This window comes from Klebsiella sp. RCJ4, assembly GCF_009025755.1.
Classification (GTDB): domain Bacteria; phylum Pseudomonadota; class Gammaproteobacteria; order Enterobacterales; family Enterobacteriaceae; genus Klebsiella; species Klebsiella michiganensis.
This window is the reverse complement of the sequence record NZ_WCIN01000025.1, coordinates 1-55,207: the sequence shown is the minus strand read 5'-3', so window position 1 is coordinate 55,207 and position 55,207 is coordinate 1. Positions and strand designations below refer to the sequence as shown.

General features: G+C 54.4%; 65 protein-coding genes and 2 pseudogenes. 21 read left to right on the top strand and 46 right to left on the bottom strand.

Annotated features, from left to right (window positions below):
* Positions 1–177 precede the first annotated feature (177 nt).
* From F8562_RS08385 to F8562_RS08305, 17 genes are all read right to left on the bottom strand, one after another.
* Entirely contained in the window at positions 178–993 is an 816-nt protein-coding gene (locus F8562_RS08385) for a hypothetical protein (protein WP_049824818.1), read from the bottom strand.
* On the bottom strand, positions 968–1,411 hold the full coding sequence (locus F8562_RS08380) for a hypothetical protein (RefSeq protein WP_049824817.1): 444 nt from the start codon (positions 1,409–1,411) through the stop codon (positions 968–970). Before F8562_RS08380 ends, F8562_RS08385 begins: the two co-directional genes overlap by 26 nt.
* Positions 1,401–4,085 carry a hypothetical protein gene (locus F8562_RS08375; protein ID WP_014837920.1) on the bottom strand — a complete coding sequence of 895 codons (2,685 nt, stop codon included), beginning with the start codon at positions 4,083–4,085 and terminating at the stop codon, positions 1,401–1,403. Before F8562_RS08375 ends, F8562_RS08380 begins: the two co-directional genes overlap by 11 nt.
* An 8-nt stretch (positions 4,086–4,093) precedes the next feature.
* Positions 4,094–4,720, bottom strand: coding sequence for a hypothetical protein (locus tag F8562_RS08370; protein ID WP_042934047.1), 627 nt, complete (start codon positions 4,718–4,720; stop codon positions 4,094–4,096).
* Positions 4,720–5,145: a hypothetical protein gene (locus F8562_RS08365; protein ID WP_014837918.1), complete on the bottom strand. Its 426-nt coding sequence runs from the start codon at positions 5,143–5,145 to the stop codon at positions 4,720–4,722. The genes F8562_RS08370 and F8562_RS08365 overlap by 1 nt, the downstream gene beginning before the upstream one ends.
* A 48-nt stretch (positions 5,146–5,193) precedes the next feature.
* A complete protein-coding gene (locus tag F8562_RS08360) occupies positions 5,194–5,460 on the bottom strand; it encodes a hypothetical protein (protein WP_014837917.1) in 267 nt (88 codons plus the stop codon).
* A gap of 10 nt (positions 5,461–5,470) precedes the next feature.
* Positions 5,471–6,322: a phage capsid protein gene (locus F8562_RS08355; protein ID WP_014837916.1), complete on the bottom strand. Its 852-nt coding sequence runs from the start codon at positions 6,320–6,322 to the stop codon at positions 5,471–5,473.
* 137 nt (positions 6,323–6,459) lie between these two features.
* Positions 6,460–7,425 carry a hypothetical protein gene (locus F8562_RS08350; RefSeq protein ID WP_014837915.1) on the bottom strand — a complete coding sequence of 322 codons (966 nt, stop codon included), beginning with the start codon at positions 7,423–7,425 and terminating at the stop codon, positions 6,460–6,462.
* Between the two features lie 35 nt (positions 7,426–7,460).
* The gene (locus tag F8562_RS08345) at positions 7,461–7,754 is read right to left on the bottom strand and encodes a hypothetical protein (protein ID WP_014837914.1); all 294 of its coding nucleotides are present in this window, start codon (positions 7,752–7,754) and stop codon (positions 7,461–7,463) included.
* Entirely contained in the window at positions 7,751–9,322 is a 1,572-nt protein-coding gene (locus F8562_RS08340) for a portal protein (protein ID WP_014837913.1), read from the bottom strand. The genes F8562_RS08345 and F8562_RS08340 overlap by 4 nt, the downstream gene beginning before the upstream one ends.
* A gap of 41 nt (positions 9,323–9,363) precedes the next feature.
* On the bottom strand, positions 9,364–9,585 hold the full coding sequence (locus F8562_RS08335; RefSeq protein WP_014837912.1) for a hypothetical protein: 222 nt from the start codon (positions 9,583–9,585) through the stop codon (positions 9,364–9,366).
* On the bottom strand, positions 9,586–11,178 hold the full coding sequence (locus F8562_RS08330) for a terminase family protein (protein WP_014837911.1): 1,593 nt from the start codon (positions 11,176–11,178) through the stop codon (positions 9,586–9,588).
* 1 nt (position 11,179) lies between these two features.
* Positions 11,180–12,151: a terminase small subunit gene (locus F8562_RS08325; RefSeq protein ID WP_014837910.1), complete on the bottom strand. Its 972-nt coding sequence runs from the start codon at positions 12,149–12,151 to the stop codon at positions 11,180–11,182.
* 3 nt (positions 12,152–12,154) lie between these two features.
* Positions 12,155–12,526, bottom strand: coding sequence for a hypothetical protein (locus F8562_RS08320; RefSeq protein WP_042934307.1), 372 nt, complete (start codon positions 12,524–12,526; stop codon positions 12,155–12,157).
* Between the two features lie 66 nt (positions 12,527–12,592).
* The gene (locus F8562_RS08315; RefSeq protein ID WP_014837909.1) at positions 12,593–12,793 is read right to left on the bottom strand and encodes a hypothetical protein; all 201 of its coding nucleotides are present in this window, start codon (positions 12,791–12,793) and stop codon (positions 12,593–12,595) included.
* 150 nt (positions 12,794–12,943) lie between these two features.
* Positions 12,944–13,138 (bottom strand): hypothetical protein, encoded by a 195-nt coding sequence (locus F8562_RS08310; RefSeq protein WP_220138176.1) that lies wholly within the window; start codon positions 13,136–13,138, stop codon positions 12,944–12,946.
* A 115-nt stretch (positions 13,139–13,253) separates the two neighbouring features.
* Entirely contained in the window at positions 13,254–13,472 is a 219-nt protein-coding gene (locus F8562_RS08305; RefSeq protein WP_094909279.1) for a hypothetical protein, read from the bottom strand.
* Positions 13,473–13,693: 221 nt separating this feature from the next.
* On the opposite strand from F8562_RS08305, the gene F8562_RS08300 reads away from it, so the two are divergent.
* Entirely contained in the window at positions 13,694–13,978 is a 285-nt protein-coding gene (locus F8562_RS08300) for a hypothetical protein (protein ID WP_014837907.1), read from the top strand.
* A gap of 90 nt (positions 13,979–14,068) precedes the next feature.
* Here the strand turns inward: F8562_RS08300 and F8562_RS29430 are convergent, their stop codons facing one another.
* The 20 genes and pseudogenes from F8562_RS29430 to F8562_RS08200 all read right to left on the bottom strand — a co-directional run bounded on the left by F8562_RS29430 (position 14,069) and on the right by F8562_RS08200 (position 24,522).
* A complete protein-coding gene (locus F8562_RS29430; RefSeq protein ID WP_042934045.1) occupies positions 14,069–14,263 on the bottom strand; it encodes a hypothetical protein in 195 nt (64 codons plus the stop codon).
* Positions 14,214–14,489 carry a hypothetical protein gene (locus tag F8562_RS08290; protein WP_014837906.1) on the bottom strand — a complete coding sequence of 92 codons (276 nt, stop codon included), beginning with the start codon at positions 14,487–14,489 and terminating at the stop codon, positions 14,214–14,216. The genes F8562_RS29430 and F8562_RS08290 overlap by 50 nt, the downstream gene beginning before the upstream one ends.
* On the bottom strand, positions 14,486–14,830 hold the full coding sequence (locus F8562_RS08285) for a hypothetical protein (protein WP_014837905.1): 345 nt from the start codon (positions 14,828–14,830) through the stop codon (positions 14,486–14,488). Before F8562_RS08285 ends, F8562_RS08290 begins: the two co-directional genes overlap by 4 nt.
* Positions 14,827–15,369 carry a glycoside hydrolase family 108 protein gene (locus F8562_RS08280; protein ID WP_004849279.1) on the bottom strand — a complete coding sequence of 181 codons (543 nt, stop codon included), beginning with the start codon at positions 15,367–15,369 and terminating at the stop codon, positions 14,827–14,829. The genes F8562_RS08285 and F8562_RS08280 overlap by 4 nt, the downstream gene beginning before the upstream one ends.
* Positions 15,366–15,665: a phage holin family protein gene (locus F8562_RS08275; protein ID WP_031280382.1), complete on the bottom strand. Its 300-nt coding sequence runs from the start codon at positions 15,663–15,665 to the stop codon at positions 15,366–15,368. Before F8562_RS08275 ends, F8562_RS08280 begins: the two co-directional genes overlap by 4 nt.
* A gap of 713 nt (positions 15,666–16,378) precedes the next feature.
* Entirely contained in the window at positions 16,379–16,978 is a 600-nt protein-coding gene (locus F8562_RS08270) for a hypothetical protein (protein ID WP_049083040.1), read from the bottom strand.
* Positions 16,975–17,115: a YlcG family protein gene (locus F8562_RS08265; RefSeq protein WP_032694882.1), complete on the bottom strand. Its 141-nt coding sequence runs from the start codon at positions 17,113–17,115 to the stop codon at positions 16,975–16,977. Before F8562_RS08265 ends, F8562_RS08270 begins: the two co-directional genes overlap by 4 nt.
* Positions 17,112–17,753, bottom strand: a complete 642-nt coding sequence (locus tag F8562_RS08260) for an MT-A70 family methyltransferase (RefSeq protein WP_064342393.1) — start codon at positions 17,751–17,753, stop codon at positions 17,112–17,114. Before F8562_RS08260 ends, F8562_RS08265 begins: the two co-directional genes overlap by 4 nt.
* Positions 17,750–18,343, bottom strand: a complete 594-nt coding sequence (locus F8562_RS08255; protein WP_064342392.1) for a recombination protein NinG — start codon at positions 18,341–18,343, stop codon at positions 17,750–17,752. The genes F8562_RS08260 and F8562_RS08255 overlap by 4 nt, the downstream gene beginning before the upstream one ends.
* A 166-nt stretch (positions 18,344–18,509) precedes the next feature.
* Positions 18,510–18,692: a hypothetical protein gene (locus F8562_RS08250; protein WP_014837900.1), complete on the bottom strand. Its 183-nt coding sequence runs from the start codon at positions 18,690–18,692 to the stop codon at positions 18,510–18,512.
* Positions 18,693–18,818: 126 nt separating this feature from the next.
* Positions 18,819–19,051: pseudogene (locus tag F8562_RS08245) on the bottom strand (DinI family protein).
* A 420-nt stretch (positions 19,052–19,471) separates the two neighbouring features.
* The gene (locus tag F8562_RS08240) at positions 19,472–19,765 is read right to left on the bottom strand and encodes a hypothetical protein (protein WP_004111726.1); all 294 of its coding nucleotides are present in this window, start codon (positions 19,763–19,765) and stop codon (positions 19,472–19,474) included.
* Between the two features lie 437 nt (positions 19,766–20,202).
* Entirely contained in the window at positions 20,203–20,721 is a 519-nt protein-coding gene (locus F8562_RS29425) for a hypothetical protein (RefSeq protein WP_224226557.1), read from the bottom strand.
* A gap of 130 nt (positions 20,722–20,851) precedes the next feature.
* On the bottom strand, positions 20,852–21,304 hold the full coding sequence (locus F8562_RS08230; RefSeq protein ID WP_025108067.1) for a hypothetical protein: 453 nt from the start codon (positions 21,302–21,304) through the stop codon (positions 20,852–20,854).
* Complete coding sequence (locus F8562_RS08225; protein WP_025108068.1) at positions 21,301–22,125, bottom strand: ParB/RepB/Spo0J family partition protein; 825 nt, start codon at positions 22,123–22,125, stop codon at positions 21,301–21,303. Before F8562_RS08225 ends, F8562_RS08230 begins: the two co-directional genes overlap by 4 nt.
* Complete coding sequence (locus tag F8562_RS29230) at positions 22,118–22,255, bottom strand: hypothetical protein (RefSeq protein ID WP_177954329.1); 138 nt, start codon at positions 22,253–22,255, stop codon at positions 22,118–22,120. Before F8562_RS29230 ends, F8562_RS08225 begins: the two co-directional genes overlap by 8 nt.
* Positions 22,252–22,545, bottom strand: a complete 294-nt coding sequence (locus F8562_RS08220; RefSeq protein WP_025108069.1) for a FaeA/PapI family transcriptional regulator — start codon at positions 22,543–22,545, stop codon at positions 22,252–22,254. The genes F8562_RS29230 and F8562_RS08220 overlap by 4 nt, the downstream gene beginning before the upstream one ends.
* A 12-nt stretch (positions 22,546–22,557) precedes the next feature.
* Entirely contained in the window at positions 22,558–23,634 is a 1,077-nt protein-coding gene (locus F8562_RS08215; protein WP_094909280.1) for a hypothetical protein, read from the bottom strand.
* 264 nt (positions 23,635–23,898) lie between these two features.
* Positions 23,899–24,311, bottom strand: a pseudogene (locus F8562_RS08205) (toxin YdaT family protein).
* Positions 24,295–24,522, bottom strand: a complete 228-nt coding sequence (locus F8562_RS08200) for a Cro/CI family transcriptional regulator (protein WP_009653783.1) — start codon at positions 24,520–24,522, stop codon at positions 24,295–24,297. The pseudogene F8562_RS08205 and the gene F8562_RS08200 overlap by 17 nt, the downstream one beginning before the upstream one ends.
* 79 nt (positions 24,523–24,601) lie before the next feature.
* Here F8562_RS08200 and F8562_RS08195 point away from each other — a divergent pair, with 79 nt between their 5' ends.
* The 10 genes from F8562_RS08195 (at position 24,602) to F8562_RS08155 (ending at position 30,168) form a co-directional block, all read left to right on the top strand.
* The gene (locus F8562_RS08195) at positions 24,602–25,006 is read left to right on the top strand and encodes a helix-turn-helix domain-containing protein (RefSeq protein ID WP_025108070.1); all 405 of its coding nucleotides are present in this window, start codon (positions 24,602–24,604) and stop codon (positions 25,004–25,006) included.
* Positions 25,007–25,493: 487 nt separating this feature from the next.
* Entirely contained in the window at positions 25,494–25,604 is a 111-nt protein-coding gene (locus F8562_RS29685; RefSeq protein ID WP_004111705.1) for a hypothetical protein, read from the top strand.
* Positions 25,597–25,890, top strand: a complete 294-nt coding sequence (locus tag F8562_RS08190) for a host cell division inhibitory peptide Kil (protein WP_094909281.1) — start codon at positions 25,597–25,599, stop codon at positions 25,888–25,890. Before F8562_RS29685 ends, F8562_RS08190 begins: the two co-directional genes overlap by 8 nt.
* A 65-nt stretch (positions 25,891–25,955) precedes the next feature.
* Complete coding sequence (locus F8562_RS08185) at positions 25,956–26,189, top strand: hypothetical protein (RefSeq protein WP_142298648.1); 234 nt, start codon at positions 25,956–25,958, stop codon at positions 26,187–26,189.
* A gap of 42 nt (positions 26,190–26,231) precedes the next feature.
* Positions 26,232–26,456 carry a hypothetical protein gene (locus F8562_RS08180; protein WP_042944716.1) on the top strand — a complete coding sequence of 75 codons (225 nt, stop codon included), beginning with the start codon at positions 26,232–26,234 and terminating at the stop codon, positions 26,454–26,456.
* A complete protein-coding gene (locus F8562_RS08175) occupies positions 26,453–27,148 on the top strand; it encodes a hypothetical protein (protein ID WP_042944714.1) in 696 nt (231 codons plus the stop codon). Before F8562_RS08180 ends, F8562_RS08175 begins: the two co-directional genes overlap by 4 nt.
* Positions 27,145–27,849, top strand: coding sequence for a hypothetical protein (locus F8562_RS08170; protein ID WP_094909282.1), 705 nt, complete (start codon positions 27,145–27,147; stop codon positions 27,847–27,849). The genes F8562_RS08175 and F8562_RS08170 overlap by 4 nt, the downstream gene beginning before the upstream one ends.
* Before the next feature lie 92 nt (positions 27,850–27,941).
* On the top strand, positions 27,942–28,157 hold the full coding sequence (gene xisR / locus F8562_RS08165) for an excisionase family protein (protein ID WP_004111685.1): 216 nt from the start codon (positions 27,942–27,944) through the stop codon (positions 28,155–28,157).
* Positions 28,157–29,443: a site-specific integrase gene (locus F8562_RS08160; RefSeq protein WP_094909283.1), complete on the top strand. Its 1,287-nt coding sequence runs from the start codon at positions 28,157–28,159 to the stop codon at positions 29,441–29,443. Before xisR ends, F8562_RS08160 begins: the two co-directional genes overlap by 1 nt.
* A 98-nt stretch (positions 29,444–29,541) precedes the next feature.
* Positions 29,542–30,168 carry a glutathione S-transferase family protein gene (locus F8562_RS08155; protein ID WP_151891896.1) on the top strand — a complete coding sequence of 209 codons (627 nt, stop codon included), beginning with the start codon at positions 29,542–29,544 and terminating at the stop codon, positions 30,166–30,168.
* Between the two features lie 2 nt (positions 30,169–30,170).
* Here the strand turns inward: F8562_RS08155 and F8562_RS08150 are convergent, their stop codons facing one another.
* On the bottom strand, positions 30,171–31,286 hold the full coding sequence (locus F8562_RS08150) for a PQQ-dependent sugar dehydrogenase (protein WP_014837892.1): 1,116 nt from the start codon (positions 31,284–31,286) through the stop codon (positions 30,171–30,173).
* Between the two features lie 103 nt (positions 31,287–31,389).
* Positions 31,390–31,773 carry a biofilm formation regulator BssR gene (gene bssR, locus F8562_RS08145; RefSeq protein WP_004849210.1) on the bottom strand — a complete coding sequence of 128 codons (384 nt, stop codon included), beginning with the start codon at positions 31,771–31,773 and terminating at the stop codon, positions 31,390–31,392.
* A gap of 379 nt (positions 31,774–32,152) precedes the next feature.
* On the opposite strand from bssR, the gene F8562_RS08140 reads away from it, so the two are divergent.
* On the top strand, positions 32,153–33,394 hold the full coding sequence (locus F8562_RS08140; protein ID WP_032694906.1) for an oligosaccharide MFS transporter: 1,242 nt from the start codon (positions 32,153–32,155) through the stop codon (positions 33,392–33,394).
* A 33-nt stretch (positions 33,395–33,427) separates the two neighbouring features.
* Here F8562_RS08140 and F8562_RS08135 read toward each other — a convergent pair whose 3' ends face one another.
* Positions 33,428–33,907, bottom strand: a complete 480-nt coding sequence (locus tag F8562_RS08135; RefSeq protein ID WP_161506334.1) for a hypothetical protein — start codon at positions 33,905–33,907, stop codon at positions 33,428–33,430.
* Positions 33,908–34,203: 296 nt separating this feature from the next.
* Between F8562_RS08135 and rimO the strand changes: the two genes are divergently transcribed.
* Positions 34,204–35,529 (top strand): 30S ribosomal protein S12 methylthiotransferase RimO, encoded by a 1,326-nt coding sequence (gene rimO, locus F8562_RS08130; RefSeq protein WP_009653812.1) that lies wholly within the window; start codon positions 34,204–34,206, stop codon positions 35,527–35,529.
* Positions 35,530–35,655: 126 nt separating this feature from the next.
* Here rimO and gsiD read toward each other — a convergent pair whose 3' ends face one another.
* From gsiD to iaaA, 5 genes are read right to left on the bottom strand one after another with little or no spacing between them, the layout of a single operon-like run.
* Entirely contained in the window at positions 35,656–36,567 is a 912-nt protein-coding gene (gsiD, locus tag F8562_RS08125) for a glutathione ABC transporter permease GsiD (RefSeq protein WP_009653837.1), read from the bottom strand.
* Between the two features lies 1 nt (position 36,568).
* Entirely contained in the window at positions 36,569–37,489 is a 921-nt protein-coding gene (gene gsiC, locus F8562_RS08120; protein WP_009653824.1) for a glutathione ABC transporter permease GsiC, read from the bottom strand.
* Positions 37,490–37,541: 52 nt separating this feature from the next.
* Positions 37,542–39,080 (bottom strand): glutathione ABC transporter substrate-binding protein GsiB, encoded by a 1,539-nt coding sequence (gene gsiB / locus F8562_RS08115; protein ID WP_004849160.1) that lies wholly within the window; start codon positions 39,078–39,080, stop codon positions 37,542–37,544.
* 37 nt (positions 39,081–39,117) lie between these two features.
* Complete coding sequence (gene gsiA, locus F8562_RS08110) at positions 39,118–40,971, bottom strand: glutathione ABC transporter ATP-binding protein GsiA (protein WP_014837890.1); 1,854 nt, start codon at positions 40,969–40,971, stop codon at positions 39,118–39,120.
* 12 nt (positions 40,972–40,983) lie between these two features.
* On the bottom strand, positions 40,984–41,925 hold the full coding sequence (iaaA, locus tag F8562_RS08105; RefSeq protein ID WP_014837889.1) for a beta-aspartyl-peptidase: 942 nt from the start codon (positions 41,923–41,925) through the stop codon (positions 40,984–40,986).
* 177 nt (positions 41,926–42,102) lie between these two features.
* Between iaaA and moeA the strand changes: the two genes are divergently transcribed.
* The 6 genes from moeA to F8562_RS08070 all read left to right on the top strand — a co-directional run bounded on the left by moeA (position 42,103) and on the right by F8562_RS08070 (position 50,010).
* Positions 42,103–43,338 (top strand): molybdopterin molybdotransferase MoeA, encoded by a 1,236-nt coding sequence (moeA, locus tag F8562_RS08095; RefSeq protein WP_014837888.1) that lies wholly within the window; start codon positions 42,103–42,105, stop codon positions 43,336–43,338.
* A complete protein-coding gene (gene moeB, locus F8562_RS08090; protein WP_014837887.1) occupies positions 43,338–44,093 on the top strand; it encodes a molybdopterin-synthase adenylyltransferase MoeB in 756 nt (251 codons plus the stop codon). The genes moeA and moeB overlap by 1 nt, the downstream gene beginning before the upstream one ends.
* Before the next feature lie 152 nt (positions 44,094–44,245).
* Complete coding sequence (locus tag F8562_RS08085) at positions 44,246–45,145, top strand: glycyl-radical enzyme activating protein (RefSeq protein ID WP_014837886.1); 900 nt, start codon at positions 44,246–44,248, stop codon at positions 45,143–45,145.
* A 4-nt stretch (positions 45,146–45,149) separates the two neighbouring features.
* Complete coding sequence (locus tag F8562_RS08080) at positions 45,150–47,582, top strand: formate C-acetyltransferase/glycerol dehydratase family glycyl radical enzyme (RefSeq protein ID WP_014837885.1); 2,433 nt, start codon at positions 45,150–45,152, stop codon at positions 47,580–47,582.
* Between the two features lie 209 nt (positions 47,583–47,791).
* Positions 47,792–48,607 (top strand): Cof-type HAD-IIB family hydrolase, encoded by an 816-nt coding sequence (locus tag F8562_RS08075; RefSeq protein ID WP_014228526.1) that lies wholly within the window; start codon positions 47,792–47,794, stop codon positions 48,605–48,607.
* A 137-nt stretch (positions 48,608–48,744) separates the two neighbouring features.
* Complete coding sequence (locus F8562_RS08070; protein WP_014837884.1) at positions 48,745–50,010, top strand: DUF1479 domain-containing protein; 1,266 nt, start codon at positions 48,745–48,747, stop codon at positions 50,008–50,010.
* On the opposite strand, the gene F8562_RS08065 is transcribed toward F8562_RS08070, so the two are convergent.
* Positions 50,007–51,107: a LacI family DNA-binding transcriptional regulator gene (locus F8562_RS08065; RefSeq protein WP_014837883.1), complete on the bottom strand. Its 1,101-nt coding sequence runs from the start codon at positions 51,105–51,107 to the stop codon at positions 50,007–50,009. The two genes, F8562_RS08070 and F8562_RS08065, sit on opposite strands and share 4 nt — an antisense overlap.
* 271 nt (positions 51,108–51,378) lie before the next feature.
* Here F8562_RS08065 and F8562_RS08060 point away from each other — a divergent pair, with 271 nt between their 5' ends.
* Positions 51,379–52,680 (top strand): MFS transporter, encoded by a 1,302-nt coding sequence (locus F8562_RS08060; protein WP_014837881.1) that lies wholly within the window; start codon positions 51,379–51,381, stop codon positions 52,678–52,680.
* 15 nt (positions 52,681–52,695) lie between these two features.
* The gene (locus F8562_RS08055; protein WP_014837880.1) at positions 52,696–55,059 is read left to right on the top strand and encodes a TIM-barrel domain-containing protein; all 2,364 of its coding nucleotides are present in this window, start codon (positions 52,696–52,698) and stop codon (positions 55,057–55,059) included.
* Positions 55,060–55,207: the final 148 nt, after the last annotated feature.

Sequence of the window (55,207 nt, the reverse complement as noted above, 5' to 3'; positions counted from 1 at the left end):
CTGCTGGTCCTGGTATTCCTGCGTAAGCGCGCCGGCGACTACCTGCCCGAGCTGCTCCGTGGCACGAGCGGGAGCAGAAAGCGCGTTTGTATCGACAGAAGTGACACCAGTAGAAGGACGCAGGGCAACATTGCCCAGATCGCGAGCGGTAGGTAAGCGTGGCATATTTTTTACTCGTTATTTATACAGGCTATACAAAGACGCTCCCCCCTGAAGGATGGAGGTCAACCCACCAAGACCACCGGCCGATTTAGCAGACTTCGCCTGGGCTTTAAGAACGCTTGCCTGATTCCTCATTTGGTTTGATTGCTGGGTGCCATTCCACAATGTCATCAGGTTATTCAGCTCACCCTGCTGCGCGATATCAGCGCGGTTATTAATAGCTGACACGCTATTGGCGTTTGCACCGGAGGCCGCAGCGTTCGCCAGAGATGTTGATTCTGCCTGGCGGGCTTGAGTAGTTTGTTCACGGGCCTGCTGTTGATATGCGGCATCAACGTTATTCGCTTGCTGTCTCAGCTGCTTTGCCTGCTGGTTATAGACGCTAGCAGTCTGATTGCCTGATTTTACCGATGATGAAGCGTTGAGCAGAGAGCTGCCCATCTGGGCGTAACCCGCCCAGTTTTGCATTGTTCCCATGATTCCAGACCCCGTTCCTGATGCAGCAGCTGTACCAGCTGTTCCTGTAGCGCCCGCCGTTCCCGTCTGCGTTACTGGTGTGCCGACTGCTGCGGTTATTGGGGCAGCGGTCGAGCCAGAGGCCCCTGCGGCGCCCGATCCTGCAGCAGCACCACCACCCATCAATGCAGAGCCCCCTAAAATGCTTCCGGCTATCGCCGCAGCGGTTTCGCCGGGGTGATCGCCAACCCAGCCACGAATTCCAAACGAATTAAGTGTTTTTGAGTTCGCGCGCTCCTGATTGCCAGGGATATGCTTGAGGTCCTTCCATGCCCCACTAAAATCGCCTTTACCTAAATCCTTCAGTACATTCATCGGAGACTTTATCGAGTCCCATGCCCCTGCCCATATGGCTGACGCCTGCTTTGACATGGTTCATTCCTCCAAAGATCTTGATATTTTCCGATATTCCACTATCGATAAAGCCGCAATATTCCAGAAACCGGGGAGCGCTCTTCCATTCTTCATCAACGACCGCGTAAACCGGCTGGGTATAGGTTGAGATAATTTCTTTAATGGCCTTACATGCAGCCCTGACCATGGATACTGGATATTTCGGCGCGTCGCTCTTCATTTCCATGAAGGCAACCAGTCTGTGATCCCGCCGCATTACGCCGCCGAATGCCACTACTTCCCCGTTAACCTCCAGTGCAATAGCCCGCATGGTGCCAGGAACTTTCTCGTACCAGCCTGAAATATCATCTCTTGTTGCGTATCGAATGTTACTTATCATGCGTTGTCAGACTCACTATTGCCGCCAGAACGGTAACAGGCCGCGGGGCGGCGGCGACAAGACAAATCCGGGAATCGGTATCCCACGAGCCATCAAACTCAAAGGAATCCCGGTCATACGATTCCCACACCGTGTTACTTGCGGTGGGATTAGCAAACTCTTCGGCAGGCAAATCGTCCTGAATGTCGAAGTCAGGCCCATACGTCATCCCGCGGTAGTGGGTGTTCCTCATGATTAACGCAAGATGGTCCACGCGTTTACGCTGCGCCAGTGCGGTGCCCATCCCAGCAGCGTATGCAAGCTTTGAGCTTTTGTACTTCGCGGTATAACCCAATCCCGCGATGACATTGCTGTATGAAGCCCCCAGCGATATAGCACCACTGCTTACCGTTCGCGTACCAATATCTTTGCCGTCGGCCCATACCACTACCGCTTTGCCCTCGATATGGTTAAGCCCGGAAAGAGTGTCTCTGGCGCTTCCGGATCTGGTGATGAAGGAATCAGCCTGTTTATTCAGGCTCCCGCCAATACACTCGGACTCTTTAGCCCACCGCTCCAGGCACCGAATACCGTTCCTGTTAACGACGTAATAAACCCGGTCCTCTTCATCGCCTGGCAATGTGACTACATCCTCAACGGTGCCATCGGTTTCCACAACAACCCACGCTTTGAGGTCTTCTGCCGGGTCTCGGACCAGGACGGCGACAGTGCCGTTTTCCCGCACACAGTGAATGCGATCATCAGGAAGGCGTTGCGCCGCGATGCGGACAATGGGGGAATTTCCGCATTCCGGCCACAGGTCGGTAAGGTCTGTACTGGCGTAGTCGTAGTAATCACTGGTGTAGTTGAGTTCATACACCCGGCGTCCGCTGCGGTGGATGAAGATGCCGCGGTTATCCAGGACTACAGCACCGGCATGCGTACTTCCCCGCGTGGAAGGATACTTGATATGGAAGTTATCAGGCGTTACCACTTCACCATAAGAGGACGACTGAATTGATGCCTCACTGCCCTGAGTGCCTGCAATTAAGCGGAGCAGCGGCAGCAGCCAGTTGACCTTATCGACGGGACCCGAACCGATACTGCCGTTAATCGCGCTAGCATCACCGGCAACTTTATCTTCTGAGTTGTTACCATCGTCAAAAGAATCATAGGCATCCGAGTAACTGCCATAAATGCGGTCACCACCAGCCCACCACAACCGCCCCTCAAAGATGGCCACTGCTCCGGGGAATCCGTTTTTCTCAGAGAAGGCCCCTTCATACCAGTCAGCAGTCGCAGATGTTCCGCCCAGGTCAGAAAGGACAATCCCGGTTGCCGACGTCCTGGAATTAACAGCAGTTATCCGCACTGTTCCCGTCAGGCTGCCGCCAGAATACTCAAGCGAGACCTGCACGGAGCCGGAACTGGTTTCCCAGTCGCCCGCCGCGACACCGATCCGATAGTAGATAGTATTATTGTCCAGCCCGTCGTCGTAGGTTTCTGACGTTTCACCAGTCCACGTCTTAACATCAGTCCAGGCACCCGGCTCACTTACAGAACGTTGAAGCGTCACAGTCCCGGACCACGGCGTCGCGGGATCGACGTTAGCAATACTGACCGTAAACTTGCGCGAGTCATCTATCCCGGTCACCTTCACATAACCGGTAAACTGAGACTCACCGTTGATTGCCGACGATACAGTTTGCCCGCTTGAGGTTAAACGGAATAGCGCGCCAACATGTCCGGAACGAAACAGGCTGGCGGACGCCGTAAGATTAATCAATCCCGTTCTGGCGCCGGGCGTGAGCGTCGTGGGAGAAACGTTCATCACATTGTACGGGCCATCGTTCGAATAATACTTAACGACAGACCACGAACCGTTATCACGCCGCTCAATACGCCTCTGCTGTATGCCACTACACGCAACAAACAACACATCGGCGCTTTGTGCTACCTGGACTAAATCCAGGTCGCTATCTCTCCACGGGGTATCCAGAACCAGAACACCACCGCTTTCAACTGCCACAGAACCAACGATAACCGGGAACGTCTCAGCACTTTCAAACTGAATGTAAAAGTCGCCGGCGGGAGTGAACGACAATGAGCTGACGCCCTCCAGCAGAGTAGTTTCAGCGATATAGTCATCCTCACCCTGGCTTGAGCCGATCATTATAGTTACCGGCCCGCGAGCGACGCTGACGCGAATAGCATGCTGCACATCCTGATCGGAGGCGGACACACTGACCTGCTGCCAACGAATTGCTGATGTGGAACTGTTGCCGGTTAACTGCATGCCTGCATCAGTCCACTCAGAGGAGGAATCAGACTCATCGGCATCCGTCCAGCCGGAGAGATCAGACACGAAATCGCCATTGATAATTGCAGATGACACCGCATCGCGAGATATCAGGGCATCATCAACCCACACACGCATTTTGCCGTCAGTAAGTTCAATGAGAGCCGTATCATCAGTCGCGAACACAAACGGAATAAACCGGGATCGCTTATTGTCGAGGGTCTGCCCGATATATCCCAGTCCTGGCCGGAGCATCATGGAGCCAAGCAGTCGAGGCATCCAGTTAGTCTGGACCTCCGCCGACAGCGCCAGCCGCTCAATGTCGGTGCGGGCCAGCGCCAGAGGCGAAATAATCCCACGGTTAAAAGCGAGAAGCGGAACGTTATTACGTGGCATGATTTGTCCTATCGGGAAAACCGGCTGCGCTGCCCCCTGCGGGAAGTAACAAATGCGCCGGCAGGAACGCGCTTAGTCGGATCCTGCAGGGCATCCTTGGTGAGAGCATCGCGTTTTCTGGTTTTATACTCATACTCAATAGTCTGAGCATCGGAGCCATTTTTCAGGCGAGGTGAAACGAGTTTCGCCAGATGCGCCGCAATAAACATGCGGTACGTTTCCGGCCAGGCTGAACCGTTATTACCATAGAACTCACTATCCGAAACGTAGCGGATGTAGATCTCGTCATAGTTACAGAACCAGAATGCCGCCTCGTCTGTATAGTCGAGTATGGTGTTATTGAAATAAGGGTCAGAAGCAACAGAGCACGTCCTGATCCAGTCTTCAGGCTTATCAAATGCCCTGATGTAACCAAACGGCGGTTCTACTGACGGGGAGTAATCCAGGCGCTCAGCTCTTACAGCAAAATTCCACTGGCCCTGTTCGAGGCAAAACCTTAGCGCGCCCTCCCAGACGACATCGAGCAGGCGGCGGGGTTCCCGGTTTTCTTCCAGTGAAAACAACACCCGCTCACCCGACAGGATCAGGGCATCGTTGTAGATTGCCAGTCGAATGTTCGGGTCAACGGACATCATCACACCTCTTTAATCAGCAATTCCATTCTGGATAAAGCTTCTTCTTTGGTCTGGATATTTCCTTCCATCACTTCTCCGTCTTCCCTACGGATTACAGACCACTTAGCCTGTCCGCGAAACTTCACAAAATACGGTTTTCCGTCTTCTTTAGTTTCGGGCTCAATCTCGCCGAATTGCTGATGAATGAAGAATTCAACTTTTGCTGCGAGTTGCTTCACTGATGTCACAACACCTTCGGCGTACCAGGTGCGATCGACTGCGAAGACTTCTATTTTGTCGCCAGCTTTTAGCTGGTAAGCGATATGCGCCCAGGCGGCTGGTTGTCTGAACAGGTCAATATTCTGTCCTTCTTCGGCAACAATGCGAAACGTATTGCGGGCATGCTCGGCAAGTTTTAGCCGGGAAGGAATAATATGGTGCGCCATTCTTACCTCACTGAAAGAAAAGCCCTCGCAATGAGGGCTGAAGTGTTATTACGCCGATGCTGTGGCAGTAGCCAGCTTCAGCGTTGCGCCGGATGCCGTTACAGCCGAAACAAATGCGGAATAAGACATCGGTAATGTGGTGTTATAAACCACTACTGCATCGCCAACTTTCATGCCAAGAGCTTTGCCGTTGGTGATGTAGTTGGCAGCCGTAACGGCTGCAATAAGGTCCGATGAAGAGTAAGACCAGGCAGCACCACCGCCGCCGATGCGATCCTGAAGTAAAGCCGGTGGGTTGGTTGTTGCGTAAGCCATTTATTCCCCCTTATGCATCAGCAACCATTGAAGAACCGTCATGATTCAGCACCACAACGCCATTTGGCTGGAGTAGCGAACCGCCCATGAACATGGAAGTACGCGCCCAATAGTAATCGTCTTCTTCGTTATAACCGGCTTTTACGTCCATATCCCCGCTGTTGACAGCGTGACCAATGGAGTTGCGGTGGTAGACGAAAAGGTGTTCGTTCGCAGTGCCAACGCCAGGAACACGCGAATGCACTACCCAGTTAACACCAGCCCAGCGCAGCATTTTGCGAACAGGGCCGTTAAATGGCTTCACATCCACGTAATCGGCGCTGGTGAACTGGTTGTTCTGGTAAAGGAAAGCGCGAAATGCCGGAGACATAACACCGAACATGTTGCTTTCTTCTTCGACATCCACATCGTTATTGCCGAGCACCGCGATCGCTTTGGTTACTGCAACCATGCGTGAATCAGCTGCGGAACCAGTCACGTTAATGGTCTGGGTCGCAGTGTTCAGGTTCGCCAGAATGACGTCGTCAATCTTGCGGTTCATCACCTTAATGGTTCCCTGCTGCATGATGCGGCGGCCGTCGCCCTGAGAGCCAAAAATATTGAATCGGGTGCGGCGGGGTTTATCGTGCCATTCGGTCAGAATTGCAGGTTTCTGCGTCAGGTTGTCAGCACGCGCAGGGATCATCCCGTTAACGCCACGGGTAACTGCTTCCGCGCCACCGGTATCAGCAACAAGGAATGTTGCTTCGTTACCTTTAACCACGGATTCGGTTACAACCGTGCTGCGCAGCATGGACTGGCCGAACTCGAAACCGGCGATGAATTCCTGCCGGTACTGTTTTTGAAAAGCGGTATCAGACATAAATTGTCTCCATCGGATTGTTTTATTGCCGCTCCGACGAGGTATCCATTCCGGCAGACAATAGCGGGGTGTCCTCTGTTAAGAGGGGCCGGTTATCTGTGAAAGGGGTCGTGCTGCGCGGTTACTACTGAAAGGGATTAGCCCAGGCGTTCCTGAGCTTCGTAAAGTTGACGCAGGCGGGTCTGAGATGCCTCATCTTTGAACCAACCCTCATAATCGTCACGCATGCGTTTTTCGAGAGTTGCAATTTCGTCGGTGATCGCCTGTGGATTGCTGGCACCCGGAACCACTGTTGCCACCGGGTTTACCGCGCGGGCGACATCAACCAGCCATTTCGCCACGTCAGGATTATTGAAAATGCTGACTCCGTCTCCGGTCTGTGCGCCAAGGAACAAATCCTTCGCATCCTTCGACAGACCATCCAACATGCCGTTAATCAGGTTGATATTTCGGCGGTATTCCGGCCCCCACTCCTGGCGCAATGCATCTTCCGTCTTCTGTTGGGCTTCAACATTGCGCTCATAGCGGGCCTGCATCTCCTGCTCGACCATCTGCTGGTTCCACTCAATGGCGGCCTGCACATGTTCTTTGGATACGTTCTTGCCGTGCATCGCTTCGAGGAAGGACGATACACGCTCTTTATCTTCATCCCCCAGAACTATGCCTGACGGCAAATCAGCCAGGTAATCATCGGCCTTCTCTGGCACACCGTTATCTTTGCGCCATTGCGCCAGCTCTTCATTGGTCGGATTTTCCGGCAACTTAGCAGCGCGGAATTCACCAGAGCTCATCTTGGATTGTAGTTCGCGATGAGCTTTTGCCAGCGCTTCAGGTGAAGCGTAGCGTTCCAGCTGTTTACGATACTTCGCATCATCGCCGGCAAGCTGATCGCGCCAGTTATCAGGAAACTTTTGTGGTGCTGCTGGCGGCTGTGGATCATCCGTATTTAGCGGATTAGGGTTGGGGTTAGGCTTACCCTGTTCGCCTTGCTTACCACTTTCAGGCGGTTCCTCCCCCTCCGGACTACCACCAGCGGGAGCGCCGGGGTCACCGTTTCCATCATCTGGGGCGTAGTATTTTAAGAACATGTTGCGGAATAGCATTGGAATTCCTCAATAAAAAACCCGCACGAAGCGGTTTATTTTTGTTTCCGTTTGGCTTTCGCCTCTTCAACTTCCTTCGACGAAAGATTATTCATCTTCACCACTTGAGCCCCGACGAATCGCTTACCCTCAGCAAATGCCGTGTCGCGATCGCTATCTGGCCTGTAGCTCAGGTCGTAATACCCGGTCAGATTCATAAGCTCATGCAGAATTAACTTTTGTTGCTCTGGCGTGGCCTCGCCTTTGTTTAGCGCCTTTATCGCGTAAACGAAGGGGATATTGTCACCCCACGGATACGGCAAATAAGGTTCAGGAGCTTTTATGCTCATGCGGCTGCCTCCCTGAAGGACTGAGCGGCATCAGCCACGTTTTGCAGCGTTTCCGCCCCCTGAGATACCTGCTGTATTTCCGCTGCGCTTTGCTGCTGCTGAGCACGCTGCTGAAGCAGCTGGTTGGCATCGTCTTCACTGCGCAGCCACTTGGCCGGTACACCTGAACCATCCATCGCGTCCCTAAACGCTGTACGAATATCAACGTCAGCATCGACAGAAGGATCAATATTTCTCGCAATCCCAAGCATCTCGGCGGTTACCTGCAGTTTGCCTTGCTTCTCCTGCCCGATAGCAGACTGGAGCGGGCTCTCGAAGGAGAACTGCACATCCTGCCCCTGAAGGGATTCGGGAATGTCATAGCGAGAACCGAACGCACCGGATTGCATCAGCAGGTTAAACGTCATATCGCAGAGCTCGCCGTTGTACTCCTGCTCTACCGGAGAGAATAGCGGCAGCGCCTGACGAATGTACTCTTGCACCCGCTGGCTGACCTCATACGCCGTCATGCCAGACATCTGCGGCAATGTCAGGGTGTTGAGATAAAACGCCTGATGAATCATTGCCTGGACATCATTGCGGATGTTCATGCCCGCAGGGAGTTGAGTTGACTTCGTAAACTCGCCGATAACTTGCCTGATGTCCTGATCCGCCTCCAGGTCTGCCCAGGTGATACCGCCGGCCATCAGGTTAAAGTCATCGCGGAATACGGACTTATTCGCCACCAGCGGCGGGTCAACGGCCTTTTCGCCAGCTTCGAGAAGGACACGAGTGATTGACTGAATCAGGCGCGCATCCGGCAAAGCCACGATGGTAGCCGGAGAGTAAGCATACTGAGAGCCAGATACTGTTTGCCATCGAGGGATACAGTAAATCCGGTTCATTACCGGCGTTTCTTCCATCATATGCTGATTATCAACATCAATATAAATCGACGTGTACGGCGCACGGCTTTTCCCCATCTCGTATTGTTCAGACGGAACAACAACGTGTCGGCAATTGACCTCTTTGTACGGGTCTTTCTCCAGATGATTTTTGACCTGCTGACTGATTTTATTGCCGAAAAGCTGCTTCAACTGGGTCGCTGTAGGCTTCCACTTCCGGTGAATGGTGTCGATCTCGCCGTCCGCGTTTTCTGCCCACGCCACGTCCCGGAGATGCCAGCAGCGATACAGCAGGCCATTAGCATGTCTGTTAAGTTCAACGCTGATCGCACACTGGCCGAATGCTGAGAAGTCGTGATCGCCCTCTTTGGTGGCCCTGACCAGTTGAGTTCCTCTCGCATACATTGCCCGATACTGAACATCTCTGGCCCATTGCAGCCAGACTTTTGCCTGGTGGTCGGGTTCACTGCCCTGAATATTCAGATTGAACCACTTATCACGCCTCAGCATTGAGCCAAAGGAATCTCCCAGGTCACGACGCGCCAGTACGGGGTAGCTGGTCATTAGATGATCCGCGAACTCATTACCCAGCGAACGGCAGATAGTGAAGTCAGCCCGCTCAGGATAAAAGTTATCGGCGATTTCCTGCCAGAGCGACAGCAGAGAGGATTTCTTGCTGAACAAGTGATCGCCGTTCTTTATCAGTTGCTGTGCTCTGCTGTCCATCATCCACCCAGTTTGTTATTGCTGCTGCCGGTGAGAATTGTGCTACTTCGACCGCTGCGCTGCTGACTCTGAATCATGCTGCGACGTCGCGCAGCCTTTACGGCGTCGGTATCTTCAGTCGGTGCCGCTGTCTGGTCTTCACTTTCAACCGTTACGCCGCCGCTTTTGGTTCCTAAAATACTGCCGACAACACTACCGATAGCGTCTGTTGCTTTACTCATTTATCGTCTCCTTTTCTGGTTGGAGTGTCCGAGATTAACTTTCGGCGGCGCATTCCGTGCCCGGTAGCCGCCGCGAACATTCGCCTGCCTTTCACCATCAAACCAACTCATAACCACGGCGTCGCCCCGGTCAGGAGAACGTCCAAGGCGCTTAACGAGATTTTCTTTCGACTCAAGATGAATGACGCCGCCGCCATTCCCGCCACGCTTAACCTCATAGGTTGGTGCGGTAAGGTCAGAGAGTAATGTTGGATCGTTTGGGAGGCAGATTGTTGAGCCGCCTGGGCGGTCAGGATTCAATGCCTCACGTAGTTTCCAGTAAGCCTCGGTTCGAATATTTCTGAACTTCAGCAGGCCATCATGTGTACGTCTGACGGAATCCTTGATCCCCATGTACGAAACAGCATCAACGCCGTTTTCACGCAAGTGGGCATAGGCGTCACCACCCCAGCCGCCGCCAATATCAACAATGCATTTGGCGCCATCACGGCGCTTGGAGATAACCAGACCAGCAACATCAGTTCCTCCGGGAGTCTCTTTCCCCGGAACTGTGAGCAATTCAGCAAACCAGCCGTCATGGCGGGGAGATATCACCGTGTTGTCAGAACCACCCTGCGCAACGTCCACGCCAATGGCACACATTGGAACGCCCGCGGGAGGTTGCGCCGTCCAGCGAGACATTGCCGCCTGCACCCAGGCTGTGGGGATGCATTGGTTGGGTTCATCCTGAAGCGATGCCCGGAACTGCCCATCGCGGTATGCATCCCGTAATTCTTTTGGAAGGTTGTTAAGGATACGGGCATATTCGCCATCAGCAGCCAGATCGGGATTGTCGCTTAACTTTGCCGGGATGAATGTTCTCGACTTAGCCTCAACCATGAAACCACCGATCAAGTGCGGCCCCCGGCCTTCAACCTCCATTTCTTCGCCGACTTCATTTCGAAGATACCAGCGAAGTTCGCCGGGTTTCGCGGGGTTAGGATGCGATGGATCAAGCCATGCCCCCCACCGCCGAATAACCCATAGCCCTGTAGCGCTGGTCGGTGGGTTACCAGTAGCCACAACGCGGCATTTTTGCCCCGGAGTTGTGGAACGGTTCCAGATCGTGATGAATTCGTACTGAGTTTCGAGGAAATCAGTCACCTCATCGAAACAAATTAAATCGTGAGGGTCACCTTTATAGCGCTGCTTGTCCTCTTCTTGCTCACAGCCGCCGTACTGGATTAGCTGTTTGCCATTCCTCCAGACCAGATCCGAACCATTCCACCCATCACGACCGCCGTCGAACAACTTACCGATAAGTTCAGACTCGGCCAGTTTCTTGGCATCTTCGCGGATACGTCGCAAGATGAGTGATCGCTCGTGGCTTGTGACAGCCAGGCCGTTTATCAGCGCAGATTTACCACCGCCCGCCTGTCCGCCGTAAAACAGTTCATCGGCATCACAGTAATAAGCGTCAGTCTGAGGGCCAGGATTCGGCACCCAGAGCATATCTTTTGTCGCGGCCATTACATCATGCTCGACAGCCTTCAATTCTTCAGGGGAAAGAGACTTCAGGCGTTCGAGAACTTCATCAAAAGAAATCCCGCTCATATCATTTCATCGCTTTAGTCAGGGCAAACGCCAGGCGACGCGCAAGCACGTTGAGATCGACAACCTCCCCCTCTTTTTTCTCAGGAGGTTCAAGTTGTTTGCGGATTTTGTCTACTTCCAGTTGGCGGCGCTCAATCTCCACCTGCTGGATGCGCTGCGCATTCTCCGCATCAGCCAGGCCCAGACGCTTAGCGACAGCCTCAAACATCCGTTCACGGCTGATTGAGGTTATTTCGATACCGGCCTTGCCGACCTTCACGCCCGAATAAGCCAGTGCGGCCGCATCATCTAATTTTGTCGAGTCTTGCAGCACTACGCGGCTCACTCCTTCGCCATTACAGCGCGGGCAATCTGGATTAGGATCGAGTGTATGGTTATAGCCATAACCGCCAACATCAACAGGCTCGCGACGTTTGCGCTCAAGCGCTTCGAGTCGCTTCTCTTCATACTCCACGGCATCACGCCATTGATACTGGTGACCGAAGCCCCAGCAGTGACGGCAACAACCGCGGCGATGTTGCGATATCTGGTTGGCGTCGAACGTTGCCAGCCGCCACATCTGCTCAAGTACTTCATCCGCACTGCCAAGCGTGCGCACAATGGATGCTTTCTGCTGCTGCGCAATGGCCTGCGCAACGTTAGGATTCGTTAGGAGTTGGCGACCGTAATTTGGGTCACTATAGCCTGCTCGCTCAGCGGCTGCAGTGGCGTTATTGTCCTTCAGGTATTCAGCAATGAAGCGCTTTACCTTTGGACTCCGTTTGCTATCCACCAGCTCTTCTGCGCATTTTTCCTTTTGCGCAGTGCGCAGTTTCTTCTGCGCAGGTTTTTGCGCAGTGGGTTTCTTGATGTATCGGCGGGCTGTAGCGTAATTCAGTCCCTGCGCTTCACACCAATCCTTCGGTGATACGCCGGTTACGGCATGATCGGACAGGAACCGTTGCTGAAGCTCGCCCCAGTCCGGTTTTGCCATGGGTTAATCCTGTTTGATATGCGGCAGAAATGCACTAAACATTCTGTCCAGGAGGTAGCAGTAGGTTTCGTTCGCCGCCGATGTGTCGATAGCTACCCCAACATCACGGCAGCAGTAGAAAGTTGCGTGTGCGCACTCATGGACAAGCGTTGCTGCCTCGCCGTTGAATACGCCGATTAGGTAGATGTTCTCGTTATTGTCTACGTTCTGGTAATGCTGACAGCAGCCAATAAACATATCATTACCGCCAGTTTCAACGCCAAGGTGGACGCAGGCGGCATCCCACTCCTCTTTGCTTCGGCAAAGATATACATTTGCAGAGTGAAACAACGGCACAAAAAACCGTGGCAACTTAGGCCATTTTGTTTTCGCCATGATTGGCTCCAGTCGTTGGGATAAAGCCATTATCGAAGCCACTCTGCTGAATGGCTCCTGTAATGCCTACTGTTGGGCCCGGTGTTCGTAACGGGAAATGGTCTTGCCGTTTGCGTTCATCACGTAGGCCACTTCTCCCTGCTTCAGGAATACGTTCTGGTCCATTCCCGATACGGCAATACTCTGCTGGTTGGGGTTGAAACCAACGCTCAGTCCACAATGAATTTCTTCGCCGCCACCAGGCGACATCACTTTTACTGTTAACATGCTTCTTCTCCTACTTCTGGCAATAAAAAAGGCCGCCATTGGCGACCTGGGTTCAAATTATGTGTTTCAGGGCATATGACACGAGTAACCGCAGTAATAGCCACCGTTGGATTGCGGGTTGACTTTCTGCATATTCTCTGCAACCTACATTTAAGTATAGATCGAACCAGCAGTCCCGATTATCGCAGCAAGCAGAAAGAAGGTGACGGCAGTTCTACGCATTTGCACGCCATAAAATGACAGAGCCAACCCGACGAAAGCAACAATTAAAACTGTCCACATATCCAGTAAGAGGAAGAGATATCCCTCGAAAGCACTGTCAATCAGTACGTCCACATCGCGCATTCCTTTTAATAGATAAACTCCGCTGAAATACTATCACGATAGCGTTAGCAGACTATCTGCTAATCATCAAGCATCGACTGACTTATTTTCGGTGGATTTCTTTTCGCAAGTTGTGTTAGCAATCAGCGTCAGGGCGAGCCACCGCGCGGCATGCCCACATACAGGCTTCCTGCATTTTGGTGCGAGCGATTGCCAGACAGCGCAAAGCTTCATCAATCTCCCGAGCCTGCTCAGCACTTAACATTGCCGGGCCATTACGGACAGCCAACAATTCACCTCGCTCGGTATCAAGCAAACTACAGAAGTGGCGGCTGACGCCTTTAAGGCGGTTCATTCGCTCAATGTCGCCAGCGGTTAATGTGCGGTAGCCTTTTACAGTGCTGCCGTCCTGCGGTTTTGCGGTTTTGCTTCACTCATTGGTTTTTCTCTTTTGGTTGGATATGGAAATTTACCCGCTATTGCGAGGCATCACGATTAAAGGCTGCTACAGGGTGGCGGACAACATTTCTCCTCTATACTGTTAAATCGCCTAACTCAACAGAACAGGGAGAAAATATGATCGATCATTACTACGTAACTCACGCTCAAATCCTGGCGCTGAGAAACGTTGTTGCTTTTATCGTGCAAACGATGCCCGAAGAACAAAAAGAAAATGTCCTTCAGGTTTTGAGAAAATTTGCTGAAATAGAATTAATGGATGGTATCGACGCGCCGCCTACGAGTGATATCACCCCGAAAACAGTTGAGAAGTTAAATAAAGCCTACAAGGCTATCTTCAATGACATTATCGATCTTTCAACTCCTGGCAGGGAATCTGCTTCAGCACGCTACCTGCAATAGTTCTCGACCTTATCTCCATGATGGCCAGAACCTTCTTGTCTGGCCCTTTCTCAAGTTTGCTCAGCCGAAATTCAATATTCTTTGTCTTGGTCATCGTGTAACCCTGTCTGTTGATTGCGGGCAGTTGGCCTGCACGGATTTGTTGTGCGCCAGAATGTCGCGCTTCGTCTGTTTATCCATCACGTCTATATCGTGGTCAGTCAGGTAGATGATCCGCACCCAGCTGCACGCGGTATCAACCACCACCGGGGCGGGTAAATCTTTCGCGCAGCTCGCGATCAACATCGTCATCGCCCATACGCTTAACGTCTTCCTGTACATCGCTGGCCCCTTTCGTTGCATCAGCCCGGCGTTCTGCCGCGGCGACGGTAGCAGCGGCGTTTTCTTCAGTGCGCTGCTGCTCGGCTTTGGCTTCCGCCTTGCTGGTCCCGCGCGCATGGCCTAACCCAAACGCGCCAGCGATTAAGCCAAGCAGAACGACTACCAGCCCGCTGATAAATTCAAGGCTCATTGCGCCTCCTGCTGCTCATCGGCTTTATCTTTCAGCTTTGGCTGTCTGACGTACTGAGAAAGAATGGCGAGCACCACCAGAGCAGGACTAATCATCTCCACAACATTGGGCGGCAGAATATTTTTAATGTCCGTCGGCAGCATCGCCCAGGCATGGAGCGCGGCATCCGGGAATGACTGCGCCCATACGCCAACCAGCGCGCCGGCAGCGCCCAGGCGGACAGACCATGTTTTAAGCAGCAACCGGGCATGACCAACAAACTCCAGCTGGGTATATTTGCGCAGTAGCAACAGAACGAGCACGGCCACCAGCGCCAGCAGGGAAAAAATAATCATCGTCATAGGCTCACCCGCTCTTTAACCCAGCCGTATAGAAACGCTTCGTTAGCTGGCCTCGCTTCGGCCAACTCAAGATAGCGAGCGCCCTGGCTACAATTCAGCCCCTTCAGCAGCGTGGTTTCGCCATCTTTGCCGCGAACGGCCAGATAGCTTTTCAGCGCTGCAATAGTGATGTTGCCTATCGCGCCGTCCGGCTTCAGGTCCGGATATAGATTGCCCTGCATATTCAGCGCCGATAACCAACGCTGCAGGAATGTACTGGCGACACGCGGCCCCATGTTCACGCCGGTATCACACAATTCCTGTGCAATTACTGGCGACAACTCGGCAATGCGGTCGAACTTCGGTTCAGTCCAGTATTGCGACAGATAAATTGCTTTGGCTGTATCCCGTGGTAACGCCTTCATATCGCCGCTATAGCCATATGCGCGGGCGGTAGTCTGCGTGATACCCCAGCGCGTTGGGCCGCCTTTATCATTCGGGTTATTTACGTAACCCCCTTCTTTACCGAGGATGCCCTCGATAATCTGATCTGCTGTCATGGCGCCTTAACTCCGGTAATGCGCTCCCAGAAATAGGTCAAAGCAACAGAACCCATTGCCCCGCTAATTCCGGAAGTGGCCAGTATCATGTAAATGCTCAGTCCGCTTTCAATGCTCACCAGGCCAGCAATAACGCCGGTAAACCCTGAAACCACCATTTGGGCAAGAGCATTGATCAAGCTCCATGTTGCCTTGCTCTGCTTCACATCTATCAGGTAGCGGACAAGTCCACCCCAGCAAGCAATGATCAGCAGAACCAGCCAGGACATCCCGGCAATGCTCTCTTTGTCTTGCATACGTTTAGCCATAGTTACCGCCTCCGATGAAAGATCGGGAAGCTGTGTGTTTGAAAGGGGTCAGGCCCGTCAGGCTGGATTTAACAACGAAGCGTGTCGATGATGATTCCTGCGGGACCTGATAATAAAAAAGCCATGCAAATGCATGGCCTTGTGATTTGAATCCGTTATTTACAAAATGTATTCGAGACAGTATCTTTCGACTTCCGGACAAAAAAACATATACCGGGACAAAATCTAAATGTAACTGCCTTGCCTGCATGAAACCATGCGGGCTTTTTTTTGCCCAAAGAAAAAGCCCACCGAAGTGGGCCTTACAGCTATCATCATTTTTTATTAGGTGTGGTGCCGGGTGCCTCCCGGTAAGTCGCCGCCAGTCCACAGACGACTCGCAATGCGCAAAAAAACATATCAGACTGGCAATGCCCCTCCGCATAGGGGGATTCACCACACCAAAAATTTAACATCTGATGAAACTCGTTTCAATGCTCTACGACGATGTGACAGGGGTACTGATGCAATGCATCTCGCGAATACCCCTGTCGTATCGCCGGAAAGCAAAAACCCCGCATTGGCGGGGTTTTCGTTATATTCAAATTGTCGCTTCTCATCGCTGCCATCGTGGCGCAGCTCTGCCAAGCATGAATGGATTATCTAAATTTTTGGGTGAAAATCAATTATAAAATGAACCTTGAGCACAAAAAGCAAAAAACCTAACTCCTCAGGTTTTTGCGTGCAGATAGAAATGCCCTTCCCTGAAATATCTTAAGGCACCATTTCACGCGCTCTCTTGCCTGGTCTGCCGTCAGCCATGGGGCTATCTTCTGAAGCTCCCTGGTAATATCAGATATTTTTTTTCTCGTCGTGTAATAGCTCAGCCCAACAATATAAACAGGGTCGTTAACATCAAAGGCATCGAGCACACATTTCTCCACAAAATCAGCATCATCATCACTGATAGCGCTGTCTATGACGCTAGTCTCTGGCTTTGGCCATAAAATTATCTGTGCCCTCTTCAGGGCATTAGGCCCGCGAAACCCCTCACTCCTTGCCTGTTCAAGCGCAGCAGTGAAACGCTCAAGTGCTTTGTCTGACCATCTGACCCCTTTGACGGCCCACCAGCACGAATGCGTTGTAGGCTTGCGGGGGAAAGTGGCTCCTCGGAGGCTTTCCCCCCAAACAGTGAGCAGGGATTTAATCCAGGCAGACTGAATGCCGGTAAGTAATTCGGGGCGTCCGAGGTATCGTTTATGCGTGGCAACCGCGACTTCTGACATAGCGGCATTTTGTCTACGGCGTTGCATTGGAGTCATGCTGTCTCTCCCCGGATCTGACAGGTGCGTATAAAGTTTTTGAGGATGCGGTAGTCAACTAATACAGTGCCGCGATGACGGCAAAGGCGAAGCTTCATCCAGCGGTAGCGGATGTTCTCTATGGTGAGATGATTCATATCCCCTCCCTGGTGATAAATTTTCCCGAATGCATTTCAACAGAACTCTCGCACTGATTTCCCCAGCGGTCCCAGCCGGGCCAAGATTCGCGAGCAAACAATTCCACGCGCTTAACGTCGCCGTACAGCAATTCCAGCCGACGGCGAACCTCCCAGGGTTTCTCGCTGTGCTCACCCAGGCAGGAATAAACCACCTGCTTGATAGATGCGCTCGCTCTTACCAACCCGGCGCCACAGGTGGCTATTAGCAGATCTTCAGTATTGGCCCGCGTGTGGTTGCCTCCATTCATACGGGTTTCGCTATTCAACATCGACAGCAGATCATTGAAATCCACCAACTCACCTTCAGTTAGCGCCTTATTGAATCGCCGTTCGGCGTGCTGGTTAAGCTTTACCCATGTAAAACCCTTCATGGTGCGAATTCGAAAACCCCAGGCCTCTGCCAGCTCGATCGCTTCCTCGGTATGTGTGCCGGTGTACCACATGGCAACAACGGCATTATCAGCAGCCAGATTCCAGACAGGGAGGCGCTTAAGTTCGACAAGGCTCATAGTTTCATAGTGGTTCTCAGCAGCGCCGTTGCTAATTTTATTACCATACTGCCAAGGCGGATCGACGTAGATAAGCTGGTAAGTCATGCGACCTCCAGCGTTTTTTTCAGTGCGCGTAAGTCGGCGTAAGCCTGCAGGCGGATGGCTTCCAGCTCTTCGATGGTCCAGCGGTGAATCCGGTTGTCGTTATCAAGCCCCTGAACTGCGGCTTCACCGATTTTTTCCACCAGCCCGACCCGGTAAGCTTTGATATTCCCGGACTTTCCGACATTGCAGTCATCACACTGCAGGTTGATGTTGATGCGGGTAAACCGCAGATGAGAGGCTTTAGCAACGGTTCTGTAATGCCCCGCATGCCAGACTTTGGCGTCCTGAGTACCGCAGGAAATACACCCCTCCCCATTAACGAGGGCCATTTCACGGCAAAGGGTATTAACCACGCGCTCGGTGACTTCCAGCCAGTGGCTGAGGGGCTTCTCAGCCGTCTTTGGTTCAGGGCGGATATGGTGAACGGGTTTATTTTTTAACCTGTTTTGTGCCTTAACCTTTTGTTTCTCGCGCTGCTGCGCAAGGTACTGGGCCTTATGCTCTTCGCAACACCAGTAAACATTGGGGTAGGTAAGGTTAAACCAGGCACCGCAGCCGGGTGCTCTGCATCTGCGACGAGGGTCTCTCATATCGCACCGCCAGGGTGCGAAAGACAAACGGAAACACCAGCATAGGTGATAGCCGGTGTCAGGAGGTACAGCTTTTGAGAGTGGTTCTTCTGCGCCATCGGTTTTTCTCCGTGGCACAGCGACTGGCAAGAAGGGTTGTTCAGACCCGTAATTAATATAGCTAATTTTAGTCCTGACTTACAGGGGGAAGACCGGCTTTTTTACGGGCCTCATCAAGGGATTTTAGCGAGGTGACAAACTCATCTTTGCGCAGCGGGAAGCCCCTCTCCACAACCCCATTTTTCACATAAACAAGGACAGGCCCGGTATGCTCTTTGAATCCTGGAAATAAATCATCCGGTATTTCCATAAATACCTCATTGGAAACACTCCACCAGCAACGAACACGGCCAACGAGTTAATACGCTAAAAAATAACCGCGCTAAGATGGCGTATAAAGTTAACAATGGCGGCATAACTGCCACTCTCTTACAGCTCAATAAAACCAGTCATCGGCACTTTCCCACGTTTCCTGCAGGATTTGCTCTATGCGCTTTTTATCGCCATCAACGCCGCCCAGAACGGTCAGCCCGTCAGTGCTTGAGCGTCTTATATTTAGTTTGCAGCCTTCATAGTTTTGATGAAGACGGCGCAGCAATTCAACTTCAAGGGCGGGAATGGCCCCTTCTGGCAGTTTTTAGTCTTGTCGATGGTTACTTCGATTCTCATAGTATCACCCACCTAAGAACTGTATAAATACACAGTACACCTAACTTACTGAATGAGCAATATCTTAAGAGCACAAAACGTTAATTTTTATCAGTCATGGGAAAACAAAACCCACCGTAGCGGGTTGAATCTATGGGGTTTTTTAGTCATGTTCTCTAAAGAGAGACAGAGTCTTAGGTCACAGTAAACAAAAATCGCCCAACTCATGAGTGGTAAAACAAGTCATATTGACGAGACCTTATATGATTACGTAATGGCCAAATTTAATCGAGCAGTGACATCAAAACTGTTCGATTAAAGTAGTCGGGCAAGCGTGCGACACTCTTCGAATGTTATCCTTAGACAAGCTCAAGGTAAAAAATGTCTAACATAAACAATTAAATTAAATCCGATTTGATTAAAAAAATCGTTATAACTAACTTAAACCTCACTACCTTTAAGAAAATCATTATGAAAAAGCATGAACTCGTAATCACCGCCTTTATTTTTAACCAGTTCAATTTCAAAATCTGGCCATGGGTACTTATAGCGCAAAAACAAACACTTTGACTCAATATCGATTAGTTTTTTAAGGCCAAAAGAAAAACATCCAACAATATTATCATCCTTAAACTCTCTGGCTATAACCAATGTACTTAAATTCTTATTCTTAGAGCACAAGTTTAGATATGCGCGGTTGAAAACCACCTCATTTCCTCGTGAATCATTTGCCATGATAAATCCTCAGTCATCCCTAAGTAAAAGACTTAAAAATCAAGTAACAGAAGGCTCCGGTACTTGATGGTTCCATTTTACAGGAGACAATAGCAGCTTTAATGGAGTAAAGATTCAACTATTTTCAAATTGAGAAGTTTCCAAATCATTTAAACTAAAGCACATATTAATAAGCGCACCACATGAATTTAATTCAACAATTTCAGATACAGTTGCAATCTCAGCTTTTTAATACATCATGCGGCTGCGTCCCTTTTCTGACATAACTCAGGAAAATTGCCCATCACCAGTACCTCAACGAACGGTGGCGGCACAAAGTTGCCGAAGCGTGCTAACAGAAAGAAAAAAACCGCAACAGCGGGTTTATACAACGACCACCAGCAGCAGACCTTCCAGCTCAATGACACGCTTGCAGGTGTCTTCCAGTAAAGAGTCCATCATTTCACCTCCTGTGGAGCGACTGCGAGCATTGCGGTGCGGCGTTCCTGTAACTCACACAATGCTCTTACTATCTGGCTGCATTCAATAACCTCAGCCTCTGAAGCGGATTCAGCCATAACCTCGAAGTGTGATTTCATCGCCAAGTATAGTGATTCTAACTCTTCATGCGTTAAGCGTTCATCAATACTTCTCCACTTAATGCCTGCATCTGTCATGGCTTTCTCGTAAATAATCGCAGTTTGGGCGGCAGTATAATGCTTCCAGATAGTAGGGGTTACGACCATGCGTGCTGCCGGTTCGCGCTCCAGCTCAGCGATGCGCTTTTCAGCCGCATCCAAGTTATTCCCCAACTTCTGCGCCATGTGGAACCAGTTTGCTCGCTGCTCTTCCTTAAGCTCCAGCGCCTCTACCACAGCGAGAACATTATCGGCTTTTACGTACAGGCTTTCGCCAAACTCATTTGCTGATGCTGCTCGACGCTTCAGGCTCTGCGCCAGTTCGGTGATATCAGTCATGCTGCATGCTCCTCGTCTTTCCGGCGACGGATATACGCACGGATGGCTTGCCGTAGCTCCTCGCGCTGCGCATCAGTGAGCGGAGCCGTTGGCTGCATCCAATCAGGGACGGTAGGTTTTTGAATTTTGCTCATTTGGCCCCCTCGCGCAGCTGCTGGGCGAAAACTTCAGCCTCTTCTGCACTTTCTAAACAGAATTTAATACTGCTCATCACCACATCACCGCCGCGTTTTTTCAAACGCTCCGCTACGCCTCGCTGCTCTGCCGCGAACTTCTCTACCCCGCGCGCCTCGGCTTCGGCTACGATGCGATCGGTGGCGGGGGTTGCGATTCGATTAATAATCGCGATCATTCCGGCACGCAGCACTTCATCCTCAGATGCACCGTAACCCGCAGCCACTTCTGACGCCTCATAGCCGTAATCACTCTGTGATAGCCAGTTATCTGGATTTTTCAGCGCCACATTCTCCGCAGCCAGCTGCTGGTAAGCTTTCGCCAGCGCCATAACCTTTGTCTCTTTGATCGACAGCTCGCCCGCACTCTCCAGCGAATGAATGAGCTCGTTTACTGTTGAGATGTTCATGCCGCCGCCTTGCTGCGATCCGCAGCGATTTTTTTCTGTTCGTCGATAATTTCCAGCATTTCAGCCAGTGCCAGGCCATCCAGAGAGATAACACCCTCGTCACTGATTTGTGCCAGCGCCAGCAGTTCCACCGCGCGGCGGGCTTTCTTCACGCTGATTTCCGGCGACACAAACGATTTAGTGACCTTTTTTACACCAGCAGCAGCGGCCTTGGCTTTATCCTGCTCCAGCACTTCGCCAGCTTTTTCACCGTGCTCTTTGATTCGGTCTACCGCTACGGATGCCGATACCTCACCAGATTTCACGCTCTTCTGAATCGCGTGATCTGCCGTACTGAGCGTCAGCAGCTTCTCAACCGTCGGGATCGACTTGTGCACCAGCTTTGCGATTTCCGCTGTTGTCAGGTTGAATGCGGCCAGGTCTTTCACTACAGCGGCCTGTTCAACCGCGGTCAGAGGCAACTGGTTGTTGCTTGTCATGATGCGAGCGATGCGCTCAACATCATTGCCGGTGAAGGAAATAATCTGGATGCGCTCAACTGGCTTTCCTGCCTCACGGCAGCGTAGATATGCGCGGTGGCGACGATGCCCCTCTACAATCCAGACACCACCCTCATCACGAACAACGACTTCCAGCGGCGGAACGGTGCCACCATTCATCAGGTAATTAAATAATTCGTCATCAGCCTGGCGGGTACGCTCGTCGTCCTCGCGGCGATTGAAATTCGGTTTGACATGCAGTTCATCAATCCTGATGAACATGCCACTATCGGTGCGTTTGATGACGTCGCCGTCTCGCATTTGTCTGAATGAATTAGCCATTTTTAACCTCTTTTTTATTCACCGCTTCCGCCCATTTTTGTTCCAGAGCATGTCTGGCTTTGTTCTTTCCACCAGCCCAGTAACTGTGCTGGACCCGGTAATGGTCATACGGGCATTTTTGTAATTTCATTGAGCGACCCCGCGATATTCCTTCAGTAGGTTTTCAAACATCATGCGGATACGGTTCGCGCAGCCAAACGGCATGTCATTAAAGCGCCACAAGGCTGCGCCGTTGCGTAGGCCGTTCTGGGTAACCTTGCCTGCTCCATGCAACTGGCGAAGCTGACCATTCACCGAGGACATACCGCGCCCCAGCGCAGCGGCGATTTCCCTAGTGGTCAAATCAGGATTGGCCTTGATAAATTCGATCATCGTGATTTCACCGCTGTATTGTGTTTTCTTGGATTTGGTTGTTTTCATTAAAAAAACTCCTTAGCCCCTGAAACCCTTCGGAATATCTGCCTGAACTTTGCCGCTAAATCCGAGGTTTCCGCCGGTTGCGAGATTTACCGGGCACAACTTCAGCACCAACTCAGGCCATTTACGATGTAGCGTCGGCATGTCCTGAACCTTTCCGCACCACCACTGGTCGCGCTGAATACGCTCAATCATGGTGCGGATTTGGTCGTGGCTGCAGCCGTGCTCCTGGCGCAGTTGACGAACTGCCTGTGCCCAGCGAACAAAATTTGGTTCCTTCGGCTTTGCCAGGCAGCCGTCAAATTCTGCGGCGCGTTCGTACATCTCGATGATGGTCGACCAGAACCACATCGCGAGATCGAAGTCGTTATCGGTAGCCAGGTTACTGTCTTCGGTAGCGTCAGGAATGTTTGCTTCCGGGATGACCGGTTCACGTCCTGACTCTGCAAAGTTATCCACAGGAAGAATCTCTCCCGCGTGGTTTTTATGATCTGTATGTAGTGATCTGTTTTTAAGATCTGTATAGAGATAGGATTCGGCTTGAGAGCCGTTTCCAGGATTCGGCTCTTGGGCCGTTTCCATTCGGCTCTTGGGACGAATGCATTCGGCTTGAGAGCCGTTTCCATCACTTTCAATCACTTGCTTCGATTCGGCTCTTAAGCCGTTTCCATTCGGCTCTTGGGCCGTATCCATATTTTTCAATGGGTTATTTGAATTTCCCCCTTGCGGGAATATTTTGGCGATTAGCGCCTCCTGATCGACCCGATAATGCTTCTTCGGAGTGCCGCTTACCTGCCGTAACTCTTCCTCAATAACCCCCGCCAGGTACTGCTCTGTAATCTTGAACATTGCTTTTCTGACCACGTCGCCATCTTTGGCGCGAATCTCTTTGGCAAGCGCTGCGTGCTCTTTGTAAAACCAGCTATTTTCCAGACTCGACTTGCCAGACCAGAACACCAGCTGATTGAGAATGGCCGCCAGCAAATACTGTTGCCTGTCTCCTGCAAAGAAATCCAGATACGGTCCGGGGATCGTTATGCAGTTCCCCTGCCCCGACATGGCCTGAACAATTTCAAACACCTGATTGTTCATTCCGAAACCTCATTGTGTAGCCGTAAAAACTCTCTCAACCCCACCCAGCCAACAGCCCCGCAGGCTTTGCTGTAGGAAACATCTTTCTCTGTCGCTGTGAGTACCGTCACCATGTGGCCTTTGTGTCTGTGCTGGAAGCGAGAACCGGCCTTAGGAATGCCAGTGCCTGCACAATCTCCTTCAGACGGCTCATACGCCGGATACGCTCGTTTCAGGCGAGCAATCAATTCAGCAGCAGACTGGTTACGCATGGTTGAACCTCGCTTAGTGAATCAGCGTGTTACCGGAGGGGCCGCCATCAGCAATCCGGTCAGAGATAGCAATCATTGCGCCGAACAGCGCTTCCATTTCGTCGTCGACACGCTGTTTGCGGTGAAGCAGTTCCCGGAAAGTTGCGGAGTAATAACTACGCACCCGCGCCAGCAGTAACGGCGGCATAGCCCGTTCAATTGCCGGGAGAAGCTGCGCGATTTTTTCGATTGATGCAGGTGAATCACTTTCAACCCAGCGGTAAATCTTCTGGATATTGCGGCTCAGTGCGTCAGGGTGGCTTTCGTCATACAACTCTGGCTTAGTAAATACGCGTCGACAATAGCCGATACAGGCGTTTTACGGCCACCAGGATAAAGCGCCCAGGCATTCATGGCCTCGCGAATGCGTTCATGCCTGATTTTCATGATTCACCTCACCAGAACGTTTTGCTTTAGCATGTTGATCGTAAACTTCAGGGTCGTATTGCAGGACTCCCTCAGAAGCTAGTTGCAGTCTCATCGCATTTTTTTCAGGAACGAGTTCACCCCAAACGGAAACTGACGCGGGGGCTACGCCCGCAGCTTTGGCTAATTTCGACTTGCTGCCGAAGTAATTGATTGCATCTTGTTTAAACACAGGCTCATCTCCTTAGGTTTTCCTAAGGATATTTGATCGTAGAGAAACTTAAGTCAAGAAAATTTAGAATTCTCTAATGATGGAAAATAAAACCTTTGGCTCGCGCCTTCTTGAAAGGCGAAAACAGTTAAAACTCTCTCAGTCCGCTCTTGCTAAGCTGGTCAAGGTTTCGCACGTCACAATCTCCCAGTGGGAAAGGGATGAAACCCAGCCAGCTGGTAAGAGGCTGTTTGCTTTGAGCAGTGGTCTGCAATGCAATCCAACGTGGTTACTTTATGGTGATGATGACCAGATTCCAGGTGAGCCTATTCCGCACCAGGAAAAAGAGTTATCGGAGGAACAGCAAGAACTGCTCGGGCTTTTTGATGCCCTTCCTGATTCTGATCGAGAAGGATTTCTCAATGAGTTGCGAGCACGCGTAGAGATGAACAACCAACGATTCGAAGAATTACTAAAAGTCAGAAAGCGCGCCTCGAAAAAGTAACCTCATTCCAAATTTTAAGTAATCCATTTTAATCAATGGGTTACTTTCTCACACCCTCAAATTTAAGTTTTTCTACAAAATAAATCTTGATTGAAAACTTAAGTTATTCTAAGTTTATCCCATCCAAACCAATCACTGCACAGTGACTGGCAAGAAAAAAACGTTCGGTTGGCCGCCTGAAGGCTAAAAATCAACAGGCTTTGCAATGCAGTGAATGCGGCTATGCGCACGCGGCACAGTTAAGCGGTAACACTCGTTTCTGAAAAGAGTGGGGTGGAAAAGAAGCTGTCGGTACCAGTTGTTAACTGGCTGGTATCACCGGGAGGCACCCGGCACTGCATTGCAAGGCCTGTTAGGTACTCAACACGCATGAGGGAAAGGAGATGATTCGAGACGAAGACAAGCCAGCATGGCGCCGGTTCTGGTTGAAGGTTGTTCCGTTTTTGGTTGCGGTCGCATCGGTAAGCGTTCAGTGCTGGGGTGGCGTATGAGCAGAAATGGTATTCGTTCACTGGTTATTGTTCTGGCCATCTGCCTTGTTGCCTGGTCAGCGACCATTATCAAAATTCTGCATGTTACGGGGGTGTTTAATGGCTAATTTTCTGCAAAGCAACCCGATGGTTAAAGCGGCTCAAACCAAACTCGCTATTGCGCAGTTCATTGGTAACAGTGGCATGTGGTCTGATGCCATGGCGTCAATAAAAGATATTCATGAAGCAGCAAAGCACGAAGAAGACCATATGTTTTGTGGTCGCACGGATTCACTTTCCGGACTTCAATTTCGGGACGTAGTTTTAAATTACGACCTGTACGGGGATTTAATTTCCGTCGATGCTGACTTGCTTACAGGGCAATATAAAGTAAATACCGAAGTTTCATTTTAATTATCGAATAAATGAATTAATGCCTTAAATGGCAGGTATCCACACACCTTAATACAGGAATAAATATGGAAACCGAAACACTCCACTGCTACAGCTGCGGCGGCTCCTTTGCACGCGAAGAGTTGCAGTATCGCCCCATCGGAAAGGGTGCATACCGTAAGCAAGCCTATTACTGCCCTGTGTGTAATGAGAAGCAAAAGAAGAAAGAAACACTTACGGCTGCAAAATCTTCTTTCCGAAACTCATTACCAACCAGACCAGCAACAGCCCAATTACGGCCTTCGTTCTGGAATAAATAAAATCAGTTTCAGTTAGCAATCCTGCAAAAGGAAATGACAAATATGAAAATAGAATTTATTGATAAAGGTGTAATAGCAACCGCGATTGTCACAAGTACGGTATTCGAATTCCGGCTACACAATCGCGCCGTTGATACTGCTTTATTCCTGGCTCCTTCCGTTCGTTCAAAGCGTAGCGGATTCTTTATTTTAAAAACGGTTATTTCCGGGAAAACAACCCATGTATTGCGTGCATACAAGGCTCTTCAGTCGGAGGCTTCACGATGATCGAGCGTGGAATGATTTTTAATGGAGAAATGGTGCGTGCCATCCTCGACGGCCGGAAGACGCAGACGCGGCGCCCAGTGAAATTCCCTGTACATGATAAAAACCTTGGGTGCGAGCTGGCTGGCAATGAACTGGCCGGGGAACTGTCGGCAGGCAACTATCTGAACAGCGCATTTGGCAAGCCAGACGATCGAATTTGGGTGCGCGAGACGTGGGGAGTCGTCAGCCACGAACTGGATGAGGATGGTCGAATCCAACCATGGACGCCAGACCGACCGGCTACAGCCATTCACGAAATGCCGTTTGGCAATGGCTATTACTCTGGCCACGCCATTTATGCAGCTGATGGTGATTTTACCTGGGGTGATGACGATGGTTATGAAGATGGTCGTTCGTGCTGGAAGCCATCCATTCATATGCCGAAAGCAGCAAGCCGCATTCTGCTGGAAATCACCGACGTGCGTATGGAGCGATTAAACGCTATCAGCGAGCGCGATGCTCAGGCCGAAGGAGTAGCGAAACTACGAGGGGGATTCTGGCAGCACTATCAGCCAGGTTGGACGCAGCATCAATTGAGCGCCCGCGGCTCATTCGTAACCCTCTGGAAATCAATCTACGGCAAAGAATCATGGAATTCCAACCCGTGGGTTTGGGTTATCGAGTTCAAACGCGTTGAAGGCGGTGCGGCATGAGTTTCTTCGAAATTGACTCACGATTTTTAATCGATACAGCATTTCACCGCCTGAAAATCATCCGTGACGATGGACTGTATCGCCACTTGCGCATGCAGCAGCCGGAAAATTCTTGCTACTACTACGACGTTATCACCTGGCCTGGTTACTTGACCGTAACCGGCGACATGGGAACCTGGACATTCAGTCGCATCGCGGACATGTTCGACTTTTTTGGCGCCTGGGAAGGTGGAATCAATACCCATTATTGGGCTGAAAAGCTAGAGGCTGGCGCTGGATGTTCGGCACGTGAAATGCTGGCAAAAGAGTATGACCACGATGCGTTCTGCAAAAGCCTGAAAGAGTCTCTAAGTGATTACCTGGAGGACGACGAAAGCACGGAGCATGAAGATGATGACGACTGGGACGACGATGACGATACACCGGATAGCGACAAAGCAGTGGTACGCGAAATCGTCCGCAACTTGTGCCGGACTGGGTTCAACAATGAATGGGAGGCTTATCAGGCTGTTTATGATGCTGATTGGCCAGAGGGCTGGAGTGCATGGGATGTTTGCGATGGACTGACATTTAAAACGTATACCAGCCACTTCCGGTGGATTCTCTTCGCTATCACTTGGGCAATCAGCAAATACCACAACACAAAGATTGTTGATAAAGCGATGGGTACGTTTCTGGCTGTGAAAGGCGCTATCACATAAATTGCATGATACGACTGTAGAAATTTAATGATTTCCAATAATCAACATTAAACCGGGGAACTGATTATAGTTTCCCGGCCATGAGGTTATTTATGGCCGATATTACTCAAGAAGATGAATGGGTGATGGAAAAGGGAATTGTAGCGAAGATGTATATGACTCCCCGGCAAATTAAATCTTACCGGGAGGGGAGATGGATCGAGGGCATTCATTATAAGAAGCACCCACCAGATCCAAAAGCTTCAGAAGGAAGGGTAACGCTTCTCTACAACTACACCAGGATTAATAGGCTTGTCGGGGAAACATAATGAATATGCCTGCTGGCGTAGAGCTGCATGGGAAAGGAATAAGAATTAGCTTTCTATATCGCGGCATACGTTGCCGCGAAGTTTTGCGGGGCTGGACTGTATCAAATAGCAATATAAAAAAAGCGGGCAATCTCCGTGCTTTAATCATGAGTGAGATTCAGCAAGGTAAATTTGACTATGCAAAGCACTTTCCTGAATCAAAGGCGCTTAAAAAATTCACCACAACACAAAAAATTAAAACCTTCGGTGAATTGTGCAAAGTTTATCTTAATGCCAAAAAGCTTGAGGTCTCAGCTTCGTCATACAGAGGCGCAGAATCACGTATAGCAACGCTTTGCGCTATTGTTGGAAGTAATACGCATATTGCGGATATTCAGCATACCGACCTGTTGAATTACAGGAACGCGCTATTAACTGGTAACACCTTTAGCGATCACGCGCCCTGGCTTAAAAGAAAAGGTCGCGCTGTATCCACGGTCAACGGCCTGATGAACAACCTGACTGCGTTGCTCAAGCTGGCGAACCTGAGCGGCTTTATCGAGCATACCCCTCACGAAGGTATAAAGATGCTTAAGCGCTCCAGGAGAGACCCGGATCCGCTTCTACAGAGTGAGTACGAAGGTTTCATCAAAACGTTATCTCCTCGGTATGTTTTGCTCTGGACTACAGCTATCTTTACTGGTCTTCGGCATGGAGAGCTTACAGCTTTAGCCTGGGAGGATGTGGACCTTGATAAGGGTGAGCTTCACGTCAGGCGTAACCAGACGAATGAGGGCCTGTTTGTGCCACCCAAAACCGAAGCGGGGATCAGAACTGTAACCCTACTTGAACCTGCGCTGAATGCTCTACGCGAACAATTCAAGCTAACTGGCGCATTAAGCAAAACCGAAATCACTTTTCATCATCGTGAGCATGGGTTAACTGAACAACAAAAATTGCGGTTCGTATTTATCCCCCCCAAAAACTGGCGCGGGGAAACGAAGTATTATGGCTCTCAGTCTCTGGGGTATAGTTGGGAGGCTGGATTAAAGAAGGCGGGAATCAGGAGCAGACGTCCTTACCAGTCGCGCCACACTTTCGCATGCTGGCTTTTAACTGCCGGAGCTAATCCGTCTTTCATCGCCGGACAGATGGGCCACGAGAATGCAAAGATGGTTTACGAGATTTACTCGAAGTGGATCGGAGAGATGGACCGCAACCAGGTAGAAATGCTGAATAACAGTTTTTCTGACGTTGTGTCCCAAGGGTGCCCCAAACGTAAGGTAGTAGGTATAAAAAACGTTTAGTTTCAGTAAAATAAAATCACTTGCCGGAATATTAACTTTATTCCAACATGAATGCTCACTACGCCGCAACGGCGGCGAAATAAAAAGCAGGAGCGGATATGATTACGCTGTGGGGCAGAAATAACTCGACCAATGTGAAGAAAGTGCGCTGGGTGCTGGAAGAACTCGACCTCCCGTATCAGCAAATTCTGGCAGGCCTGGAGTTCGGTCTGAATCACGATCCGGCCTATCTGGCCATGAATCCCAATGGGCTGGTACCGCTATTGAAAGATGAGACGACCGATATCGTGCTCTGGGAATCCAACACCATTATCCGCTATCTGGCCGCGCAGTATGGTCAGGATCGCCTGTGGGTGGAGTCGCCCGCCGAACGCGCTCAGGGAGAGAAATGGATGGACTGGGCCAACGGTTCGCTCTCGCCGGCCCATCGGCCGATTTTAATGGGGCTGGTGAGAACCCCGCCTGAAAAACGCGACCCCGCCGCGATTGAAGCCGGTATTGCCATCTGCGAGACCCTGTTCGCCATTCTCGATGACGAACTGTCGCGCCGTCAGTGGCTATCAGGCGACGCCTTCGGCCTCGGCGACATCGCCGTCGCGCCGTTCATTTATAACCTGCTGGAGACCGTGAAAACCTGGCAACCGCGCCCGCACCTGCAGCGCTGGTATCAGCAGATTAACCAGCGCCAGGCCTGGCGCAACGTGGTGATGATCCCGGTCACCTGATATTAGCCCGCCGGGCTCACCCTCAGCAGCTCGCCGTTGGATTCGTCGGTTAAGACATACAGATAGCCATCGGGTCCAACGCGCACATCGCGGATACGTTTACCGCGATCGCCCATAATCCGCTCCTGTTCCGTCACCTTATTGCCGTCAACCTTGAGGACAATCAGCGACGTATCCTTCAGCGCGCCGATAAAGAGCCTGTGCTGCCACTGCGGGAAGGTCGGCGCGTTGTAAAACGCCATACCGCTCACCGCTGGCGACTTCGCCCAGACAAACAGCGGCGCTTCGGTTCCCTCCAGCGTTTTGCCTTTGGCCTCCGGGATCGGCAGGCCGCTATAGTTAATGCCGTGCGTCGCCAGCGGCCAGCCGTAGTTTTTCCCTTTTTGCACCAGGTTGATCTCATCCCCGCCGCGCGGGCCGTGTTCATTTAACCACAGCGTATCGCTCCACGGGTTCATCGCCATCCCCTGGGGGTTGCGAATACCGTAAGACCAGATTTCCGGCCTGACGCCAGCCTGGCCGACAAAAGGATTATCCTCCGGGACCTTGCCATCAGCCGTTAGCCGCACCACTTTTCCCTGCAGCTTATCGAGATCCTGAGCGGTCGAACGCTGGTTATTCTCCCCGAGACCGATAAACAAATAACCGCGGCCGTCGAACACCAGCCGCCCGCCAAAATGGTTGCCGGTTGAAAGCTTCGGCTGCTGGCGGAAAACCACCTGGAAGTTTTCCAGGCGCTGGAGATCCTCGCTCAGTCGGCCGTAGCCTACGACGGTCCCGGCCTTGTCGTCACTCCCGCCTTCGGCGTAGCTTAGCCAGACCCGGCGCGACTGGGCGAAATCCGGGGCCAGCGCCACGTCAAGCAGCCCCCCCTGCCCGTTGGCCCAGACCTGCGGTACGCCCGAGATCGCAGGCGCGAGGCCTTTATCCCGCTGCCACAGCCGGAGCTCGCCGCCGCGCAGGGTCATCAGAATGCCCCGATCGTCCGGAAGAAAGGCCAGCGCCCACGGGTGTTCAAGCTGGTTCTGCAGTACCTCTACGCGCTCCCGGGCGGCAAGGGCAGCCGCAGGCAGCAACAGTGCGGTAAGGGCTATCATCAGGGTAATGGTCTGGCGCATGGCATACTCCTTTTGTCAGCAATGCGATAAGGGTAGCCAGCGTGGGAAAACGGGAAGGAATTTTTACATAACATTAATCGGGGGGAGCAGGCTCCCCCCGATCTCAGGCATGAGTAATGGGCTTGGAATCATTCAATTTATGAATATTTAGCCGCAATACCGCCAGGCAGCTTTCCAGCTTATCTACGTCGACAGCGATGTAGGACGGGCAGTCATGATGTCCGCTCAGCAGGCACACCGCCGCGGAAGCGACGGCTTCGCCCGCCAGCCTCAGGGCATCCTTTTCCTCCGGCGCAACGACGTGCTGCAGGCGCGGCGCGTGTTGACGCATTTCATGGCACAGTTCAAACAAGTTATCACGTAGATGGTCGTTTTCGCTGACTGACATATAGCCTTTTGCTTTACGCAGCTGTAAATAAGCATCGAGATCAATGTTGGCATTAATCAGCTTATTCATCAGGTTACGATATAGTCTGTCAACGCTCATCGCGGTTCCTCCTCTGTCGTCCTTTACCACAATCATAATATGGTCATTTTTTGTACAAAACGATGAGGCAGATCAATAATTCTCAGGTCATTAACATCCTTTACAATGTTACAACGAAGCTTAAAATCCCCACCTGCGACATCATCTCCTGAAAGCCAAAAATGTTATACGTTCTCATAAAAGTTAAAATTCCAACCCTGGGATATAAAATCATTTATTGCAGTAATGATCACAAATTAGCGCAATTCACGTTGCCAGAAAATGCCGCCGGGTGTCATATCATCAAATAAAATGTATTACGTATAACATTTAATAAGAACGGCAGGCATATCGATCCTGTTTGTAACCTTTATCTCTATCGCTTGAAGGAACTGAAATGATGACGCCCGGCAAAAGAAACTATATCTTGTTGAGTCTTTTCGATTTCCTCTACCTCTTCGCCTGGTCCTCGACCATGGCGTTCTTTGTGATCTGGACGACTCAGCACCTCGGGATTAGCGCAACGAAAACCGGCCTGCTCTACTCGGTCAACGCCTTTATTGCCCTGCTGATGCAGCCCTTCTTCGGCTTTATTTCCGATAAGTTCGGCCTGAAAAAGCGGCTGATCTGGATCCTGGTCGCCATGCTGCTACCGGTAGGCCCGTTCTTTATTTATTTGTACGCGCCGCTGCTGGTGCACAGCTTCTGGCTGGGTGCGCTGCTTGGCGGGGTATACCTGGGGATGATTTTTAACTCCGGCTGCGGGGTGATTGATTCGTATATTGATAAAATTTCGCGGCGCTACCAGTTCGAATATGGCCGGGTAAGAATGTGGGGATCGTTAGGCTGGGCCGCCGCCGCGTGGATCGTCGGCAAGTATATCGACAGCAATCCGAACCTCGCCTTCTGGCTGGCGAGTATCGCCATTGTGATTGCCGCGCTCTGTTTTATGCTGACCAAAATCGAGCTGACCGAAGCGGAAATGCAGAAAACCAGCGCGCTGAAAGTTTCGCATGCCCTGGAGCTGGCGAAGAACGGCCAGTTCTGGATGCTGCTGATCTTTACCCTGTTCGTCACGCAAATCTACGACACCTACGATCAGCAGTTTGCCCAGTACTTTTCTCTGCAGTTCCCGACGCCGGAAGAAGGCAATCGCTGGTACGGCATTTTGGCCTCCATTCAGGTATGCGGCGAGACGCTGTTTTTATGCCTGATGCCGTGGTTCGTGAACCGCACCGGCGCGAAATGGGCGCTGATCATCGCCGGACTAATCATGTCGGTGCGTATCGTCGGCTCCGCGATTCCGCTGGGCCCGGTGTGGATCGGCGCGGTCAAAATGATGCATGCGCTGGAAAAACCGCTGATTCTTGTGTCGGTGTTTAAATTTATCGCCGCCAACTTCGACAACAAGCTCTCCTCGACGGTCTACCTGCTGGTGCTGTTCGTCGCCTCCATCGCCACCGCGATTTACTCGCCGCTGGCCGGGTATTTGTACGACACCATCGGCTTCGCGCATACCTATTATATTCTGGGCGGCATCGCCGGGCTGTTTACGCTGATCTCGGTATTTACGCTGCGCGACAATAGAGAACCGACCGCGCCGGGGGCTGCGCCAGGCGCTGGCGTTGCGCAAAGCCATTAATCAAAATTCGCCCGGAAGCCTCTTTCGGGCGAATTAGCGGAAGCTCCACTGCACGCTCATCACAAATATGGCCGGGACGATAATGCCCGTTTCCACGCCGAAATAATCGGTAAAATTGTACTGCAGGCCATGATAAATATAGGGAGAGAAACCGACGCCGGTGATTTTCTTCGCCGTTCGATAGGTGCCTGAATCCCCGCAATCGCGAAAGGCTTTAAAGAAAAACTCGCCGGTATAGGCATAGACGCCCTTGAACGTCCAGCCGCTTGCCCCCGCGTACCAGTCTCTTCTCGCCCCTAGCGAGAGGCAGCGGTCGGCAAAGCTATTCTTCATAGTGCCGGCCAACAGGCTGTACTTTGAATCCGCTGACAGCTTGCGCTCAACGGAAAAAAATTGGTTATTGAATTTTTCGTTATATTGACCGTGATTGCCGGTCATGTGATAAACAAAGGAACCGGTATTGACCGAATATAACGCCATCTCGTTGGCATAAACGGGCGTCGCGCCAATCATGGCCAGCGCGCAGACGAAACCACCCAATTTTTTAAACATGGGAAACCTGATAAAAATAAAGACTGAAAGCAGCGGCTATTTTACCGCTTCAGGTTAAACCAGCTCTAAACCGACTTCCCCGGGTTGCAAGATAAAAGATGAATAACTCCCTTATTTTGATTAACAATCTGGATAATCATCCCGATAAAAAGAAACACGGACATCGCCAGGCTAACAAGAAAAGGAGTATAAACTTTCCGCCGATCTCTGTAGAATCCCTGCCCTGACCATCCCAATAATTGAACACTTTTTAAGCTATGAGCAATGTCACCCCTCAGCCGAAGATCGGCTTTGTCTCTCTGGGCTGCCCGAAAAACCTCGTGGACTCAGAACGTATCCTGACTGAACTGCGTACCGAAGGATATGACGTGGTTCCCTCCTACGATAACGCTGATATGGTTATCGTTAACACCTGCGGCTTTATCGATAGCGCCGTGCAGGAGTCGCTGGAAGCGATTGGCGAAGCGTTGAAAGAAAACGGCAAAGTGATCGTCACCGGCTGCCTGGGCGCAAAAGAAGATCAGATCCGCGAAGTGCATCCGAAGGTGCTGGAAATTACCGGCCCGCACAGCTATGAACAGGTGCTGGAACACGTCCACCACTACGCGCCGAAGCCTAAACACAACCCGTTCCTCAGCCTGGTGCCGGAACAGGGCGTGAAGCTGACGCCGCGTCATTACGCTTACTTAAAAATTTCCGAAGGCTGCAACCATCGCTGCACCTTCTGCATCATCCCGTCAATGCGCGGCGATCTGGTCAGCCGTCCGATTGGCGAAGTGCTGGCGGAAGCCAAACGCCTGGCCGACGCCGGCGTCAAAGAGCTGCTGGTGATCTCTCAGGACACCTCCGCCTACGGCGTTGACGTCAAACATCGCAGCGGTTTCCACAACGGTATGCCGGTCAAAACCAGTATGGTTAGCCTGTGCGAAGAGCTGGCGAAGCTCGGTATCTGGGTGCGCCTGCACTACGTCTATCCGTACCCGCACGTCGATGATGTGATCCCGCTGATGGCGGAAGGCAAAATTCTGCCCTACCTCGATATTCCGCTGCAGCACGCCAGCCCGCGTATTCTCAAGATGATGAAGCGTCCGGGCTCCGCCGACCGCCAGCTGGCGCGCATCAAGCAGTGGCGCGAAGTCTGCCCGGAACTCACCCTGCGCTCGACCTTTATCGTCGGCTTCCCGGGTGAAACGGAAGACGATTTCCAGATGCTGCTCGACTTCCTGAAAGAAGCCCGCCTCGACCGCGTCGGCTGCTTCAAGTACAGCCCGGTGGAAGGCGCGACCGCCAACGAACTGGCGGATCAGGTGCCGGAAGAGGTGAAAGAAGAGCGCTGGAACCGCTTTATGCAGCTGCAGCAGCAGATCTCCGCCGAGCGCCTGCAGGAGAAAGTCGGTCGTGAAATTATGGTGCTGATCGACGAAGTGGATGAAGAAGGGGCAATTGGCCGCAGCATGGCCGATGCGCCGGAAATCGACGGCGCGGTCTACCTGAACGGTGAGAGTAAAGTCAAACCGGGCGACGTTGTGCGGGTGAAAGTCGAACACGCCGACGAATACGATCTGTGGGGCAGCCGGGTTTAATTCCGGCCGCTTAACCTATCCCGGATGAAGGCGCTCGCGCGCCTTATCCGGGCGACAAAACCGCACAGGATTAACGTGCGGAGTGCTTTCCCGGACACCTGTCCGGGCTGCACAATCCTCGAACGCCTACCCTTTTATCCTCGGATCCAGCGCATCGCGCAGGCCGTCACCCAGCAGATTAAACGCCAGCACCGTCAGAAAAATCGCGATTGCCGGGAACAGCGCCACGTGCGGCGCCATCACCATATCCGCCCGCGCCTCGTTCAGCATCGCCCCCCACTCCGGCGTCGGCGGCTGCGCGCCAAGCCCCAGAAATGACAGGCTGGCAGCGGAGATAATCGACACCCCGATACGCATCGTAAAGTAGACCACTATCGATGATACCGTTCCGGGCAATATATGATTAAACAGGATGGTAGCATCGCTGGCGCCGATGCTGCGCGCCGACTCAATAAAGGTCTGCTGCTTAAGCACCAGGGTATTGCCGCGCACCAGACGCGCAAAAGCCGGGATCGAAAAGATCGCCACCGCGATGATGACGTTCGACATCCCGCTCCCCATTACCGCCACGACCGCAATGGCCAGCAAAATCCCCGGGAAAGCGAACAGCACGTCGCAGATACGCATAATGATGCGATCCCACCAGCCTTCGTAATACCCGGCCAGTAGCCCAAGTACGGTGCCGATGGCCGCGCCGATGAATACCGCCAGTACCCCGGCGGCCAGCGAGATCTGCGCGCCGACCAGCACCCGACTAAAGATATCCCGCCCCAGCGAATCCACGCCGAACCAGTGCATCATTGACGGGCCGTCGTTGAGCCGGTCGTAATCAAAATAGTTTTCCGCGTCGAACGGCGCAATCCACGGCGCCACGATCGCCACCGCAATCAGCAGCAGAACAAATACCCCCGCCCCCATCGCCACCGGCTGACCGCGAAACCGCCGCCAGAACTCGTGCCACGGGGTACGTATCTGCCCGGGTTTAATCCCCGGCATCGCGTTGATAGCCGCTTGTCTTCTCCAGTTGAGCAATCGCACCTTACTTGTACCTGATAGCCGGATTAATGGCGGCATACAGCACGTCCACCACTAAATTAATAAGAATAAACTCCAGCGAAAACAGGAGGACTTCCGCCTGAATCACCGGATAGTCGCGCATCTCCACCGAGTCCACCAGCAGACGCCCGAGGCCTGGCCAGTTAAAGACCTTCTCCACCACGATTGAACCGCCGAGCAAAAAACCGAACTGCAGGCCCATCATGGTGACGACAGGAATCATCGCGTTACGCAGGCCGTGCTTGAGCACCACCAGCGTTTCGCTGACGCCTTTCGCCCGCGCGGTACGCATGTAATCTTCATGCAGGACATCGACGAACGAGGCGCGGGTAAAGCGCGCCATCACCGCCGCCACCGCCGCGCCCAGGGTCAGCGAAGGCAGAATATAGTGGCGCCAGCTGTCGGCGCCCACCGTCGGCAGCCAGCCCAGCTCAACGGAAAAGACCTGCATCAGCAGCATGCCGAGCGCGAACGCCGGGAACGAGATGCCGGTGACCGCCAGCGCCATTCCCAGGCGATCCGGCCAGCGGTTGCGCCAGACTGCCGCCACGATCCCCGCCGCCATACCGAAGATCACCGCCCAGCTCATGCTGGCGAGCGTTAACCAGAACGTGGGCATGAAACGGCTGGCGATTTCGCTGCTTACCGGGCGACGCGAGGCCATCGAGGTACCGAAATCCCCTTGCACAATATTGCTGATATAGTGCCAGAACTGCACGTGCAGCGGCCGATCGAGCCCCAGCTGCTGGCGCACCATTCCCACCACCTGAGCATCGGCTTCCGGTCCGGCAATCAGCCGCGCCGGGTCCCCGGGCAGCATATGCACGAACAGAAACACCAGCACCGCCACAATCAGCAGCGTGGGGATCAGCCCCAGCAGGCGTTTAATCACATAATTGAGCATGCTTCTCCTTGCGCGAAGTCCCCGCAGCCTGCGCCCGGGGACCCGCAGCTATCTACTTAAGATCCGCCTGTTCAAAGCTAAATCCGGTATCCGGCTGGATATAGAATCCGGTCAGATTTTTACTGTGCGCCGAGACCAGTTTCTCTACCACCAGCGGCACCCACGGCGACTCTTTCCAGATAGTATCCTGCGCGTCTTTATACAGCCGCGTTTTTTCCTGCGCATCGGTGGTTTTCAGCGCGTCGTTGAGGTCTTTATCCACCTGGGGATTGCTATAGAAAGCCGTATTGAACAGGGTCGGCGGCCAGTTCTGCGACGCGAACAGCGGCGACAGCGCCCAGTCCGCTTCTCCGGTCGACGCCGACCAGCCGGTATAGAACATGCGTACGCCGCTCTCTTTCTGCCCTTTACCTTCCACTTCCGCCGCGCGCTGGCCCGCATCCATCGCCGTCAGCTGCGCCTTAATGCCCACCTGCGCCAGCTGCTGCTGGGTAAACTGCAGCACTTTCTGCGCCGTACTGTGGTTGTGCGACGACCACAGCGTGGTGCTAAATCCATTCGGATAGCCCGCCTCTTTCAGTAGCTCGCGGGCCTTCGCCGGATCGTACGGCCAGGCGCTGTAGCTTTCAGCGTAGGCAATTGACGGCGGCACCACGCCGGTCGCCGGGGTGGCATAGCCCGCAAAGGCGACTTTTACCAGCGCCTGACGGTTAATGGCGTAGTTAATCGCCTCGCGCACTTTGGGGTTATCAAACGGCTTCTGCGTCACGTTCATGCTGATATAGCGCTGCATGATCGACGGGCTGGCCACCAGCTCCAGCTTGCTGTTTTTCGCCAGCAGCGGCGCCTGCTCGTAAGGGATCGGGAACGCAAACTGCGCTTCGCCGGTCTGCAGCATCGCCGCGCGGGTATTGTTATCCACGACCGGGCGCCAGGTGATGGAGTCCAGCTTCGGCAGCCCCGGCTGCCAGTAACCAGCGAACTTCTTCACTTTAACGAAGTCGGTCTGATTCCAGGTGTCGAGCTGGTACGGGCCGGTGCCAACCGGATGGAAACCAATCTCTTTACCATATTTCTTCAGCGCCGCCGGAGAAATCATCGCCGTCGCCGGGTGGGCCAGAATATTGATAAACGCAGAGAAAGGTTGTTTGAGGGTGATTTTCACCGTTGTCGGGTCAACAGCCTCGGTGCTGGCGATATTTTTATACAGGTTATAGCGCTTGAGATGATTTTCCGGATTGCTGGCGCGATCGAGGTTCGCCTTAACCGCTTCGGCATTGAACTCGGTTCCGTCCTGGAACTTCACCCCCGGATGCAGCTTAATGGTATACACCAGGCCGTCCGGGGAAACGGTATAGCTTTCCGCCAGCACGTTTTGCAATTTCATCTCTTTATCAAGGCCGAACAGCCCCTGATAGAACGACTTCGCGACGGCCTGCGACAGCGTGTCGTTAGCATCATACGGGTCGAGGGTCGTAAAGTTAGAGCCGACCGCCACCACCACATCTTTTGCGGCAAAGGCCGGAGCCGCTGTCAGCGCCGAAGCGACGCCCAGCGCCAACAGCCATTTTCCTGAAACGCGTTGAGTCATGTTGTTCTCCTGAAATGCTGCATTATTGGTGTCGTTGTTAGCGCGCCAGCACGTCGGCGGCGGGCTCTCTGGCAACAAAGTGCCCCGGTCCCACCTGCTGTAATGGCGTACTGATCCCCTCTTCGCCCCGCTTGAAGATGTTGCCCGGCAGCTCGTCTGAGAGCAGCACGCGCTGCGGACGACGATGCGCAGGATCGGCCACCGGAACGGCGGCCATCAGTTTACGGGTATAGGGGTGCTGCGGGTTTTCAAACACGGCGCGGCGCGGGCCGATCTCGACAATGCGCCCGCGATACATCACCGCCACGCGGTGGCTGATGCGCTCAACCACCGCCATGTCATGGGAGATAAACAGAAATGCGATACCCATCTCACGCTGTAGATCGAGCATCAGATTGATAATTTGCGCACGAATCGACACATCAAGCGCCGATACCGACTCATCGGCAATCACCACTTTCGGATTGAGCGCCAGCGCGCGGGCAATACAGATGCGCTGCCGCTGGCCGCCGGAAAACTCGTGCGGATAGCGCCACGCATGCTCCGGCTCCAGCCCGACGCGTTCCAGCAGCCAGCTGACCCGCTCACGAGCGGCATCGCCCTCCAGCAGCCGATGCACGCGCAGCGGTTCCATAATCGAATAGCCCACCGTTTGCCGTGGGTCGAGGGAAGCGTAGGGGTCCTGAAAGATAAACTGGATATCGCGGCGCAGCGCCTGAAGCTTACTGTCCGTCAGCGTATCAATCCGCTGGCCGTTGAAGGTGATGCTGCCGCCCTGAGTTTCCACCAGCCGCAGCAGCGCCCGGCCGGTCGTTGATTTACCGCAGCCGGACTCCCCCACCAGGCTCAGGGTTTCGCCGGGCCATAAATCAAAGCTGACCTTTTCGACCGCATGCACCTCGCGGGTAATGCGGTTGAGGATGCCGCTGCGCAGCGGGAAGCGCGCCACCAGATCGCGAACTTTCAGGATCGGTTCCCCGGGCACAACGGTGTTCTGCCCCTCCGGCGACGGGCTCTGGTTTAACAGCGGGAAGCGGCGCGGCAGTGAAGTGCCGCGCATTGCCCCCAGCCGCGGCACCGCGGCCAGCAGCGCCTGAGTATACGGGTGCTTCGGGGCGCGGAAAATCTCCTCCACGCTGCCGGTTTCCACCGCTTCGCCGCGATACATCACCAGCACGCGGTCGGCGATATCGGCAACCACGCCCATATCGTGGGTAATAAAGATAACGCCCATCGCCATCTCTTTTTGCAGGACGGCGATCAGCTGTAAAATCTGCGCCTGAATAGTCACGTCCAGCGCGGTGGTCGGTTCATCGGCAATCAGCACAGCCGGTCGGCAGGAGAGCGCCATGGCGATCATCACCCGCTGACGCATCCCGCCGGAAAGCTGATGCGGATAGCGCGAGAGCATGGCTTCCGCTTCCGGAATGCGCACCTGATCGAGCATTTTCTTCGCTTCGCGCAGGGCCTCATCATGCTTCAGCCCCTGGTGTAAGCGGATAGATTCGGCAATCTGTTCACCGATGGTGAAGACCGGATTCAGTGACGTCATCGGCTCCTGGAAGATCATCGCCATATCCGCGCCGCGCACGCCGCGCATCTCGGTTTCAGACTGTTCGCTCAGCTCAATCACCTGCCGGCTGCGACGACGCAGCAGCAGCGCATCGCTGCGCACTTCGCTGACCGCCTGGTCGAGCAGGCGCATCAGCGCCAGGGACGTCACCGACTTCCCGGAGCCGGACTCGCCGACAATCGCCAGCGTCTCGCCGCGCCGCAGGGTAAACGACAGGTCGCGGACGGCGGAAAAAGCCTGCTGCTGCTGATTGAACACGACGTTCAGGCCGCGCACCTGCAGAACATCATCGGCATCGATTTCTTGACTATGCGGCAACGCCCTTTCCTCTTATTCGCGATAAATACCAATCGTGGGCGTATCGCCCGCATAACACCAGGCCCGGTACATGCCTTCGCTATTAAACGGCAGCGCCACGTTGCCTTCTCTGTCGATGGCGATCAGGCCGCCGCTGCCGCCCAGCGCCGGAAGTTTCTCCATCACCACCCTTTCGCAGGCCTCCTGCAGGCTGAGCTGGCTATACTCCATCAGCGCCGAAATATCGTAGGCCGCGAGCGTACGTATAAACACTTCGCCGGTACCGGTACAGGAAACGGCGACGCTGGCGTTATTGGCATAGCAGCCCGCACCGGGCAGCGGGCTGTCGCCGACGCGTCCCGGTAGCTTATTGGTCATGCCGCCGGTGGAGGTCGCCGCCGCGAGGTTGCCCGCCAGATCCATCGCGACCGCGCCGACGGTGCCCATTTTGTGCCGCTCATCCAGCGGCGCGGCGTGGTGATCGAGCACAATATCGTCGCCCTCCTGCGCCTGACGCAGCTGCAGCAAACGCTCGGAAGTCGAAAACAGGCTGTTATCGACCCGCGCCATACCGCGGGAAGCAGCAAACGCTTCCGCCCCCTCGCCAATCAACAGCACGTGCGGGCTTTGCTCCAGCACCAGCCGCGCCGCCAGCACCGGATTGCGTAAATGCTGAACCCCGGCCACGGCCCCCGCCTGTAAGCTGTAACCATCCATCACGCAGGCATCGAGCTCATGGCGGGTATCGCGGGTAAATACGGAGCCAATACCGGCGTTAAATAACGGGCACTCCTCCAGCAGCCGGACCGCTTCGGTTACCGTATCCAGCGCGCTGGCCCCGGCAGCCAGCATTTTTTGTCCACTATCGACAATCGCCGACAGCGCCGCCACGTACTCCCGCTCGCGCGCCGGCGTCATCTGCGCGCGGCTAATCGCCCCGGCCCCGCCGTGAATTGCTATAACCGCCTTACCCATTGCGCCATTCCTTAACGATAAAGTGTATAAATATCATTATCGTGCTGACTGTCCTATACAATTTTTGAATATAGAAAGAGCGGACGGTGATGTAAAGCTTGTCGCCAGATGGGTTATAGCCCGTCTCTCTTTTCTGCCATAATAGGCGTTTTCGATGTTTGCCCGCAGGAGAAACCCATGGATTTTACCGCCGGACTGATGCCGCTCGACACAGCCCTGACCCAGATGCTCACTCGTATTACGCCGCTGAATGCGACGGATACCGTACCGCTGTTGCAGGCCTTTTCGCGCGTGACCGCCCATGATCTCGTTTCGCCGCTTAACGTTCCCGGTTTTGATAACTCGGCGATGGACGGCTACGCCGTGCGCCTGGCGGATCTCACCGACGGCGCAGCGCTGCCGGTGGCCGGCAAGGCCTTCGCCGGTCAACCCTTTGACGGCGTCTGGCCCGCGGGCACCTGTATCCGCATTATGACCGGCGCGCCGGTGCCGGAAGGCTGCGACGCGGTGGTGATGCAGGAGCAGGCCGAACAAACCGATGAGGGTATCCGCTTCCTCGCCCCGGTGAAAAACGGGCAGAATATTCGTCGTCTTGGCGAAGACATCGCCCACGGCGCGGTCGTCTTCCCCGCAGGTACCCGCCTGACCGCCGCCGAGCTGCCGGTCATCGCCTCGCTGGGGATTGCCGAGGTTGAGGTGGTACGTAAAGTGCGGGTGGCAGTCTTCTCCACCGGCGATGAGCTCCAGCTGCCGGGCCAGCCGCTGGCCGACGGGCAAATTTACGATACCAACCGCCTGGCGGTGCACCTGATGCTGCAGGAGCTGGGCTGCGAGGTCATTAACCTCGGCATTATTCCCGACGACCCGGCTAAACTGCGTGAAGCCTTTATTCAGGCTGACCAGCAGGCCGACGTGGTGATTAGCTCCGGCGGCGTTTCCGTCGGCGAGGCGGACTACACCAAAGCGATCCTCGAAGAGCTGGGGGAAATCGGCTTCTGGAAGCTGGCGATTAAGCCGGGTAAACCTTTCGCTTTCGGCAAGCTCAACCACAGCTGGTTCTGCGGCCTGCCCGGCAACCCGGTTTCCGCAACGCTGACCTTCTACCAATTGGTTCAGCCGCTGCTGGCGAAGCTGTCCGGCAACGTCGGGCAAGCTCAGCCGATGCGCCTGCGCGTTCGCGCCGCCTCCGGCCTGAAGAAATCGCCGGGCCGCCTCGATTTTCAGCGCGGCGTGCTGCAGCGCGGTCCGGACGGCGAGCTGGTGGTTAGCAGCACCGGTCACCAGGGCTCGCATATCTTCAGTTCATTCAGCCTCGGCAACTGCTTTATCGTTCTCGAACGCGAGCGCGGCAACGTGGAAGCGGGCGAATGGGTGGAAGTCGAGCCGTTTAATCATCTGTTCGGAGGGCTGTAATGGGCGTGGAGCTGAGCGATGCGGAGATGCTGCGCTATAACCGGCAGATTATTCTCCGCGATTTCGATTTTGACGGTCAGGAGCAGCTGAAAGCCTCCCGCGTGCTGGTCGTCGGCCTCGGTGGGCTGGGCTGCGCCGCCGCGCAGTATCTGGCGGCGGCAGGCGTGGGCCTGCTAACCCTGCTCGATTTCGACACCGTCTCGCTCTCCAACCTTCAGCGCCAGACGCTGCACAGCGACGACACCATCGGCCAGCCGAAGGTCGACTCCGCCCGCGCCGCGCTGGCGCGGATTAATCCCCACGTTCAGCTCACGGCGCTCAACGCGCGGCTGGAAGACGAGGCGCTGGCGGAGCAAATCGCCGCCCACGATCTGGTGCTCGACTGTACCGACAACGTCGCGATCCGTAACCAGCTCAACGCCGGATGTTTCCGCCATAAAACGCCGCTGGTCTCCGGCGCGGCGATTCGCATGGAAGGGCAAATCAGCGTCTTTACGTATCAGGAAGATGAACCCTGCTACCGCTGCCTGAGCCGCCTGTTTGGCGAAAACGCCCTCACCTGCGTCGAAGCCGGCGTCATGGCGCCGCTGGTCGGCACCATCGGTTCGCTGCAGGCGATGGAAGCGATTAAGCTGCTGGCCCGCTACGGCAGCCCGGCAACGGGAAAAATCGTCATGTACGACGCCATGCGCTGCCAGTTCCGTGAAATGAGGCTGCCGCGTAACCCTCACTGCGAGGTGTGCGGTACGCCCTGACCCTTTTCCGGCGGCGCTGTCGCCGGATGTTTTGTGACCCGCAGCGGCATTTTAACCTTCATTCTCCTTCCTCTTTATGCTTGTTGATTTATATCAATGCAGCTTTCATTCGAAAGTAATTTAATCTTCATATGCAAATAAGAGGGTGAATCATGATCTTCAACATTCAGCGTTATTCAACCCATGACGGCCCGGGGATCCGCACTGTTGTCTTCCTCAAAGGGTGTTCGCTGGGCTGCCGCTGGTGCCAGAATCCGGAAAGCCGCGCCCGCACGGCGGATTTGCTGTATGACGCCCGCCTTTGCCTGGACGGCTGCGACCTCTGCCAGCAGGCTGCGCCGGAGGTGATTACCCGCAAGCTGGACGGTCTGATTATCCACCGCGAAAAGCTCACCGATGCGCATATCGGCAAATTGCGCGACTGCTGCCCGACCACGGCATTAACCGTGTGCGGCGAAGAGAAAAGCGTCGACGAGATTATGGCCACGGTGCTGCGCGACAAACCGTTTTACGACCGCAGCGGCGGCGGCGTCACGCTTTCCGGCGGCGAGCCGTTTATGAATCCCGAACTGGCCCGACAGCTGTTTGAGGCCAGCCACAACGCGGGGATCCACACCGCGGTCGAAACCTGCCTGCACGTGCCGTGGAAATACGTCGAACCCGCTTTGCCGTTTATCGACCTGTTTCTCGCCGACCTCAAGCACGTCAACGAAGCGATTTTTCAGCAGTGGACGGACGGCAGCGCTCGCCGGGTGCTGGATAACCTGCAGCGCGTCGCGCAGGCCGGAAAGAAAATCATCATTCGCGTGCCGCTGATCCAGGGCTTTAACGCCAACGAAAGCGATATTGCCGCCATTACCGATTTTGCCGCTGACCGTTTACAGGTTGGCGAGATCCACTTCCTGCCTTACCACACCTTAGGCATGAATAAATACCAATTACTCAGTCAGCCCTATACCGCTCCGGATAAACCGCTTGCTGCACCCGAGCTGCTCGCCTTCGCGCAGCGCTATGCTCAGAGCAAAGGTTTAACGGCGACTCTACGAGGATAACCTTATGACAACGTTGAAACTGGACACTCTGAGCCCGCGCATTCAGGCGCATAAAATGGCGCTGGTGCATATCGTTAAGCCGCCGGTTTGTACCGAGCGCGCCCTGCACTATACCGAAGCCTATCAGCAGCACCTGGATAAGCCGATCCCGGTACGCCGCGCGCTGGCGCTGGCTCATCACCTGGCGGAACGCACGATCTGGATTAAGCACGATGAACTGATCGTCGGCAACCAGGCCAGCGAAGTTCGCGCGGCGCCTATCTTCCCGGAATACACCGTTAGCTGGATCGAAAAAGAGATCGACGACCTCGCCGATCGCCCCGGCGCCGGGTTTGCCGTTAGCGAAGAGAACAAACGCGTGCTCCACGAAGTGTGCCCGTGGTGGCGCGGTCAAACCGTACAGGATCGCTGCTACGGCATGTTTACCGACGAGCAAAAAGCGCTGCTGGCGACCGGCATTATCAAAGCCGAAGGCAATATGACCTCCGGCGACGCTCACCTTGCGGTTAACTATCCGCTGCTGCTGGAAAAAGGCCTCGACGGCATGCGGGCGAAAGTCGCCGAGCGCCGTTCGCGCATTAACCTGACAGTGCTGGAAGATCTGCACGGCGAGCAGTTCCTTAAAGCCATTGATATCGTGCTGGAAGCGGTCAGCGACCACTGTAAGCGCTATGCCGGGCTGGCGCGCAGCATGGCCGCGACGGAGAGCCGCGAATCCCGCCGCGACGAGCTGCTGGCGATAGCCGAAAACTGCGATATTATCGCCCACGAGCCGCCGAAAACCTTCTGGCAGGCGCTGCAGCTGTGCTATTTCATCCAGCTGATTCTGCAGATCGAATCCAACGGTCACTCGGTCTCTTTCGGCCGTATGGACCAGTATCTCTACCCTTACTATCGCCGCGACATTGAGCTGGCACAATCATTGGATCGCGAACACGCCATCGAACTGCTGCACTGCTGCTGGCTGAAGCTGCTGGAAGTGAACAAAATTCGCTCCGGCTCGCACTCTAAGGCTTCCGCCGGTAGCCCGCTGTACCAGAACGTCACCATCGGCGGCCAGAATCTGGTGGACGGCAACGCGCAGGACGCGGTGAACCCGCTCTCCTACGCCATCCTGGAATCCTGCGGTCGGCTGCGTTCGACTCAACCTAACCTCAGCGTGCGCTATCACGCGGGCATGAGCAACGACTTCCTCGACGCCTGCGTGCAGGTGATCCGCTGCGGCTTCGGCATGCCGGCGTTCAACAACGATGAAATCGTCATCCCGGAATTTATCAAGCTGGGGATTGAGCCGCAGGACGCGTACGACTATGCCGCTATCGGCTGCATCGAAACCGCCGTCGGCGGTAAATGGGGCTATCGCTGCACCGGGATGAGCTTTATCAACTTTGCCCGCGTCATGCTGGCAACCCTGGAAGGCGGCCGCGACGCCACCAGCGGCCAGGTTTTCCTGCCGCAGGAACATGCGCTGTCAAAAGGCAACTTCGACAACTTTGAACAGGTTCTGGCCGACTGGGATACGCAGATCCGCTACTACACGCGCAAATCTATCGAGATTGAGTACGTGGTCGACACCATGCTGGAAGAGAACGTGCACGATATTCTCTGCTCGGCGCTGGTCGATGACTGCATCGAGCGCGCGAAGAGCATCAAGCAGGGCGGCGCGAAGTATGACTGGGTATCCGGTCTGCAGGTCGGCATCGCTAACCTCGGCAACAGCCTGGCGGCGGTGAAGAAGCTGGTGTTCGATCAGGGCGTTATTGGTCAGCAGGAGCTGGCAAAGGCGCTGGCTGAAGACTTCGAAGGCCTGACCCACGAGCAGCTGCGCCAGCGCTTAATCAACGGCGCGCCGAAATACGGCAACGATGAAGACAGCGTGGATATGCTGCTGGCTCGCGCCTACCAGACCTATATCGACGAGCTGAAGCTGTATCATAACCCGCGCTACGGTCGCGGCCCGATCGGCGGCAACTACTACGCCGGCACCTCGTCCATTTCCGCCAACGTGCCGTTTGGCGCGCAGACCATGGCGACGCCGGATGGCCGTAAAGCGCACTCGCCGCTGGCGGAAGGGGCCAGCCCGGCCTCCGGTACCGACCATCTCGGGCCGACCGCGGTAATCAGCTCGGTGGGCAAACTGCCGACCGGCTCAATCCTCGGCGGCGTACTGCTTAACCAGAAGCTGAACCCGGCCACGCTGGAGAACGAATCCGATAAGCAAAAACTGATGGTGCTGCTGCGCACTTTCTTCGAGGTGCATAAAGGCTGGCATATTCAGTACAACATCGTGTCGCGCGAGACGCTGCTGGAAGCGAAGAAACACCCAGACCAGTATCGTGATTTAGTGGTCCGGGTGGCCGGTTACTCGGCGTTCTTTACCGCCCTGTCGCCGGATGCACAGGACGATATTATCGCCCGTACCGAGCATACGCTGTAAGTCACATTCCCCGGCTTGCGCTACGCTTAGCCGGGCTACAGGTTCGAAGCCGTTTACGGGCCGGTAGTTCGGGTAAGGCGTTTACGCCGCAATCCGGGGTTTTATGCTGCACAGAGGTGAACGCAAACTTTCATTCGAAATAAATTTGTGCTCCCCATCACATTGTAATTAGAATGTTACTGGTCGAAGTTAAGCCAGGAGCATGTGTTATGACCGTTAAAGTTATCGTCACCGATATGGACGGAACTTTTCTCAATGACGCCAAGCAGTATGACCGCTCGCGTTTTCTCGCGCAGTTCGCGCAACTCCAGCAGCAGGGTATTGAGTTCGTGGTCGCCAGCGGCAACCAGTACTACCAGCTGATCTCTTTTTTCCCGGAAATCCGTGACCAAATCTCCTTTGTTGCCGAGAACGGCGCGCTGGTTTACGAACGCGGTCAACAGCTGTTCCACGGCGAACTCACCCGTCATGAATCCCAGGTCGTCATTGGTGAACTGCTGAAAGACCCGCAGCTCAACTTCGTCGCCTGCGGCCTCGAGAGCGCTTACGTCAGCGAGCGCGCGCCCGAGGCGTTCGTCACCCTGATGTCAAAGCACTACCATCGCCTGCAGCGCATTAGCCGCTATCATGACATCGACGACACGCTGTTTAAGTTTTCCCTTAACCTGCCGGATAGCGAAATCCCGCAGCTTATCGACAAACTGCACGTCTCGCTGGACGGCATCATGAAGCCGGTCACCAGCGGCTTTGGCTTCGTCGATTTGATTATCCCCGGCCTGCATAAAGCCAACGGTATAAGCCGCTTGCTTAAGCGCTGGAACATCTCGCCGCAGGCCTGCGTAGCCATTGGCGACAGCGCTAACGATACGGAAATGCTCAAGCTGGTGAAATACTCTTTCGCGATGGCCAACGCCGCCGAAAGCATCAAGGCGGTGTCGCGTTTTGCCACCGATGATAACAACCACGACGGCGCGCTGAACGTCATTCAGGCCGTCCTCGACCACACCGCCCCGTTCAACGAGTAACGCCACACCCGGGGTTTACCGCCCCGGCTTCCCGTTTTGTGCACCTCCGCATAATTTTAAACTTGCATTAACTTAATTTTAACTTAAATTATCATATGTAAGATAAATTACTTTCGAATGAAAGATGAGAGGTCATTATGGCTGTTACCCATACCTGTGAAACTTTACCCGCCGACCCCAAAGCGGCCATCCGCCGGATTAAACAGGAGCTGCGGGCGCAAATTGGCGACGTGCAGGCGGTGTTCGATCGGCTGACGGCGCGTATCGCCGCGCGTCTGGAAGAGATTGACGCCCTTAAGGCCAGCGGTCAGGACGTCTGGCCAACGATCCCGTTCGCCGATATTGCCCGGGGCCAGGTCACGGAAGCCCAGCGCGAGCTCATCAAGCGTCGCGGCTGCGCCGTTATCAAGGGCCATTTTTCTCGCGAACAGGCGCTGGCGTGGGACAACGCAATGCTCGAGTATCTCGACCGCAACCATTTCGATGACGTTTATAAAGGTCCCGGCGATACCTTTTTCGGGTCGCTGGAAGCTTCGCGCCCGGAAATCTATCCGATTTACTGGTCCCAGGCGCAGATGCAGGCGCGACAGAGCGATGAAATGGCCGCCGTGCAGTCGTTCCTCAACCGTCTGTGGACCTTTAACCGCGACGACAAGCAGTGGTTCGACCCGGACGTCAGCGTCATTTACCCGGACCGCATTCGCCGCCGCCCGCCGGGAACCACCTCGAAAGGTCTGGGGGCGCATACCGATTCCGGCGCCCTGGAGCGCTGGCTGCTGCCGGCCTATCAGAAAGTGTTTGCCGACGTGTTTAACGGCAACATTGATGCTTACGACCCGTGGGACGCGGCGCACCGCACCGAAGTCGAAGAGTATACGGTCGACAACACCACCAAATGCTCGGTGTTCCGCACCTTCCAGGGATGGACCGCGCTCTCCGATATGATCCCCGATCAGGGTCTGCTGCACGTGGTGCCGATCCCGGAAGCGATGGCTTACGTGCTGCTGCGTCCGCTGCTCGACGATGTCCCGGAAGATGAGCTGTGCGGCGTCGCGCCGGGCAAGGTGCTGCCGATTTCGGAAAAATGGCACCCGCTGCTGATCAAAGCCTTAAGCTCTATTCCGGCGCTGAATGCGGGCGATTCGGTATGGTGGCACTGCGACGTGATCCACTCGGTCGCGCCGGTGGAAAATCAGCAGGGCTGGGGCAACGTGATGTATATTCCCGCCGCGCCAATGTGCGAGAAAAACCTCGCCTACGCGCAGAAGGTCAAAGCGGCGCTGGCGCGCGGCGCTTCGCCGGGAGATTTCCCCCGCGAGGATTATGAAAGCGACTGGGAAGGCCGCTTTACGCTGGATGACTTAAATATCCACGGTAAGCGCGCGTTGGGGATGGCGAATTAATCATCATATAGCCCCTTCGCTTCAACGGCGGTACGGCGGTTACCGGCGCGTATCCGCCGCACCGAATCGCGTACCGCCAGCGTCCCATGCAGGAGTAACGCGCCGTGCGGCGCATCGGGACGGATCAGTCTCTGCTGTAATAAATGTACCGCTTCGACCCCTAATTCATCGCGTGGGACGTGGACGGCGGTTAGCGGTACATCCTGGATCGCCGCCAGGTTAAAGCCGTCGATGCTCATGACGGAAACATCCTGCGGGACGCGCAAACCGCGTTTTTGTAATGCGGCGATCGTGCCTGCCGCCATAAAATCACCGCCCACCAGAAATGCCGTCGGCAGCGGGCCATCGCCGCGCTGATCCAGCCACTCCCCGACTTTTTCCTCGGTATCCCTGGCGCTGAAGTTGGCCACAGCGAGTAAATCCCTGCCGTCAACGAAACGGAGATTACGCGCCCGCCACGCCTGCTTAATGCCCAGCAGACGCAGCTCCATGGTATAGCGGCGCAGGCACATCACGTTCATGATCGCCTGATGCCCCATCTCAAACAGATACCGGGCGGCGAACTGGCCGATCAGCCGATGATCCGGCGCCACGGAGGGTAAACGCATTCCCGCGTCGTGGCAGTTAATCATCACGCAGGGCTTCGCCAGATCGGCCGCCAGATCGTGAATATGCGGATCGTCGATACCCAGTAAAATCGCGGCCTGGGTCGATGCTTCATGCATGCGCTGCAAAAACAAATTGGCATCGCTGTCGTTCTCTTCCAGCGCGCAATAGCGCAGGTGTACCTCATGCGGCATAAGGGCGCTATTGATGCTTTGAATCACCCGATAGTAGTAAATATCCGTGCGTTCATCGAAAGCGCGCTGAGGGGCAAAGACCACCAGATTATTGAGCAGCATTCGCCCGGCGGCGATACCCTCCATCACGCCCAGCTCGCGGGCGCAATCCAGTACCCTCTGGCGAGCCCTGGCGCTGGTATTTGCTTTTCCCGCCAGCACCCGCGATACCGTGCTCACCGACAGCCCGGTACGCGCCGCGATTTCGCTCACTTTCAGCTTTTTGTCCATTTTGTGATCGCGCTCTACTTTGCTCATGAAAAAATTTTCATATTGAGAATGTGAATATTTTTAAGCGATTTGGCGATGTCATACTGCGATCTGGATCGTCCCATGAAAATATTTGCAGAATTGTCGCTATTGCCCGCTCGCATTCTCCCTTAGCCTGAATTGGTCCAACACCTTTGAGATTAGTCAACCAATAGTGTCGAGACATCAACCTTAACAAACAACGAAATAGAAAATTTTTGCGACAACTCAGCAAGCGGGTTGGTCAATTTTCCCTACTACATGTCTCGTGGAGAGTTCTATGAGCCAAGGCCTCAATAATGATATGGCGGTCAGTAAATCGCGCCGCATAGTGAAGAACCTGCGCTGGTGGATGCTGGTGCTGTTTTTACTCGGCGTCACCGTTAACTACATCACGCGTAATTCGTTGGGGATTATCGCCCCGGAACTAAAAACCTCCCTGGGTATTACCACTGAACAGTACTCATGGATAGTCGGCGCTTTTCAGCTGGCGTACACCATTTTCCAGCCGCTCTGCGGCTGGCTTATCGACGTTATTGGCCTCAAGCTCGGCTTTATGATCTGCGCCACCCTGTGGGCCATCGCCTGCATCGCCCATGCCGGGGCGGGGAGCTGGCTGCACCTGGCGATTCTGCGCTTTTTCATGGGCGGCGCTGAGGCGGCGGCGACGCCAGCCAACGCCAAAACGCTGGGTGAGTGGTTTCCAAAATCCGAGCGGCCGATCGCGGCAGGCTGGGCGGGCGTCGGCTTCTCCGTGGGCGCCATGCTGGCGCCGCCGATTATCTACTTCGCACACGCTTCGTTCGGCTGGCAGGGGGCATTCATGTTCACCGGCGCGCTGGCGCTGCTGTGGGTCGTACTGTGGTGGGCGTTCTATCATAACCCGGAAAAACACCCTAACCTCGGCAAAGCTGAGCTGGCGCTGATCCAGCAGGACAATGAAACGCCGCCGGTCAAACTGCCCTTCTTTACCGCGCTGAAAACCGTATCGAAAAACAAGCGCTTCTACGGTATCGCCATTCCGGCCTTTATGGCTGAGCCCGCCTGGGCGGTGCTGAGCTTCTGGGTACCGCTCTACCTGGCGAAAGAGCACGGCATGGATTTAAAACAAATCGCCATGTTTGCCTGGCTGCCGTTTCTGGCGGCCGACCTCGGCAGCGTCGCCAGCGGCTATCTGACCAAACTGTATACCCGCTGGTTCGGCTGTTCGCGGGTGAACTCAGTGGTCGCCAGCTCCGTCACCGGCGCCTTCCTGATGATTTCGCTCGCCACCGTGGCGATCACCCGCGATCCCTATATCACCATCGTGCTGATTTCGATAGGCGGCTTCGGCCACCAGATCATCTCCTGCATGCTCAGCGCGCTGGTGGTGGAGTCGTTCGATAAAGGACAGATGGCGACCGTGAACGGGATGCGCGGCTCCGCCGCCTGGATCGCCAGCTTTCTGTTCTCGCTGCTGATTGGCGTCACCGCCGACAAAATCGGCTTCAACCCGCTATTTATCGCCATGGGGTTCTTTGACCTGATTGGCGCGGTATTCCTGGTGGCATTTATTGCTGAACGTCGCGCAAAACGCGCCTGAGAGTGGATGTAAAAAATGAAGACTTTGAAAAACTGGACTTTGCACCAACGGCTGGACCACCACGTTGAGCTGATCGTAGACGGCCAGCACACCCTGTGTCTGTACGTGCTGGAAGAGAATATGTTCCGCGTGCTGCTAAAGCGGCACGGCCAGCTGGCGCTGGATCGCACCTGGAGTATCGCTCCCCAGCAGGACGTGCCGTGGGAAGGACGCCCGCGCGAAGATTTGAGCGGCTTTAGCCTCCCCGCCTGGCAGCTCACGGAGCATAGCGATACCCTGAGCATCGCCACCGACCAGCTGCGCGTCACCGTCCACCAGCCGCTGTGGCTGGAATGGAGCTATCGCGATGAGGCCGGCGAGTGGCAGCCGCTGGTTAACGACCGCCCCACCAGCGCCTACCTGGCGAATGCGCACGGCGACGGCGTTGCCCACTACCTGAGCCGACGCAAAGACGAACGCTTCTACGGTCTGGGCGAAAAAGCCGGCGATCTGCAGCGAAACGGGAAGCGCTATGAGATGCGTAACCTCGACGCCATGGGCTATAACGCGGCGAGCACCGACCCGCTGTACAAACATATTCCGTTTACCATCGCGCAGCGTAGCGATGTCAGCTACGGTCTGTTTTACGACAACCTGAGCAGCTGCTGGCTGGATCTCGGCAACGAAATCGATAATTACCATACCGCCTATCGCCGCTGGCAGGCGGAAGCCGGCGACATCGATTACTATCTTTTTTCCGGCAAACGGGTACTGGATATCACCAAAGCGTTCGTACGCCTGACCGGCAAAACGCTGTTCGGACCGAAATGGAGTCTCGGCTACAGCGGTTCGACGATGCACTACACCGACGCGCCGGATGCGCAAAACCAGCTGATGAACTTCATCCGCCTGTGTGATGAACACGCCATTCCGTGCGATTCGTTCCAGCTCTCTTCCGGCTATACCTCGATTGACGGCAAGCGCTACGTCTTTAACTGGAACAACGACAAGGTGCCGCAGCCGAAGGTGATGAGCCAGGCCTTCCACGATGCCGGACTGAAGCTCGCCGCCAATATTAAGCCCTGCCTGCTGCAGGACCATCCGCGCTATAACGAGGTCGCGGAGCGCGGGCTTTTTATCCGCGATTCACAGGCGGATGCTCCCGAGCGCTCCAGCTTCTGGGATGACGAAGGGTCGCACCTTGACTTTACCAACCCGCAGACCGTCGCCTGGTGGCAGGAAGGCGTGACAACCCAGCTGCTGGAGATGGGTATCGACTCCACGTGGAACGATAATAACGAGTATGAAGTCTGGGACGGCGAAGCCCGCTGTTACGGGTTTGGCGAGGAAATTGCCATTAAACATATTCGCCCGCTCATGCCGCTGCTGATGATGCGCGCGTCGCTGGAGGCTCAGCAGCGCTTTGCGCCGCACAAACGACCGTACCTGATCTCTCGCTCCGGCTGCGCCGGGATGCAGCGCTACGTCCAGACCTGGAGCGGCGATAACCGTACCAACTGGGATACGCTGCGCTATAACACCCGCATGGGGCTGGGAATGAGCCTCTCCGGGCTGTTCAACGTCGGACACGATGTTGGCGGCTTCTCTGGCGATAAACCGGACCCGGAGCTGTTCGTGCGCTGGGTACAAAACGGCGTTATGCATCCGCGCTTTACCATTCACTCGTGGAATGACGACCAGACGGTCAACGAAGCCTGGATGTACCCGGAAGTCACGCCGGCTATCCGTTCAGCCATTGAGCTGCGCTATCGTCTGCTGCCGTACCTCTATACGCTGCTGTGGCAGGCTCACGCCGACGATGAACCGATGCTGCGTCCGACCTTCCTCGATCACGAACGCGATCCGCAGACGTTTGCCGAATGCGACGACTTCCTGCTGGGTCGCGATCTGCTGGTCGCCAGCGTCGTCGAACCCGGTGAGCGTCAGCGCCGCGTCTGGCTGCCGGCCAATCAGGACGGCTGGTACGACTTTGATAGCCACCAGTGGTTCGCGGGAGGCCAGTGGATCGTCCTTGATGCGCCGCTGGAAAAACTGCCGCTGCTGGTTCGCGCCGGAGCAGGCCTGCCGCTGAGCGAGCGTATCCGCCACGTCGATGCGCAAAAAGACGATTGCCGCGAGCTGAAACTCTTCCCGCTGAAGGGCGTGGGGACCCGTCGCGGCCTGCTGTTTGAAGATGATGGCGAAAGCTGGGGCTATCAGAATGGCCATGCGCTGTGGGTAGAATGGGAAATGGTTTGCGATAGCGCCAGCATCAACCTGAAGGTGAACGCGCGCGGCGATTATCGTCCGGCGTGGAAAGCGCTGAAGGTGTCGTTGCCGGCGGGGGAAAAACGCAGGCTGCTGGTGAACGGTGAAGAAAGGAGCGAGTGGCGAGTATAGCCCTCACCTTTTTCGCGTTGCCACCGGGAAATTCAGCCACGCAGCCTCTGCTCCCGGGGGCGGCGCTTGACGCGCCTTTCCCGGGCTACAGGTTCACCGCCGTCTGTGGGCCAGTAGCCCGGACAGATGCGCAGCATCGCCTCCGGGG

Bases quoted from the DNA above. Each gene is read 5' to 3' on its own strand.
- F8562_RS08385 (WP_049824818.1), bottom strand. From the start codon at position 993: ATGAATGTACTGAAGGATTTAGGTAAAGGCGATTTTAGTGGGGCATGG.
- F8562_RS08380 (WP_049824817.1), bottom strand. From the start codon at position 1,411: ATGATAAGTAACATTCGATACGCAACAAGAGATGATATTTCAGGCTGG.
- F8562_RS08375 (WP_014837920.1), bottom strand. From the start codon at position 4,085: ATGCCACGTAATAACGTTCCGCTTCTCGCTTTTAACCGTGGGATTATT.
- F8562_RS08370 (WP_042934047.1), bottom strand. From the start codon at position 4,720: ATGATGTCCGTTGACCCGAACATTCGACTGGCAATCTACAACGATGCC.
- F8562_RS08365 (WP_014837918.1), bottom strand. From the start codon at position 5,145: ATGGCGCACCATATTATTCCTTCCCGGCTAAAACTTGCCGAGCATGCC.
- F8562_RS08360 (WP_014837917.1), bottom strand. From the start codon at position 5,460: ATGGCTTACGCAACAACCAACCCACCGGCTTTACTTCAGGATCGCATC.
- F8562_RS08355 (WP_014837916.1), bottom strand. From the start codon at position 6,322: ATGTCTGATACCGCTTTTCAAAAACAGTACCGGCAGGAATTCATCGCC.
- F8562_RS08350 (WP_014837915.1), bottom strand. From the start codon at position 7,425: ATGCTATTCCGCAACATGTTCTTAAAATACTACGCCCCAGATGATGGA.
- F8562_RS08345 (WP_014837914.1), bottom strand. From the start codon at position 7,754: ATGAGCATAAAAGCTCCTGAACCTTATTTGCCGTATCCGTGGGGTGAC.
- F8562_RS08335 (WP_014837912.1), bottom strand. From the start codon at position 9,585: ATGAGTAAAGCAACAGACGCTATCGGTAGTGTTGTCGGCAGTATTTTA.
- F8562_RS08330 (WP_014837911.1), bottom strand. From the start codon at position 11,178: ATGAGCGGGATTTCTTTTGATGAAGTTCTCGAACGCCTGAAGTCTCTT.
- F8562_RS08325 (WP_014837910.1), bottom strand. From the start codon at position 12,151: ATGGCAAAACCGGACTGGGGCGAGCTTCAGCAACGGTTCCTGTCCGAT.
- F8562_RS08320 (WP_042934307.1), bottom strand. From the start codon at position 12,526: ATGGCGAAAACAAAATGGCCTAAGTTGCCACGGTTTTTTGTGCCGTTG.
- F8562_RS08315 (WP_014837909.1), bottom strand. From the start codon at position 12,793: ATGTTAACAGTAAAAGTGATGTCGCCTGGTGGCGGCGAAGAAATTCAT.
- F8562_RS08310 (WP_220138176.1), bottom strand. From the start codon at position 13,138: ATGCGCGATGTGGACGTACTGATTGACAGTGCTTTCGAGGGATATCTC.
- F8562_RS08305 (WP_094909279.1), bottom strand. From the start codon at position 13,472: ATGAACCGCCTTAAAGGCGTCAGCCGCCACTTCTGTAGTTTGCTTGAT.
- F8562_RS08300 (WP_014837907.1), top strand. From the start codon at position 13,694: ATGATCGATCATTACTACGTAACTCACGCTCAAATCCTGGCGCTGAGA.
- F8562_RS29430 (WP_042934045.1), bottom strand. From the start codon at position 14,263: ATGTTGATCGCGAGCTGCGCGAAAGATTTACCCGCCCCGGTGGTGGTT.
- F8562_RS08290 (WP_014837906.1), bottom strand. From the start codon at position 14,489: ATGAGCCTTGAATTTATCAGCGGGCTGGTAGTCGTTCTGCTTGGCTTA.
- F8562_RS08285 (WP_014837905.1), bottom strand. From the start codon at position 14,830: ATGACGATGATTATTTTTTCCCTGCTGGCGCTGGTGGCCGTGCTCGTT.
- F8562_RS08280 (WP_004849279.1), bottom strand. From the start codon at position 15,369: ATGACAGCAGATCAGATTATCGAGGGCATCCTCGGTAAAGAAGGGGGT.
- F8562_RS08275 (WP_031280382.1), bottom strand. From the start codon at position 15,665: ATGCAAGACAAAGAGAGCATTGCCGGGATGTCCTGGCTGGTTCTGCTG.
- F8562_RS08270 (WP_049083040.1), bottom strand. From the start codon at position 16,978: ATGACTCCAATGCAACGCCGTAGACAAAATGCCGCTATGTCAGAAGTC.
- F8562_RS08265 (WP_032694882.1), bottom strand. From the start codon at position 17,115: ATGAATCATCTCACCATAGAGAACATCCGCTACCGCTGGATGAAGCTT.
- F8562_RS08260 (WP_064342393.1), bottom strand. From the start codon at position 17,753: ATGACTTACCAGCTTATCTACGTCGATCCGCCTTGGCAGTATGGTAAT.
- F8562_RS08255 (WP_064342392.1), bottom strand. From the start codon at position 18,343: ATGAGAGACCCTCGTCGCAGATGCAGAGCACCCGGCTGCGGTGCCTGG.
- F8562_RS08250 (WP_014837900.1), bottom strand. From the start codon at position 18,692: ATGGAAATACCGGATGATTTATTTCCAGGATTCAAAGAGCATACCGGG.
- F8562_RS08240 (WP_004111726.1), bottom strand. From the start codon at position 19,765: ATGGCAAATGATTCACGAGGAAATGAGGTGGTTTTCAACCGCGCATAT.
- F8562_RS29425 (WP_224226557.1), bottom strand. From the start codon at position 20,721: ATGACTGATATCACCGAACTGGCGCAGAGCCTGAAGCGTCGAGCAGCA.
- F8562_RS08230 (WP_025108067.1), bottom strand. From the start codon at position 21,304: ATGAACATCTCAACAGTAAACGAGCTCATTCATTCGCTGGAGAGTGCG.
- F8562_RS08225 (WP_025108068.1), bottom strand. From the start codon at position 22,125: ATGGCTAATTCATTCAGACAAATGCGAGACGGCGACGTCATCAAACGC.
- F8562_RS29230 (WP_177954329.1), bottom strand. From the start codon at position 22,255: ATGAAATTACAAAAATGCCCGTATGACCATTACCGGGTCCAGCACAGT.
- F8562_RS08220 (WP_025108069.1), bottom strand. From the start codon at position 22,545: ATGAAAACAACCAAATCCAAGAAAACACAATACAGCGGTGAAATCACG.
- F8562_RS08215 (WP_094909280.1), bottom strand. From the start codon at position 23,634: ATGAACAATCAGGTGTTTGAAATTGTTCAGGCCATGTCGGGGCAGGGG.
- F8562_RS08195 (WP_025108070.1), top strand. From the start codon at position 24,602: ATGGAAAATAAAACCTTTGGCTCGCGCCTTCTTGAAAGGCGAAAACAG.
- F8562_RS29685 (WP_004111705.1), top strand. From the start codon at position 25,494: ATGAGCAGAAATGGTATTCGTTCACTGGTTATTGTTCTGGCCATCTGC.
- F8562_RS08190 (WP_094909281.1), top strand. From the start codon at position 25,597: ATGGCTAATTTTCTGCAAAGCAACCCGATGGTTAAAGCGGCTCAAACC.
- F8562_RS08185 (WP_142298648.1), top strand. From the start codon at position 25,956: ATGGAAACCGAAACACTCCACTGCTACAGCTGCGGCGGCTCCTTTGCA.
- F8562_RS08180 (WP_042944716.1), top strand. From the start codon at position 26,232: ATGAAAATAGAATTTATTGATAAAGGTGTAATAGCAACCGCGATTGTC.
- F8562_RS08175 (WP_042944714.1), top strand. From the start codon at position 26,453: ATGATCGAGCGTGGAATGATTTTTAATGGAGAAATGGTGCGTGCCATC.
- F8562_RS08170 (WP_094909282.1), top strand. From the start codon at position 27,145: ATGAGTTTCTTCGAAATTGACTCACGATTTTTAATCGATACAGCATTT.
- xisR (WP_004111685.1), top strand. From the start codon at position 27,942: ATGGCCGATATTACTCAAGAAGATGAATGGGTGATGGAAAAGGGAATT.
- F8562_RS08160 (WP_094909283.1), top strand. From the start codon at position 28,157: ATGAATATGCCTGCTGGCGTAGAGCTGCATGGGAAAGGAATAAGAATT.
- F8562_RS08155 (WP_151891896.1), top strand. From the start codon at position 29,542: ATGATTACGCTGTGGGGCAGAAATAACTCGACCAATGTGAAGAAAGTG.
- F8562_RS08150 (WP_014837892.1), bottom strand. From the start codon at position 31,286: ATGCGCCAGACCATTACCCTGATGATAGCCCTTACCGCACTGTTGCTG.
- bssR (WP_004849210.1), bottom strand. From the start codon at position 31,773: ATGAGCGTTGACAGACTATATCGTAACCTGATGAATAAGCTGATTAAT.
- F8562_RS08140 (WP_032694906.1), top strand. From the start codon at position 32,153: ATGACGCCCGGCAAAAGAAACTATATCTTGTTGAGTCTTTTCGATTTC.
- F8562_RS08135 (WP_161506334.1), bottom strand. From the start codon at position 33,907: ATGATTGGCGCGACGCCCGTTTATGCCAACGAGATGGCGTTATATTCG.
- rimO (WP_009653812.1), top strand. From the start codon at position 34,204: ATGAGCAATGTCACCCCTCAGCCGAAGATCGGCTTTGTCTCTCTGGGC.
- gsiC (WP_009653824.1), bottom strand. From the start codon at position 37,489: ATGCTCAATTATGTGATTAAACGCCTGCTGGGGCTGATCCCCACGCTG.
- gsiB (WP_004849160.1), bottom strand. From the start codon at position 39,080: ATGACTCAACGCGTTTCAGGAAAATGGCTGTTGGCGCTGGGCGTCGCT.
- iaaA (WP_014837889.1), bottom strand. From the start codon at position 41,925: ATGGGTAAGGCGGTTATAGCAATTCACGGCGGGGCCGGGGCGATTAGC.
- moeA (WP_014837888.1), top strand. From the start codon at position 42,103: ATGGATTTTACCGCCGGACTGATGCCGCTCGACACAGCCCTGACCCAG.
- moeB (WP_014837887.1), top strand. From the start codon at position 43,338: ATGGGCGTGGAGCTGAGCGATGCGGAGATGCTGCGCTATAACCGGCAG.
- F8562_RS08085 (WP_014837886.1), top strand. From the start codon at position 44,246: ATGATCTTCAACATTCAGCGTTATTCAACCCATGACGGCCCGGGGATC.
- F8562_RS08080 (WP_014837885.1), top strand. From the start codon at position 45,150: ATGACAACGTTGAAACTGGACACTCTGAGCCCGCGCATTCAGGCGCAT.
- F8562_RS08075 (WP_014228526.1), top strand. From the start codon at position 47,792: ATGACCGTTAAAGTTATCGTCACCGATATGGACGGAACTTTTCTCAAT.
- F8562_RS08070 (WP_014837884.1), top strand. From the start codon at position 48,745: ATGGCTGTTACCCATACCTGTGAAACTTTACCCGCCGACCCCAAAGCG.
- F8562_RS08065 (WP_014837883.1), bottom strand. From the start codon at position 51,107: ATGAGCAAAGTAGAGCGCGATCACAAAATGGACAAAAAGCTGAAAGTG.
- F8562_RS08060 (WP_014837881.1), top strand. From the start codon at position 51,379: ATGAGCCAAGGCCTCAATAATGATATGGCGGTCAGTAAATCGCGCCGC.
- F8562_RS08055 (WP_014837880.1), top strand. From the start codon at position 52,696: ATGAAGACTTTGAAAAACTGGACTTTGCACCAACGGCTGGACCACCAC.